58 protein-coding genes and 1 tRNA gene (2 of these 59 running past the window's edge) are annotated in these 56,925 nt (G+C 49.9%); 20 read left to right on the forward strand and 39 right to left on the reverse strand.

Going from position 1 to position 56,925, the window contains the following annotated elements; all coding sequences use genetic code 11:
- A protein-coding gene (locus U0008_RS02670; protein ID WP_043490731.1) for a luciferase-like monooxygenase crosses the window boundary here: on the reverse strand, window positions 1–685 show its 5' portion. It extends 338 nt beyond the left edge of the window; the window shows 685 of its 1,023 coding nt (coding positions 1–685); it begins with the start codon at window positions 683–685; its stop codon lies beyond the left edge, outside the window.
- Window positions 686–1,396: 711 nt separating this feature from the next.
- Here U0008_RS02670 and U0008_RS02675 point away from each other — a divergent pair.
- Window positions 1,397–2,722 (forward strand): SLC5/6 family protein, encoded by a 1,326-nt coding sequence (locus tag U0008_RS02675; RefSeq protein WP_043490734.1) that lies wholly within the window; start codon window positions 1,397–1,399, stop codon window positions 2,720–2,722.
- Window positions 2,723–2,797: 75 nt separating this feature from the next.
- Window positions 2,798–4,114 (forward strand): L-cysteine desulfidase family protein, encoded by a 1,317-nt coding sequence (locus tag U0008_RS02680; RefSeq protein ID WP_025798877.1) that lies wholly within the window; start codon window positions 2,798–2,800, stop codon window positions 4,112–4,114.
- 67 nt (window positions 4,115–4,181) lie between these two features.
- On the opposite strand, the gene U0008_RS02685 is transcribed toward U0008_RS02680, so the two are convergent.
- Together U0008_RS02685 and ubiU are read right to left on the reverse strand one after the other, a co-directional pair.
- Window positions 4,182–5,060, reverse strand: coding sequence for a U32 family peptidase (locus U0008_RS02685; protein ID WP_025798879.1), 879 nt, complete (start codon window positions 5,058–5,060; stop codon window positions 4,182–4,184).
- A 12-nt stretch (window positions 5,061–5,072) separates the two neighbouring features.
- On the reverse strand, window positions 5,073–6,068 hold the full coding sequence (gene ubiU, locus U0008_RS02690; protein WP_040046288.1) for a ubiquinone anaerobic biosynthesis protein UbiU: 996 nt from the start codon (window positions 6,066–6,068) through the stop codon (window positions 5,073–5,075).
- 301 nt (window positions 6,069–6,369) lie between these two features.
- Here ubiU and ubiT point away from each other — a divergent pair, with 301 nt between their 5' ends.
- Window positions 6,370–6,891 carry a ubiquinone anaerobic biosynthesis accessory factor UbiT gene (gene ubiT, locus U0008_RS02695; protein WP_025798883.1) on the forward strand — a complete coding sequence of 174 codons (522 nt, stop codon included), beginning with the start codon at window positions 6,370–6,372 and terminating at the stop codon, window positions 6,889–6,891.
- Window positions 6,885–7,388, forward strand: a complete 504-nt coding sequence (locus U0008_RS02700; RefSeq protein WP_043490735.1) for a GNAT family N-acetyltransferase — start codon at window positions 6,885–6,887, stop codon at window positions 7,386–7,388. Before ubiT ends, U0008_RS02700 begins: the two co-directional genes overlap by 7 nt.
- Before the next feature lie 59 nt (window positions 7,389–7,447).
- Here U0008_RS02700 and U0008_RS02705 read toward each other — a convergent pair whose 3' ends face one another.
- The 4 genes from U0008_RS02705 to U0008_RS02720 form a co-directional block, all read right to left on the reverse strand.
- Window positions 7,448–8,752, reverse strand: a complete 1,305-nt coding sequence (locus U0008_RS02705; RefSeq protein WP_043490738.1) for a cytosine permease — start codon at window positions 8,750–8,752, stop codon at window positions 7,448–7,450.
- A 21-nt stretch (window positions 8,753–8,773) separates the two neighbouring features.
- Window positions 8,774–9,463, reverse strand: coding sequence for a helix-turn-helix transcriptional regulator (locus U0008_RS02710; protein ID WP_043490740.1), 690 nt, complete (start codon window positions 9,461–9,463; stop codon window positions 8,774–8,776).
- A 25-nt stretch (window positions 9,464–9,488) separates the two neighbouring features.
- A complete protein-coding gene (locus tag U0008_RS02715; RefSeq protein WP_043490742.1) occupies window positions 9,489–9,899 on the reverse strand; it encodes a GNAT family N-acetyltransferase in 411 nt (136 codons plus the stop codon).
- Window positions 9,900–10,241: 342 nt separating this feature from the next.
- Window positions 10,242–10,541, reverse strand: a complete 300-nt coding sequence (locus U0008_RS02720) for a GIY-YIG nuclease family protein (RefSeq protein WP_043490745.1) — start codon at window positions 10,539–10,541, stop codon at window positions 10,242–10,244.
- A gap of 68 nt (window positions 10,542–10,609) precedes the next feature.
- Between U0008_RS02720 and U0008_RS02725 the strand changes: the two genes are divergently transcribed.
- On the forward strand, window positions 10,610–11,050 hold the full coding sequence (locus U0008_RS02725; protein WP_043490747.1) for a YhbP family protein: 441 nt from the start codon (window positions 10,610–10,612) through the stop codon (window positions 11,048–11,050).
- Window positions 11,051–11,166: 116 nt separating this feature from the next.
- Window positions 11,167–11,799, forward strand: a complete 633-nt coding sequence (locus U0008_RS02730; protein ID WP_025798901.1) for an NAD(P)H-binding protein — start codon at window positions 11,167–11,169, stop codon at window positions 11,797–11,799.
- Here the strand turns inward: U0008_RS02730 and phnP are convergent.
- The 17 genes from phnP to U0008_RS02815 all read right to left on the reverse strand — a co-directional run bounded on the left by phnP (window position 11,793) and on the right by U0008_RS02815 (window position 26,728).
- Window positions 11,793–12,569 (reverse strand): phosphonate metabolism protein PhnP, encoded by a 777-nt coding sequence (gene phnP, locus U0008_RS02735; protein ID WP_043490749.1) that lies wholly within the window; start codon window positions 12,567–12,569, stop codon window positions 11,793–11,795. The genes U0008_RS02730 and phnP overlap by 7 nt on opposite strands.
- 2 nt (window positions 12,570–12,571) lie before the next feature.
- Window positions 12,572–13,030: an aminoalkylphosphonate N-acetyltransferase gene (gene phnO, locus U0008_RS02740; protein ID WP_038501940.1), complete on the reverse strand. Its 459-nt coding sequence runs from the start codon at window positions 13,028–13,030 to the stop codon at window positions 12,572–12,574.
- 32 nt (window positions 13,031–13,062) lie between these two features.
- Window positions 13,063–13,620, reverse strand: a complete 558-nt coding sequence (phnN, locus tag U0008_RS02745; protein WP_025798907.1) for a ribose 1,5-bisphosphokinase — start codon at window positions 13,618–13,620, stop codon at window positions 13,063–13,065.
- Window positions 13,620–14,756: an alpha-D-ribose 1-methylphosphonate 5-triphosphate diphosphatase gene (gene phnM / locus U0008_RS02750; RefSeq protein WP_043490751.1), complete on the reverse strand. Its 1,137-nt coding sequence runs from the start codon at window positions 14,754–14,756 to the stop codon at window positions 13,620–13,622. The genes phnN and phnM overlap by 1 nt, the downstream gene beginning before the upstream one ends.
- Before the next feature lie 12 nt (window positions 14,757–14,768).
- Window positions 14,769–15,458, reverse strand: coding sequence for a phosphonate C-P lyase system protein PhnL (gene phnL, locus U0008_RS02755; protein WP_025798914.1), 690 nt, complete (start codon window positions 15,456–15,458; stop codon window positions 14,769–14,771).
- A 9-nt stretch (window positions 15,459–15,467) separates the two neighbouring features.
- Window positions 15,468–16,274 (reverse strand): phosphonate C-P lyase system protein PhnK, encoded by an 807-nt coding sequence (gene phnK / locus U0008_RS02760; RefSeq protein ID WP_051874062.1) that lies wholly within the window; start codon window positions 16,272–16,274, stop codon window positions 15,468–15,470.
- Complete coding sequence (locus tag U0008_RS02765) at window positions 16,271–17,134, reverse strand: alpha-D-ribose 1-methylphosphonate 5-phosphate C-P-lyase PhnJ (RefSeq protein ID WP_040046278.1); 864 nt, start codon at window positions 17,132–17,134, stop codon at window positions 16,271–16,273. The genes phnK and U0008_RS02765 overlap by 4 nt, the downstream gene beginning before the upstream one ends.
- Window positions 17,127–18,212, reverse strand: coding sequence for a carbon-phosphorus lyase complex subunit (locus U0008_RS02770; protein ID WP_043490754.1), 1,086 nt, complete (start codon window positions 18,210–18,212; stop codon window positions 17,127–17,129). Before U0008_RS02770 ends, U0008_RS02765 begins: the two co-directional genes overlap by 8 nt.
- Window positions 18,196–18,795, reverse strand: a complete 600-nt coding sequence (gene phnH / locus U0008_RS02775) for a phosphonate C-P lyase system protein PhnH (RefSeq protein WP_043490756.1) — start codon at window positions 18,793–18,795, stop codon at window positions 18,196–18,198. Before phnH ends, U0008_RS02770 begins: the two co-directional genes overlap by 17 nt.
- Window positions 18,795–19,268 carry a phosphonate C-P lyase system protein PhnG gene (gene phnG, locus U0008_RS02780; RefSeq protein ID WP_043490758.1) on the reverse strand — a complete coding sequence of 158 codons (474 nt, stop codon included), beginning with the start codon at window positions 19,266–19,268 and terminating at the stop codon, window positions 18,795–18,797. Before phnG ends, phnH begins: the two co-directional genes overlap by 1 nt.
- Window positions 19,269–19,994 carry a phosphonate metabolism transcriptional regulator PhnF gene (gene phnF, locus U0008_RS02785; protein ID WP_043490761.1) on the reverse strand — a complete coding sequence of 242 codons (726 nt, stop codon included), beginning with the start codon at window positions 19,992–19,994 and terminating at the stop codon, window positions 19,269–19,271.
- A 20-nt stretch (window positions 19,995–20,014) separates the two neighbouring features.
- Window positions 20,015–20,809, reverse strand: a complete 795-nt coding sequence (gene phnE, locus U0008_RS02790) for a phosphonate ABC transporter, permease protein PhnE (RefSeq protein WP_025798923.1) — start codon at window positions 20,807–20,809, stop codon at window positions 20,015–20,017.
- A 75-nt stretch (window positions 20,810–20,884) separates the two neighbouring features.
- Window positions 20,885–21,901: a phosphonate ABC transporter substrate-binding protein gene (gene phnD / locus U0008_RS02795; protein ID WP_025798924.1), complete on the reverse strand. Its 1,017-nt coding sequence runs from the start codon at window positions 21,899–21,901 to the stop codon at window positions 20,885–20,887.
- 35 nt (window positions 21,902–21,936) lie between these two features.
- The gene (phnC, locus tag U0008_RS02800; RefSeq protein ID WP_025798927.1) at window positions 21,937–22,737 is read right to left on the reverse strand and encodes a phosphonate ABC transporter ATP-binding protein; all 801 of its coding nucleotides are present in this window, start codon (window positions 22,735–22,737) and stop codon (window positions 21,937–21,939) included.
- A 314-nt stretch (window positions 22,738–23,051) separates the two neighbouring features.
- Window positions 23,052–23,516, reverse strand: coding sequence for an anaerobic ribonucleoside-triphosphate reductase-activating protein (gene nrdG / locus U0008_RS02805; protein ID WP_043490764.1), 465 nt, complete (start codon window positions 23,514–23,516; stop codon window positions 23,052–23,054).
- 148 nt (window positions 23,517–23,664) lie between these two features.
- Window positions 23,665–25,803: an anaerobic ribonucleoside-triphosphate reductase gene (gene nrdD, locus U0008_RS02810; RefSeq protein ID WP_025798930.1), complete on the reverse strand. Its 2,139-nt coding sequence runs from the start codon at window positions 25,801–25,803 to the stop codon at window positions 23,665–23,667.
- A 352-nt stretch (window positions 25,804–26,155) separates the two neighbouring features.
- Window positions 26,156–26,728 carry a hypothetical protein gene (locus U0008_RS02815; protein WP_043490776.1) on the reverse strand — a complete coding sequence of 191 codons (573 nt, stop codon included), beginning with the start codon at window positions 26,726–26,728 and terminating at the stop codon, window positions 26,156–26,158.
- Window positions 26,729–26,929: 201 nt separating this feature from the next.
- Between U0008_RS02815 and U0008_RS02820 the strand changes: the two genes are divergently transcribed.
- A complete protein-coding gene (locus U0008_RS02820; RefSeq protein ID WP_043490779.1) occupies window positions 26,930–27,508 on the forward strand; it encodes a hypothetical protein in 579 nt (192 codons plus the stop codon).
- 18 nt (window positions 27,509–27,526) lie between these two features.
- Here U0008_RS02820 and U0008_RS02825 read toward each other — a convergent pair whose 3' ends face one another.
- Entirely contained in the window at window positions 27,527–28,219 is a 693-nt protein-coding gene (locus tag U0008_RS02825; protein WP_043490781.1) for a pirin family protein, read from the reverse strand.
- A 110-nt stretch (window positions 28,220–28,329) separates the two neighbouring features.
- Between U0008_RS02825 and U0008_RS02830 the strand changes: the two genes are divergently transcribed.
- Together U0008_RS02830 and U0008_RS02835 are read left to right on the forward strand one after the other, a co-directional pair.
- Entirely contained in the window at window positions 28,330–29,226 is an 897-nt protein-coding gene (locus U0008_RS02830) for a LysR family transcriptional regulator (protein WP_025798936.1), read from the forward strand.
- 28 nt (window positions 29,227–29,254) lie between these two features.
- A complete protein-coding gene (locus U0008_RS02835; RefSeq protein WP_043490784.1) occupies window positions 29,255–30,106 on the forward strand; it encodes a DMT family transporter in 852 nt (283 codons plus the stop codon).
- A gap of 52 nt (window positions 30,107–30,158) precedes the next feature.
- On the opposite strand, the gene U0008_RS02840 is transcribed toward U0008_RS02835, so the two are convergent.
- The 3 genes from U0008_RS02840 to U0008_RS02850 form a co-directional block, all read right to left on the reverse strand.
- Window positions 30,159–31,130, reverse strand: a complete 972-nt coding sequence (locus U0008_RS02840) for a TerC family protein (RefSeq protein WP_025798939.1) — start codon at window positions 31,128–31,130, stop codon at window positions 30,159–30,161.
- Window positions 31,131–31,536: 406 nt separating this feature from the next.
- Entirely contained in the window at window positions 31,537–32,259 is a 723-nt protein-coding gene (locus U0008_RS02845) for a glutamine amidotransferase (protein ID WP_025798940.1), read from the reverse strand.
- Between the two features lie 141 nt (window positions 32,260–32,400).
- Window positions 32,401–33,351 (reverse strand): hypothetical protein, encoded by a 951-nt coding sequence (locus tag U0008_RS02850; RefSeq protein WP_051874063.1) that lies wholly within the window; start codon window positions 33,349–33,351, stop codon window positions 32,401–32,403.
- Between the two features lie 302 nt (window positions 33,352–33,653).
- On the opposite strand from U0008_RS02850, the gene U0008_RS02855 reads away from it, so the two are divergent.
- Window positions 33,654–34,577, forward strand: coding sequence for a DMT family transporter (locus U0008_RS02855; RefSeq protein WP_043490786.1), 924 nt, complete (start codon window positions 33,654–33,656; stop codon window positions 34,575–34,577).
- Window positions 34,578–34,611: 34 nt separating this feature from the next.
- Here the strand turns inward: U0008_RS02855 and U0008_RS02860 are convergent, their stop codons facing one another.
- Entirely contained in the window at window positions 34,612–35,649 is a 1,038-nt protein-coding gene (locus U0008_RS02860; protein WP_043490788.1) for a Gfo/Idh/MocA family protein, read from the reverse strand.
- A 75-nt stretch (window positions 35,650–35,724) separates the two neighbouring features.
- Window positions 35,725–36,228 carry a M48 metallopeptidase family protein gene (locus tag U0008_RS02865; protein ID WP_025798947.1) on the reverse strand — a complete coding sequence of 168 codons (504 nt, stop codon included), beginning with the start codon at window positions 36,226–36,228 and terminating at the stop codon, window positions 35,725–35,727.
- Window positions 36,229–36,384: 156 nt separating this feature from the next.
- Between U0008_RS02865 and rlmG the strand changes: the two genes are divergently transcribed.
- Both rlmG and U0008_RS02875 read left to right on the forward strand, forming a co-directional pair.
- Window positions 36,385–37,551 carry a 23S rRNA (guanine(1835)-N(2))-methyltransferase RlmG gene (gene rlmG, locus U0008_RS02870; RefSeq protein WP_043490791.1) on the forward strand — a complete coding sequence of 389 codons (1,167 nt, stop codon included), beginning with the start codon at window positions 36,385–36,387 and terminating at the stop codon, window positions 37,549–37,551.
- Window positions 37,552–37,705: 154 nt separating this feature from the next.
- Window positions 37,706–38,869: a pyridoxal phosphate-dependent aminotransferase gene (locus tag U0008_RS02875; protein ID WP_043490793.1), complete on the forward strand. Its 1,164-nt coding sequence runs from the start codon at window positions 37,706–37,708 to the stop codon at window positions 38,867–38,869.
- Between the two features lie 93 nt (window positions 38,870–38,962).
- On the opposite strand, the gene qseC is transcribed toward U0008_RS02875, so the two are convergent.
- Both qseC and qseB read right to left on the reverse strand, forming a co-directional pair.
- The gene (gene qseC / locus U0008_RS02880) at window positions 38,963–40,318 is read right to left on the reverse strand and encodes a quorum sensing histidine kinase QseC (protein WP_043490796.1); all 1,356 of its coding nucleotides are present in this window, start codon (window positions 40,316–40,318) and stop codon (window positions 38,963–38,965) included.
- On the reverse strand, window positions 40,315–40,977 hold the full coding sequence (qseB, locus tag U0008_RS02885) for a quorum sensing response regulator transcription factor QseB (RefSeq protein ID WP_043490798.1): 663 nt from the start codon (window positions 40,975–40,977) through the stop codon (window positions 40,315–40,317). The genes qseC and qseB overlap by 4 nt, the downstream gene beginning before the upstream one ends.
- 228 nt (window positions 40,978–41,205) lie before the next feature.
- On the opposite strand from qseB, the gene U0008_RS02890 reads away from it, so the two are divergent.
- Complete coding sequence (locus U0008_RS02890) at window positions 41,206–41,610, forward strand: YgiW/YdeI family stress tolerance OB fold protein (protein WP_025798956.1); 405 nt, start codon at window positions 41,206–41,208, stop codon at window positions 41,608–41,610.
- Window positions 41,611–41,676: 66 nt separating this feature from the next.
- On the opposite strand, the gene U0008_RS02895 is transcribed toward U0008_RS02890, so the two are convergent.
- Complete coding sequence (locus U0008_RS02895) at window positions 41,677–43,698, reverse strand: oxidoreductase (RefSeq protein ID WP_043490801.1); 2,022 nt, start codon at window positions 43,696–43,698, stop codon at window positions 41,677–41,679.
- A gap of 294 nt (window positions 43,699–43,992) precedes the next feature.
- Between U0008_RS02895 and U0008_RS02900 the strand changes: the two genes are divergently transcribed.
- The 4 genes from U0008_RS02900 (at window position 43,993) to U0008_RS02915 (ending at window position 47,979) form a co-directional block, all read left to right on the forward strand.
- Window positions 43,993–45,990, forward strand: coding sequence for an oxidoreductase (locus tag U0008_RS02900; protein ID WP_025798960.1), 1,998 nt, complete (start codon window positions 43,993–43,995; stop codon window positions 45,988–45,990).
- Between the two features lie 125 nt (window positions 45,991–46,115).
- Window positions 46,116–46,646, forward strand: coding sequence for an isochorismatase family protein (locus tag U0008_RS02905; protein WP_043490803.1), 531 nt, complete (start codon window positions 46,116–46,118; stop codon window positions 46,644–46,646).
- A 315-nt stretch (window positions 46,647–46,961) separates the two neighbouring features.
- Entirely contained in the window at window positions 46,962–47,477 is a 516-nt protein-coding gene (locus U0008_RS02910; protein WP_043490805.1) for a DUF2778 domain-containing protein, read from the forward strand.
- On the forward strand, window positions 47,458–47,979 hold the full coding sequence (locus tag U0008_RS02915) for a hypothetical protein (RefSeq protein WP_043490808.1): 522 nt from the start codon (window positions 47,458–47,460) through the stop codon (window positions 47,977–47,979). The genes U0008_RS02910 and U0008_RS02915 overlap by 20 nt, the downstream gene beginning before the upstream one ends.
- A 67-nt stretch (window positions 47,980–48,046) precedes the next feature.
- Here U0008_RS02915 and U0008_RS02920 read toward each other — a convergent pair whose 3' ends face one another.
- Both U0008_RS02920 and U0008_RS02925 read right to left on the reverse strand, forming a co-directional pair.
- Entirely contained in the window at window positions 48,047–49,174 is a 1,128-nt protein-coding gene (locus U0008_RS02920) for an IS3 family transposase (RefSeq protein ID WP_080723898.1), read from the reverse strand.
- 327 nt (window positions 49,175–49,501) lie between these two features.
- Window positions 49,502–49,577 (reverse strand) — tRNA-Ile (locus tag U0008_RS02925).
- Between the two features lie 139 nt (window positions 49,578–49,716).
- On the opposite strand from U0008_RS02925, the gene mug reads away from it, so the two are divergent.
- Complete coding sequence (gene mug / locus U0008_RS02930) at window positions 49,717–50,214, forward strand: G/U mismatch-specific DNA glycosylase (RefSeq protein ID WP_025799011.1); 498 nt, start codon at window positions 49,717–49,719, stop codon at window positions 50,212–50,214.
- A gap of 69 nt (window positions 50,215–50,283) precedes the next feature.
- Here mug and rpoD read toward each other — a convergent pair whose 3' ends face one another.
- The 3 genes from rpoD to rpsU form a co-directional block, all read right to left on the reverse strand.
- Window positions 50,284–52,116 (reverse strand): RNA polymerase sigma factor RpoD, encoded by a 1,833-nt coding sequence (rpoD, locus tag U0008_RS02935; RefSeq protein WP_025799013.1) that lies wholly within the window; start codon window positions 52,114–52,116, stop codon window positions 50,284–50,286.
- Between the two features lie 259 nt (window positions 52,117–52,375).
- A complete protein-coding gene (gene dnaG, locus U0008_RS02940) occupies window positions 52,376–54,124 on the reverse strand; it encodes a DNA primase (RefSeq protein ID WP_025799015.1) in 1,749 nt (582 codons plus the stop codon).
- 214 nt (window positions 54,125–54,338) lie between these two features.
- Window positions 54,339–54,554, reverse strand: coding sequence for a 30S ribosomal protein S21 (rpsU, locus tag U0008_RS02945; RefSeq protein WP_001144069.1), 216 nt, complete (start codon window positions 54,552–54,554; stop codon window positions 54,339–54,341).
- Between the two features lie 267 nt (window positions 54,555–54,821).
- On the opposite strand from rpsU, the gene tsaD reads away from it, so the two are divergent.
- Window positions 54,822–55,835 carry a tRNA (adenosine(37)-N6)-threonylcarbamoyltransferase complex transferase subunit TsaD gene (gene tsaD, locus U0008_RS02950; RefSeq protein WP_025799017.1) on the forward strand — a complete coding sequence of 338 codons (1,014 nt, stop codon included), beginning with the start codon at window positions 54,822–54,824 and terminating at the stop codon, window positions 55,833–55,835.
- Window positions 55,836–55,881: 46 nt separating this feature from the next.
- Here the strand turns inward: tsaD and plsY are convergent, their stop codons facing one another.
- Entirely contained in the window at window positions 55,882–56,538 is a 657-nt protein-coding gene (gene plsY / locus U0008_RS02955) for a glycerol-3-phosphate 1-O-acyltransferase PlsY (protein WP_025799019.1), read from the reverse strand.
- 228 nt (window positions 56,539–56,766) lie between these two features.
- On the opposite strand from plsY, the gene folB reads away from it, so the two are divergent.
- A protein-coding gene (gene folB, locus U0008_RS02960) for a bifunctional dihydroneopterin aldolase/7,8-dihydroneopterin epimerase (protein ID WP_043490812.1) crosses the window boundary here: on the forward strand, window positions 56,767–56,925 show its 5' end (the start). Its footprint extends 198 nt past the window's final position; 159 of the gene's 357 nt are visible here — the first part of the coding sequence; it begins with the start codon at window positions 56,767–56,769; its stop codon lies off the right edge, out of view.

Raw genomic sequence — 56,925 nt, forward strand, 5'->3', positions numbered from 1 at the left:
CGGCGACCACGTTGATGCAGACAATCGCGTATGGCTTAGCTAACGTCGCCGATGGTTGGAACTGACTACGGTAAAGCGCTAATGCCTGATGCAGCATATCGGGGGCGAAGTGTGAGGCGAAGGCAAAGGGTAATCCGAGCTTCGCGGCCAGCTGCGCGCTGTAAAGGCTTGAGCCCAACAACCAGATAGGAATGTGCAAACCTTGCCCAGGAACGGCTTGTACATGCTGGCCCTCGGTGACTTCACCAAAGTAGCGCTGTAGTTCGAGCACGTCTTGAGGGAAATCATCAATTTCGCCGTGAAGGCTGCGACGTAGAGCCATCATGGTTCTCTGATCGGAACCTGGTGCACGGCCTAATCCCAAATCAATACGCCCCGGATAGAGAGACTCGAGCGTGCCAAACTGTTCGGCAATCACCAGCGGGGCATGGTTGGGGAGCATCACGCCGCCTGAACCAACGCGAATGGTTTTGGTTCCGCCAGCGATATAACCAATCAGCACTGACGTAGCGGCGCTCGCGATGCCGGTCATGTTGTGATGCTCAGCCATCCAGTAGCGATGAAAACCCCAGTTCTCAGCATGCTGAGCCAGACTCAGCGAACGATGAAATGCATCACGAGCTGTTGCCCCTGTAGGGATTGGAGACAGGTCGAGAACTGAAAAGGGTACTGAACGAGAAGTCATAACATTATTCCTATTAATAGACCAATCGGTCTGGTTTTAGGTTGATGTTAATCATATGTGATAATTAATCAATAGCTGGTTGTGGATTAGCGTGCTATTTCAATGGGGGAGTTTGAGTCAAAATCAAAGCCTGAATCGCTTATTCAGAAAATCTAGTTTAATATTCCAACTGTTTTCATTTATTCAACAAACTACAGAGCAAACGACTGATGCGAGAGTTCTTATCGTTTATTGTGTGATAACCATCATATTAGTAGGGCTTTGTTCTTTGTTTTTCCACTCCCGCCAACTTGCTGTATATCACAAAAATTTCCTATGCCGTTAAGGCGTTACATCTTTGGTTATGACGCATAAAATGAAATTTCCATATTATTCATATAATTAGGATTTTTCATATTTGCATTCAGGTCAGTGCTTTTATAAAACCGTATTTTTAGAGTTAAATTTTTAGTTTTATTCTCTTTTGGGAGAATATTTTTCTCACGAACTGCCATTATGGGGGACGTAGTTGAAAAAATATTCTCCCTTGGCCGGCGTATCATTTCTGCATAATAAAAAGCCTGCATATTACGTCTGTACATTAAAAAGAAAATAAAACCTACACATAAAAATACCCAAAATATTGAGAACTGCGTCGAGACGGTAGTGAACTATCGCACTTAGCAATAATGCAGTTTGAAGTATGACGGGATATGGCGAGCGAGAATTATTATGGAAACAGCATCAGAGAATAGCAGTATCGTTGTGAACGATCTTTCTGCCAATAGTCGTGGAGGCATGTCCGAAAGCGAATGGCGTGAGGCCATCAAGTTTGATAGCACGGACGCCGGTTGGATCATTATGAGTATCGGCATGGCAATTGGCGCCGGTATTGTCTTTTTACCGGTTCAGGTGGGGCTAATGGGATTATGGGTTTTCTTACTCTCTTCCATTATTGGTTACCCTGCGATGTATTTATTCCAGCGTTTATTCATTAATACCTTAGCTGAATCTCCAGAGTGTAAAGACTATCCGAGTGTAATCAGCGGATACTTGGGCAAAAACTGGGGTATTTTATTAGGCGCATTATATTTCGTCATGTTGGTTATTTGGATGTTCGTTTATTCAACGGCGATTACTAATGATAGTGCATCCTATTTACATACTTTTGGTGTGACGGACGGGCTTCTTTCTGAAAACCCATTTTATGGACTGGTGCTGATTTGTATTTTGGTTGCCATTTCATCTCGTGGTGAAAAGCTATTATTTAAGCTCTCCAGCTTTATGGTTCTGACAAAGCTTTTAGTGGTGGCCGCGTTAGGTGTTTCGATGGTGGGGATGTGGCATCTGTACAATGTGGGTTCGTTACCACCGATGGGATTACTGATTAAAAATGCCATTATCACGTTGCCGTTTACTCTAACGTCTATTCTGTTTATTCAAACTCTTAGCCCGATGGTGATTTCTTACCGCTCTAAAGAAAAATCACGCGAGGTTGCTCGCCATAAAGCACTGCGAGCAATGAACATTGCCTTTGGTGTTCTATTCGTCACGGTATTCTTTTATGCAGTCTCTTTCACCTTGGCGATGGGCCACGACGAAGCGGTTAAAGCTTACGAGCAAAACATATCTGCTCTCGCCATTGCCGCGCAATTCTTCCCTGGGAGTTGGGCAACGGTAGTCAGCGTTATTCTGAATATCTTTGCCGTAATGACCGCTTTCTTTGGCGTCTACTTAGGCTTCCGTGAGGCAACGCAGGGTATTGTGATGAACATTCTGCGTCGTCGTATGCCTGCCGAAAAGATCAATGAAAAATGGGTTCAGAATGGAATTATGTTGTTCGCCATTCTATTGGCTTGGAGTGCCATCATTCTTAACGCGCCAGTATTAAGTTTTACTTCCATCTGTAGTCCGATATTTGGGATGGTGGGCTGCTTAATTCCTGCTTATTTGGTCTACAAAGTACCTGCTTTGCATAAATATAAAGGCACTTCGCTGACCATTATTATCATTACTGGGCTGCTGTTATGTGTTTCTCCATTCCTAGCCTTCTCCTAATAAATTAAAACTGAATATTTTTGTAGTCTTGTTATTAAGGTCTGAATTATGAGCAAGTATGAAAGCGAAAATCTGTTGTGTACCGAATCACGCGATGAATTATGGAATGAGTTTATTCGCGCGGTACAGCAAGAAGTTAAGCCTGCGGTAGGCTGTACAGAGCCAGTCTCTTTAGCACTGGCTGCCGCCGTTGCCGCTTCATATCTTCCTGAATCCGTTGAACGTATCGAAGCACGCGTTTCGCCTAATCTGATGAAAAATGGTATGGGCGTTACCGTGCCAGGTACGGGGATGGTTGGGCTGCCGATTGCCGCGGCTGTAGGGGCAATCGGTGGTGATGCCAACGCAGGGTTGGAAGTGCTCAAACATGCAACGCCAGAGTCGATAGCGGCAGGGAAGTCGCTTCTGGCGAGCGGTGCCGTTACCGTGGGTATCCAACAACCGTGCGAGCACATTCTATTCTCTCAGGTCACGGTGTTTGGCCCAACGGAGTCAGTCTGTGTCACGATTGCCGATGGCCATACCAATGTGATCAAAATTGCCAAAAACGGTGAGGTGCTGTTTGATGCTTGCCATAGCGCAGAGAACAGCGACGAAGCGCTTTGCCAAGAAGGTTATTGCCTGAAAAAAGCATCGCTAAAGCAGGTATTTGATTTTGCGGTTAACGTGCCGTTGGAGCGCATCCATTTTATTCTGGAAGCCGCCACGCTGAATAAGGCGCTGTCGCTAGAGGGCCTCAGCAACCAATATGGCTTGCATATCGGCGCGACGCTACAGCGCCAGCGTGAACGCGGATTATTAGCGCGTGATTTACTCACCGATATCATGATCCGTACTTCTTCGGCTTCTGATGCGCGCATGGGCGGCGCGGTAATGCCGGCCATGAGTAATTCAGGATCGGGTAATCAGGGCATTGCGGCCACTATGCCAGTGGTGGTGGTGGCTGAGTACCTCGGTGCTAGTGAAGAGCAGCTAACGCGTGCGTTAATGCTGTCACATCTCACGGCAATCTATATCCATAGCCAACTGCCAACGCTGTCAGCACTTTGTGCCGCAACCACGGCGTCAATGGGGGCGGCGGCGGGGATCGCATGGTTGATTGAAGGGCGCTACGAAACGGTAGCCATGGCAATTAGCAGCATGATTGGTGACGTGAGCGGCATGATTTGTGATGGCGCATCGAATAGTTGTGCGATGAAAGTATCAACCAGCGTTTCAGCCGCCTATAAAGCCGTGCTGATGGCGCTGGACAACAGCTGTGTAACGGGCAATGAAGGTATCGTGACCGATGATGTAGACCGCTCGATTGCGAATCTCTGCGCATTAGCCTGCCACTCGATGCAGCAAACAGATACGCAGATTATCGAGATCATGGCTAAAAAAGCTTCATAACAGTGAGTGAGCATGGCTAGTATAAAAATGGGAGCCTTGGCTCCCATTTTTGCTGATAAACAGAGGGTTACTGAACCAGTTCGAGCCCAGCAACGCGCTGCCAATAGCCGTTACAGTCGGCACGATTTTCTAACGTTAATGGTTGAGTGCCTCGTTCATTAGCGCGGAACTGGCTCAGCACGCTGAGCGTATCCATACTCTCTGGCGATAGACGCACGATGTCGACCAATCCCTGCATTTCTAGCTGGTTATTACCGAGGTTATAACAATATCCGCTTTGGGTCTGAATGCCGTTAAGCACGAAAACCTGCTGATTTTCTTGCGATAACACGCGGCGACCTTGAGGGTATTTGATGCAGCAAGTTTCACACTGATCTTTAGGCAAATCTTCCGAACGCGCGGTAAAGCAACGGGCAGAATAGGCTAGAGGTAGATGGCCATAGCTCAGAACCTCCACTTCAAACTTATTGCGGATGCCCAGATCTTCGCACTGTGCCATCACGTTTTTAAGCCAGTCGTGAGAAAGCTCAACTGGCATACACCAACGCATCATGCCCTGTTTGTGTAATAAGCGCAGCGTGACGGCGTTGTAGCAGTTCAGCGCATGTCCCGCCACAAACGGTAATTTGCGTTCGGCGGCCATGTTTACCGTGCCCAGATCGTTGGCTTCAATCAGGAAATCACCGTTTTCAACATAGCGTTTTAGCTCATTAAGCTCGGAAGGTGCCTGCAATAATGCAAGCGTTGAGATAACAACCTGTTTGCCCGACTGTGCCACCTGTTTGGCGACGTCCAGCCAATCAGCCACTTTCATTTCACGACGCTTCGAACACACGGTTTCACCGAGATAGATAATATCGGCTTCGCTTTGCGTCGCGGCTTGGTAAAAACGTTCAATTTCGGCTTTTGGCCAGTAATAGAGCACGGCTCCTAGAGAATATTTCATGCTTTCAGCTCCTTACTGCCATTTCCGGTGATAGGCACCCAATGTGGTTTGAGTTCCTTCGGCCATTGCGCCAAGGCTATCCATCCAGCTTTGCTCGGCTTTATAGCCTTCTGGATCTTTCTGGCAGCGATCGATGGCCTGACGCCATACTTTCGCCACTTGGCTTACATAGGCAGGGCTACGCTGACGGCCTTCAATTTTCACCGAGGCAATATTTGCACCCAGTAAATCAGGCAGAAGCTCAAGGGTATTCAGACTAGTAGGCTCTTCAAGCGCATGATATTTCTCGCCATCAACCATATAACGGCCCTTACACAGCGTTGGATAACCGGCGTTCTCGCCATCTTCATAGCGATCGATAAGCACGTCATTCAGGCGTGATTCCATACCTTGAGGGGTTTGCTGCCAGCGCACATAGCGAGCTGGAGAGCAGGCTCCAACGGTGTTAGGTGACTCGCCGGTGAGATAGGACGACAGGTAACAGCGCCCTTCGGCCATAATGCACAGGCTGCCAAAAGCAAAGACTTCCAGCGGAACTTCGCTGGTGCGTGCCAGCTGTTTCACCTGATGGATCGACAGCACGCGCGGTAGTACCACACGCGACACGTCAAAGTGCTGTTTATAGAAACGGATGGCTTCATCATTGGTTGCCGAAGCCTGAACGGACACGTGACGTTCCACGTGCGGATAGCGCTCGGCGGCATATTCGAGCATAGCGAGATCGGCTAAAATCAGCGCATCGGCTCCCAGCTGTGCGGCCATATCTACGGCACGTTCCCAGCGGGCATAGCCGTCAGGGTGGGCAAAGGTGTTAATCGCGATGTGCAATTTGCGGTTGTGGCGGTGCACATAGCTAACGGCTTCCTGAAGTTTTTTCTCGGTGAAGTTCAAGCCAGCGAAATGCCGTGCATTGGTATCATCTTTTAAACCGATATAAACGGCGTCTGCGCCGTTATCGATCGCTGCCTTCAGGGCAGGTAAATTTCCGGCGGGGCAAAGCAACTCCATATATCATTCCTGAACAAGCCACGTTAGCGATGAGTGGCAATTAATGACAACAGGTGATCGGTTGAACCCTGAGTGATAATTTTAATGGCGATCATTCTAGATAACCCATTCATCAGCCGTTTTGATTTGAGGCAGTTTCTCGCGTGTTGACAGCAGCAACATGGCGGTTATTCTTTACCCAAATTATTTTCGCGCTCTATGCGTGCCAAACTAATAAGGGTTCGTTTTGTTGATATAGCGCGCTGTCTTGCGCTGTTAATGTGGCAAAATACCCGCACCCGTATCAAAAGGAGTTATTCCAGTGTTGGAAAAATTACGAGCACGTTTAGTGCGTCAAGGTCCGGCGTTTTTAAGCGTCCCGTTAAAATTCACGCCGTTTGCTTTACAACGACAGGTGCTGGAACAACTGCTGGGCTGGCAATTTCGTCAGGCGCTTGAGGATGATGAGCTTGAATTTCTGGAAGATCGTTGGCTGAAGGTCGAAGTACGCGATCTTGGCTTAAAGTGGTTTGTCACCGTTAACCAAGGCAAACTACAGGTCAGCCAGCATCAAGAGGCTGATGTCAGCTTCAGCGCAGATGCCAACGATTTGATTCTGATTGCGGCACGTAAAGAAGATCCTGATACGCTATTTTTCCAACGCCGCTTACGTATTGAAGGGGATACTGAGCTTGGCTTATATGTCAAAAACTTGATGGATGCGATAGATTTAGATGCCATGCCTAAGCCGCTGCGTTTTGGTCTGTTACAGTTGGCTGAATTTGTTGATGCAGGTATGAAAGAAGCATCACCGCCCGCTACCCAAGAGGTTTCACCATGCTAATTCGCGTTGAAATTCCTGTTGATGCTGCTGGTATCGATCAGCTGCTACGCAACGCGTTCCCAACCAGTGAAGAAGCGGAGCTTGTACATCGTCTACGTGAGGATGGCCTGCTAACGCTAGGCGTTGTTGCTACCGATGAAGAGGGCGGCGTGGTTGGATACGCGGCTTTCAGCCCGGTTTATGTTGATGGTGAAGACCGCCAATGCGTAGGCCTTGCTCCGGTGGTGGTGGATGAAGCTCACCGTCGTCAGGGGCTGGCAGAAAAAATCATTTATGAAGGGTTAGACTCCCTGAATGAATTTGGTTATTCCGCCGTTGTCGTGCTCGGTGAACCGGCCTATTTCAGCCGTTTTGGTTTTCAGAATGCCGCAGAACATGGCTTGCGTAGCAGACTTCCGGGCACTGAAGCGTCGTTTCAGGTTTACCCATTAGCCGATGGTGAAATGGAAAACTGCAAAGGGGTGGTTGAGTATTCAGCCCCGTTTGGACGCGGCTGAGTTTGATGCCCATGGATACTCCCTGTTTTCAGGGAGTATCCAGCGTTTATGCAGCAAAGCTAGGCGATTTCTGTCTCAACGGGCTTTTGGTTGCGATTGACCGCAACTTTAAACAGCCAATATATCAAGCTGGCGGCAAGCAACGAATTGATCGTTGGGATCCCCCACTCGGTAACCAGCCCTACAACACTCCCGACAACACTGGCGATAATAGCAGCCCAACCAATAACCGGCGTTTGGCTGTCATTCGGCAGTTTCCCCGCCGCGCGAGTCTTATCCAAAATATGGCGATGAGAACGCAGGATAAAATAGTCCACCAGCATAATGCCGATAATCGGTGGGAAAACCACGCCCAGCACGGTCAGGAAATCAACAAAGCGATCCAGAATACCCAGCACGGAAAGCGTGGTGCCTAATACACCAATAACCAATGTGGTAGAGATGTATTTCAGCTTCTTGCCGGTCAGTCCTTCGACCGCATTCACGATGCCGAGTGAAGACGAGTAGAGGTTGAGATCGTTAACTCTTAACGTTGAGAACACGACGACCAGTAGACCCGCACCGCCCGCGGCTTGTGCCATGATCGTCACTACGTCCGCGGTGCCTAAGGTTTTGGCAATCAGAATCGCCAACCCATTGATGATAAACTCACCGGCAACGATGGTGGCGATAGTGACGCCCAACACATGCTTTTTGTTTTTAGAGTAACGCGTTAAATCGGGCGTCATCAGGCTGGCGACAATCGCGCCACCCACGACGATAGTAATACCGGCGCTGATAGATAGCGGTTCACCGTGCGGTGCCAGTTGCATGATTTCCGGCAAATTATGGCCAGATAAAACATGAAAGGATATATAGGCGACCAGCAGAATAAACATCGGCACGGCGATTCTGGCTGCAATGCGCAAAGCTTTGAAACCAAATGCGACCAATATGGTGAGGAAGCTGCCGGATAGGGCGGCGGCCCAGCCAAAGCCCAGCTTGTGGCCGAGTGCAAAGTCCAAGGATTTGGCAAAAATAGCATTTTGGATCCCAAACCAGCCGAGCAAACTGACGGCGACTACCACGCCGATCAGCACTGAGCCCAAACGACCAAAACCACACCAGCGCGCCAACAGGCTGCCGGATATCCCTTCGCGCATTCCCGCTAAACCCAAGCCATAGGTGACAACGCCAAATATGACGCTGCCGATCAAGATGGCCGTAAATGCATCCGTTAGCGACATGGAATTACCCAATACCGCGCCCAGCATGAACTGATCTAGTGCGGTCAACATACCCATATGAACGATAGCGACGCTTAAAAATGAAACCCTTTTATCCTGTGGCACTCTGCTCAATGGATAATCTTCAATTTTGATCACGATAAGGTATACCCTTGTTGTTTAGATAAACTGAATCCCTTTTGCCACTAACCGGTCGGGAATATAATTATCCAAGTGCGCAACTTTGCAAAACTCCTCAAATTGTTGCTGCGTATGGACATCAGATTTTTGGTAAATGGTGTATATTCTGTTTTCTATTGTTTTGGTGCTGATGTTATATATTTTTGCGATTTCTTTAACCGAGCGTCGTTGCAACATTAAAAATATAACGTCTAATTCTGAACGAGTGAACGTTGTATTATTAATTTCAGTGGTGAGGATGCTGGGTTTCTGTTGGTTTATATATTTGAACGGAGATAGGCTATTAAGCGGTTTGGCGTTCCACATCACACCGATTAATTCTTTTTTTTCATTAAAAATAGGCAATTTTTCACTGATATAAGGCATGAGAAATTCTTTCCCGTACCAGTAATGTGTTTCTATTACTGTGACGCGATCCTGAGATTCTTCAGTTCTTTTATCGTGCTCTATAAATTCAGGAGAGAGCTCAGCCCAATGGGCGGGGAATTCATCGTCCCTTTTACCTTCGATATCGAAATTAAGGGGGATATTGGTATAGAGATAAGCTGCCTGATTCATATAGACATGGCGAGAGTGCAGATCTTTGATGCCCCACGGTTCACTCAAGTGTTCCATCATGGCAATCAGGCCCTTGAAATAAATGTCATTATTTTTGTCGGGCAAATCCATGACAACCTCTCCGCTCAAGAATGTATTAGAGTTCTTTTGCCAGATAGTGCCGAGTAAATCTGTGGGCATACCCGCCTAAATCACCATATACACGATAGCCTAATTTTTCATAAAAACCTCTGGCTTGGAAATCGAAAGTATCGACATAAGCCATGTGGCAACCGCGCTTTAGCGCCTCTTTTTCAGCATTTTCCATCAGTTGGCGACCATATCCACTTTTACGGTATTCGTCGCTGACCCACAGATATTGAACTTCAAGTCCGCCCCACCAAGTTCTTGCCACCAAACCCGCAACGATTTTCCCTGCATCGTCGGTGACGGTTAAAAATAGCGGATGAATATCGACGGCTTCGGTTTTGCTATTGTGCGCCCAGAGACTGTCAATGACATACTCTTCATCCTGCGGGTTTGGCGCATCCGTAATATTGATGTTCATGGTGAAAGATACCTTTGCCTGTAAATAATTAGGGTTGTAATTAAACGAATTGAGCTAAACCAATTTTAGTATCACTTTTATTAAAGTGTTTCAAGGGTGGTTTTCACCCGTTCACGGATTGATGCTCAGTGTTTATATTGAATGTGACAGAGTTAAATAAATAACGACGTGCCTCGTAACCTTCGCTGTTTGTGGCGCTCTGTCTGAAGATGCTGATTTCGCCTCACCAGGGCGCTATAAAGAAAAACCAGCCGTTTTTTACGGCTCCACCGCTAGAGCAACAGTCAATTGCCAAAGGGGAGCCGCATATTTTTTCCTGCATTAATAAACTTTCTTGTTTATTTACGCTATCCCAAACCATTCCTCGAGTAATTCTGGTCTTTCCGTCACCAATTTCTCTTTCTGTGCTTTATTCAGTTGTTTAATTCGATATTCCAACCGCAGAGCTTGCCCCCTCTCACCCACTAAGCATGAAAATGCTAACTGTAATGGCCCCTTGCCACGTAACGCCTTCGCGCCTGTACCATTCTGATGTTGCTGATAGCGGCGTTCCACGTCGGTGGTAATACCGGTATAAAGCGCGCCTGATGCGGTGCGTATGAGATAGAGATACCAGCGGGTTTGATGCGGTTCGGTAGTCATTAGGATTTAATCGGTTAGCCGTTTCATGACATTATACCCTTATCCATCACGGCCTGTGAGACCTACCCATGACGACTGATAAAGAGCATATTTGCCGCTTCCTGCATGCCCAGCATGTGTTAACGCTTGGAACCTGTTGGGAGGGGGAAATGTGGTGTGCCAACTGTTTCTACGTCTTTGATGAAGAGCGTATGGCGCTCTATTTCATGACGGAAACGCGTACCCGTCACGGTGGAATGTTGCTTAAAAATCCTCGGGTCGCGGGAACCATCGCGCATCAAACCAAAACCATTGCGCTGATCCGTGGCCTGCAGTTTTCTGGCGAGGCGGTAATATTAGAAGATGAAAATGAGCATCTGGCGCGTAGCCGCTATTATCAGCAATTCCCCGCCGCCCGTTTAATGCCTGCGCCTGTTTGGCAGCTTTCGCTCAACCAAATAAAAATGACGGACAATAAATTAGGCTTTGCGAAAAAAATTCGCTGGGAGCGAACCCCTGCGCAGGAATAACGGCGACATAATCATTATGACGACGGAAAAGTTAGATATATATCACTGAAACTAATTGCTTGAAGTCCTTACCTGTCGCTTTTCTCGCGTTATACTCAAGACAGGGAGGAAAACGGATGAAAATTTTATTGTTAGGCGCAACGGGTTTAGTCGGAAGTGAATTACTCAAACTTCTAGAACAGGATCCGGGCATCAGCAAGATCTATGCCCCAACGCGTAAGCCCTTACCGCCGTCAGAAAAACTGGTGAATCCGGTTGCAGACGATCTGTGCGCGACGATGGCAACATGGACGACCCCTATTGATATCGCATTTTGTTGCTTGGGTACTACGCGCAAAGATGCTGGCAGCGATGCCGCATTTCGCTATGTAGATTATACGCTGGTGGTTGAGTGTGGGTCGGTGGCGCTAAAAAATGGCTGCCAGCATTATTCAGTGGTGAGTGCGCTTGGCGCGAATCCACAGTCTTCGTTCCTCTATAGCCGCACGAAAGGGGAAATGGAGAAGGCGTTAGAGCTGCAAGCGTGGCAGCATCTCACGATAGTGCGTCCGTCAATGTTACAAGGCGACAGGCCAAAACCACGCCTGTTAGAGCAAATTTCAGAACCTATCTTTAAGCTGCTGCCAGAGAAATGGAAAGCCGTGGAAGCTTCAGCCGTAGCGATGGCGATGCTGAAATCTGCACGTAACCCAGCGCCTTATCGTTTGCAGATCATCGAGTCAGAACAGATTCAAAAATATTCTCAATAGTTGCCACTCTCATCTGCGGTCAGCGCTAATCCATCTCTGGCCGCTTCAATACCTTCGGGAAGCGAATTTTCCAGCATCCACGCATCAAACTGGTGGCTAATGTGGGTCAGCCAAATTTTCTCGCAGCCTATCCGCTGTTTTAACGCTATCACCGTATTGAGATCGCTGTGGTTCTTCGGCGTGCTTGGGCGTGGCTCATGGCTACAGTCGATAATCATGATTTCAGGCGGCTGCTGGCACAAAAAACTCGCGGTAGCTTCGGGCAAGCCTGCGGTATCCGTCAGATAAGCGATTCGATGATGGGGGGTTGTGAATAGATAGCCAAAAGTGAGTTTTGAATGGTTGAGCGGAAGCGGGGTGATACTTAATCCTTGCAGCTGGATGGTTTCAAACGCCGTGAGCGTATGGTTGAAATCAAGTATGCCGGGATGCTTAAACAGATCGTCGCAGCCCATTTCATCTGGCGGCCCATAGACGGGAATGCTATCACCCACGCCCCAGCGCAGTGGAAATAATCCCTGGACATGGTCCATATGGTAATGCGTTAGCAAAAACTGGTTAATTTGCTCAGGTGTAAACTGTTCGGCGAGATCGTGCAAACCTGCGTCAATCAGCGTTCGGCTGCCGTTATATTCCAGCATGGCGCTACAGGGTTTTCGCCGATATTGCGGCTGTTTTCTGGCTCGCTGACAGACAATGCAATGACAGCCAAAAGCGGGCACCTGCTGTGCTCCGCCGGTGCCTAAAAATGTGAGAGTAAGCTTGGACATCGTTACTGATCCGACAGCGGTTTGACGAAGCGAAAGTGAGTGTGAAGATAGCCTTCACGCTGATAAAAACGATGCGCGTCATAACGCGTTGCGCGGGTAGACAGCTCGGTCTGCTCCGCCCCTAATTCACGTGCCGTATCTTCCGCCCAACGCAAGAGCCGTTTACCCACGCCAGCGCCACGCGCCTGCGGCGTAATGATCAGCTCCTGAATTTCGGCAATCCAGTTGACGTGATGCAGATGATATTGCAGATGAAGGCTAATAAATCCCAGCACCTCGCCGTCCTGTGTGGCTAGCGCATAATGCATATTTGGATTGGCCAAATTGAGCGCATAGCCTTTGGCAAATGCGAGGCGGTCAAACTCACATTGCTCAAGTTCACACATCAGGTGATACACCGTGTTTTCATCCAGCGCGGTGGCGGGGCGTAAAATGATATGGGGAGAAGTCGTCTCTGGCATACAGAACCTCTACGTGATGGTGAAACAAAAAATTAAACGGAAACAGCAATAGTGCGCTCTACGAGGCGCAAAAACTCCCGCAACGTATGCTGCAAATCATCATTGTTATTCAGATAGTCGCAGCGTGCGCTTTCCGGTAATTGATAATCCTGTGCACGTTGCAAACGCTGCTCTATTTGCAGCGGCGTTTCGCGTCCTCGCGCTAATAAACGCTGGCGCAAGGTGGCTTGAGAAACCTGCAAACACACGGCCTGAATTCGATCGCCGTAGCGCTCACGGGCGATAGGCAGATGGGCGCGAGAACCGTTGACCACCACGTTAATCCCCTGAGCTAGCCACTGATCTATTTCTATACCCAACCCATAATAATGCTGATTAGCCTGCCAGTGCAGCGCAAAAAGTCCTTGGCTGCGCCGCTGTATAAACTCGTTCTCGCTGAGCTCAATGTGGTTTTCCGAGCCCGCATGACAGGCTCGGGTAATGTAGCGATGGGCGACGAGCAGCGGAGCGGTTTGCTGCTCGCGTAACGCCTGAAGCAAACTGTCTTTACCTGAGCCCGACGCGCCTACCAGATAAATTAATTTTGCCATTAGAACACCCGTATCCCTTCACGCCAGACGTGATTCACATGAATATGCTCGCCGTGGCGTTGAGCTAATACCAAGTCCGCTCTTTTGCCTTCCGCAAGCACGCCACGATCGGACAACCCCAGCGCTTTCGCCGGATTGCGTGTCACTAATGACATTGCCTGAGGCAGCGTAAACGAATTGTTCTCGCTGGCAGCGACGCAAAACGCGGCATCCAACAGGCTAGCGGGATAATAGTCGGATGACAGAATGTCCAATACGCCGAGCGCAGCTAATTCATGAGCCGCGACGTTACCGGAATGCGAGCCGCCTCGCACAATATTGGGGGCACCCATCATGACATGTAGACCGCGTTGATGTGATGCATGTGCCGCCTCTATCGTGGTGGGGAATTCGGCAATCACGCTGCCTAACTGATGCGATTCATCGGCATGTGCTTCGGTGGCATCATCATGGCTGGCGAGCGCAATACCGCGCGTGCGGCAGAGTTCAGCGATGGCGTGTCGATTAGGCTGTGACCAGCGCTCGGCATTCTCCAGCTGTTCACGTTCATAATCATCCATTTGCTCATCGCTGAGATGGTATTTGCCCTGAAAGTATTCGCGATATTTCTGCGGGTTAACGAATTGGCGCTGGCCGGGAGAGTGGTCCATCAATGAAACCAGTGACACACCGCGTTTCTCCACCAGCTGTTGAAACAGGGGAAGCGTGCTGTGATGAGGTAACTCGCAGCGCAGGTGTAGGCGGTGCTCAGCGCGATTGACGCCGCGCTGCTGGCTGTCGATCACCGCGTTGATCATTTTTTCCAGATTATCTAAGCGATCGCCGCCGTCGCGCACGTCACCCAAAGCTACGGCATCAAGCACCGTGGTGATCCCACTGGCAATCATCAGCGCATCGTGGCTGCTCATGGCAGAATGCGCAGGCCAGCTGACCTTTGGTCGTGGAGTGAAAAACTTGTCCAAATTATCGGTATGTAGCTCAATTAAACCGGGCAGCAGCCAGCCGCCGTGGCCGTCTATGGCTTCGGGCAAACGGCTATCGCTATCGGCAAAGGCGCGGATCACGCCGTCTTGAACCTCAAGCGAACCTGCCACCACTTCATTTTCCAGCACCAGTTTTACATTGTTCACGATCATGGTTTTGCTCCGCTATTCACTCATTACATGCAGACGATCTGCAACATGGTCGCGCACGGCTTCATCATGGAAGATCCCGACGATAGCGGCACCACGTGCTTTGGCTTGATCGATCAAACTCACCACCGCGGCGCTATTGGTGGTATCGAGCGACGCCGTAGGTTCATCGAGCAACAAAATGGGATAATCAACCACGAACCCACGGGCGATATTCACGCGCTGCTGCTCGCCGCCGGAAAAAGTGGAAGGTGCCAAATGCCAGAGGCGTTGGGGAACGTTGAGATGGGTTAACAACGCCGCCGCTTTTTGTTCGCAGGCCTGACGTTCGTAGCCCAGTTCAAGCATCGGCTGCATCACCACGTCTAATGCGCTAATGCGTGGGATCACGCGTAGAAACTGGCTGACCCAGCCGATCGTTTGGCGACGTACGGCGAGGATCTGCCTTGCTGGGGCTTGCACCATATCCAGCCATTCACCCTGATGTTGTACCCAGATGCTGCCTTCATCGGGCAGATAGTTAGCATAAAGCGATCGCAACAGCGTTGATTTGCCGCTGCCTGAATGACCGTGCAACACCACGCATTCACCGGCGTTCACTTCCAATGACGCGTCTGAAAGTACCGGCAGACGAATACTGTTTTGGTGATGCAGCACAAAGGTTTTACTCAGATTTTCTACGCGCAAGCGTGTTGTTATGGTCATGATTTTCGCTCAGTTTTGTAAAACGGAAGAAACCAACAACTGGGTATACGGATGATGAGGATCGTCTAATACGCGATCCGTCAGCCCGCTCTCAACCACTTTGCCTTGCTTCATCACCAGCAAACGATGCGCCAGCAGGCGAGCAACGCCGAGATCATGGGTCACGATCACTACGGCTAACTGAAGCTCGACCACCAACGTGCGCAGCAGATCGAGCAGGCGCGCCTGGACTGAAACATCAAGCCCGCCGGTGGGTTCATCCATAAACACAACGCGCGGATGAGTCACCAAATTGCGCGCTATTTGCAGGCGTTGCTGCATGCCGCCTGAAAACGTGGTGGGTAGATCGTCAATACGCGTGGCTGGGATCTCCACGTCTTCCAGCCAACGCATGGCTTCGGCGCGAATATTGCCGTAATGACGTTGCCCTACGGCCATTAAGCGTTCGCCGATATTGCCACCGGCCGAAACGTGCGGGCGTAGCCCGTCGAGCGGATGCTGATGCACCACGCCCCATTCGGTGCGCAGCAGGCGACGGCGGTCGCTTTCGCTCATGGCGTATAAATCCTGAATGCCTTGGGCGCTCAAATAGCGAATCTCTCCCTGCTGCGGGGTGAGACGTGCGGAGATGGATTTCAGCAGCGTTGTTTTACCGGATCCCGACTCTCCGACGATCCCCAACACTTCGCCCGGATAGAGATCGAAAGAGACATCGCTAAAGCCTTTGCCCGGCGCATACAGGTGGGTCAGATTGTTCACGGAAAGCAGCGGCAGATCGTCGGCTGGTGCTGAGAAGATCGAGTCTGTGGCGTTCATTGCGCGTTGGCCTCGCTGTGCTGGCGGCAAAAATCGGTGTCGGAGCAGACGAACATTCTGGAGCCTTGATCGTCGAGCACCACTTCATCCAAATAGCTGTGCTGCGATCCGCAAATCGCGCAGGGCTGATCCCATTGCTGCACGCTGAACGGATGATCGTCGAAGTCGAGGCTTTCCACTTTGGTGAACGGGGGTACGGCGTAGATCCGTTTTTCGCGTCCGGCACCAAACAGCTGGAGCGCGGGCATCATGTTCATCTTGGGATTATCAAATTTTGGGATCGGTGAGGGAGCCATCACATAACGATGATTGACCTTCACGGGGTAATCATAGGTAGTTGCAATGTGGCCGAAGCGTGCGATGTCCTCATACAGTTTTACCTGCATGACGCCATACTCCTCCAACGCATGCATTTTTCGCGTTTCGGTTTCACGCGGCTCGATAAAACGCAGCGGTTCAGGCATTGGAACCTGATAGATGATGATTTGATCTTGGCGCAGCGGCGTTTCAGGTATGCGGTGGCGAGTTTGAATCAGCGTGGCGTCGGCGGTTACTTCTGTGGTGTTAACGCCGGTAACGCGCTGGAAGAAACGGCGAATTGATACCGCATTGGTGGTGTCGTCTGCGCCCTGATCGATCACTTTTAAGGTATCGGCTTCACCAATCACGCTGGCGGTGAGCTGAATTCCGCCGGTTCCCCAGCCATAGGGCATCGGCATTTCTCGTCCGCCAAAAGGCACCTGATAGCCGGGGATCGCCACGGCTTTAAGGATCGCGCGGCGGATCATGCGTTTGGTCTGCTCATCGAGATAGCCGTAGTTATAGCCCGCTAAACTGTAACCGGTTAGCACGTTAGTCATGTGCATTCTCCTGACGGTCATTGAATTCCTGTTGTAAGCGGTGGAGTAATTCCAGCTCGGCTTGAAAATCAACGTAGTGCGGTAATTTAAGGTGGGAGACAAACCCGGCGGCTTCTACGCTATCGGCGTGCGCCAGCACGAACTCTTCGTCTTGAGCGGGGCCGTTGATCTGCTCTTGGTAATCGGGTGCCTGAAGGGCGCGATCGACCAGCGCCATCGCCATCGCTTTGCGCTCGCTCATGCCAAACACCAAGCCGTAGCCGCGCGTGAAATGCGGGGCATCATCGGGTTGGGCAACAAAGCCGTTGATCATTTCGCATTCGGTCAGCAACAGCTCGCCAATATCGACGGAAAAGCCCAGCTCTTCAGGCGTAATGCTTAGGCTGACATAGCCGCTGCGAATTTCTCCCGCAAACGGATGGTTACGCCCATAGCCGCGTTGAGTGGAGTAGCCCAGCGCCAGCAGATAGCCCTCGTCGCCACGCACCAACTGCTGTAAACGCGAAGAGCGAGAGCAGGGATAAACCGGCGGTGTGCGGGTGATGTCATCGGGTTCAGCGCCGTTGTCGTGTTCCGCGCGTGCCAGCCCTTGCTGTGCCAACATGTTGAAGACGTGCGGGCTATGCGATTCGTTCATCGCTTCATCGCGGTTGATTTCCGGCGTTTCGCCGTTGGCTAACAGCGTGAAATCTAACAGCCGATGGGTGTAGTCATAGGTGGGGCCGAGTACTTGCCCACCGGGCAGATCTTTATACACTGCCGAAATGCGGCGCTCTAAACGCATATCCTGCGTGTCCAAGGCATCGCTGACCGCCAGACGCGGTAGGGTAGTGCGATAGGCACGCAGTAAAAAGATGGCTTCGACCAGATCGCCGCTGGCCTGTTTGATCGCCAGCGCGGCAAGTTGTCTATCGTAGATCCCGCCTTCGGTCATCACGCGATCGACGGCTAACGTAAGTTGCTGATCGATTTGATCAACGCTGAGTTCATTGAGCTGAGACGATCCGCGGCGCTTCTGTTCTTGCAAACGGTGGGCGGCGGCGATGGCTTTTTCGCCCCCTTTAACGGCTACGTACATCGAACACCTCCACGAGCGTGGTGCGCGGAATGGCAAGCAGACGTTCGCCGCAGGTAAAGACGAAATCGCAGCCCAGCGGGAAGCTGTGCGAACGTTCGGTTAAGGCGTTGAGCACGACGTCTGAAATCTGGGGCGCAATCATGCGCTCTTCTAAAATGCCGGGGCCGGTGAGGCGCAACATGTGGCCACCGCTGAGGCTTTTTACCTGCACAATCACCGTGGCGCTGGTTTCCGGTGAGACATCTTCACCTTGCGCGAAATCAGCCAGTTGTTCAGCGGTAACCTGTTCATTCACGACCGTAAAGGCAGCCAGTGAAGGTTCAATGGCCAGCGGAGCGCCGGTATGAAAGCGCAGATTTTGCTGCGCGGTTTCCGAGCTTAGCTCGGGAGGGAACCATACTGGCGTATCTTGATCACTCAGGGTTAACAGCACGCTGGTAGTGGCGCTGTTGAGCGGCAGCCAGCCTTCTGGCGTGTTATTTAAATTCACGATCACGCCGGGTTCGCTCATGGCTTTCAGCAGGCGGCGAAAATGGTTTTGTGCATCATGCACGGGCAATGTAAAAGCGGTCATTAACGTCATTAGTTATCTCCGCGAACCAGAGTGAAGAAGTCTACTCGGCTAGCTGCAATTTCTTGGGCGCGCTGCTGGTGTCGTTCTTGTTGCAGTGCGGCGAGTGGGTTAATCAGGTTTTCCAGCAAAGTTATGTTGTGCTCGCGCTCTTGCAGCAGGGCGTCGATTAACGCGCAGCGCTCGGCGTGAGATTTGTCGCGGCCAAGCTGATAGCTGTAGCCATAGGTGCCGCTGCTGAGCTGAATGACTGCGCGGGTGAGCGTGGCATCGCCAAGGAAGAATCGCTGGCCGCTCCCGCCGGTACGCGCCTGTATTTGGGTGAGGCCGGTTTCTGCGGGGCGAATATTTTTCCACTCCAAAGCGTTCAGATGCAGGGCATCCCACAGCGGATTAAGATCGTCGGGCTGGCTGTGCGCCAGTGTTGCCATCCAGCGTTGGCGCTCAGCGATTGAATAATGAGAGTGAGACGGTGTGGCGTCCATTTAGTGCTCCATGGTCAGTTCGATCATGTCGGCACGCGTCAGGCTAACGGAATACTCCGCAGGCTGTGACTGGCCTTCACAGTGATTTAAGGTACGAACACACATCAGCGGTGCGTGGGTGGCGATTTCTAACAGTCGGCTCTCTTTGGCCTGTGCGCGGCGTGCGCTAATGCGGGTTTGAGTGCGGCTAAGTTCACGTCCAAGATGCTGTTGGATATAACCGTGCAGCGAACCGCTGGTGAAGTTTTGCAACGTGCTCCACCAACTGAGATCCGGTAGGAAATGGTCAATAACGCATACCGGCACGCCGTTTACACGGCGCAGGGTGCGCAAATGAATAACCTGTTGGCCTTCTTCCATCCCTAACGCATCGGCAATATGGCTAACCGTAGGGCGGAGCACCGAGATCAACCGCTCGCTGGTGGGATGGCTACCCTGTTCCAATAGGTTTTGACTAAAGCGAGCCTGTGAGTGCAGCGGATAATCAAACGGGCGGATCAACACTAAAACGCCTACGCCTTGACGACGTTGCACCCAGCCTCGAACGACTAATTCATCAATGGCGCGGCGCAGAGTGTGGCGATTTACCTCATAACGTTCAGCGAGCTGATGCTCTGCGGGAAGATAGTCTCCGCACTGGTAATGCTGGCGTAGGTCTTGTTCCAATAACGCCGCAATCTCTTGATAGCGGGTGGGGAAGCTGGTCGGATGTCTAGATAAGTGCATAACAAACAAAGCCTCTTTAATCAGATGAAGTGCTTGCGTAGACGCTGAGACATGAAATCCAGCAGGCTGACCGTGACGATGATGAACACCATCAGCGCGCAGGTTTGCTGGAACTGAAATCCGCGGATGGCTTCCCACAGGGTGACGCCGATACCACCGGCACCCACCATGCCCACCACGGTGGCGGAGCGAACGTTGGATTCAAAACGGTAGAGTGAATAAGAGATCCACAGCGGCATAACCTGAGGAAGAACGCCGTAGATGATCTCTTCCAACTTGTTGGCACCGGTGGCTTTGACGCCCTCAATGGGGCCCGGCTCGATGGCCTCGACCGCTTCTGAAAACAGCTTCGCCAAAACGCCGGTGGTATGAATAAATAGCGCCAGCACGCCAGCAAATGGGCCAAGACCAACGGCCACCACAAACAGCATGGCGAATACCATTTCGTTAATGGCGCGGCAGGCGTCCATCAGTCGGCGGGTCGGTTGGTAGATCCACCACGGCACGAGGTTTTCGGCGCTCATCAGCCCTAGTGGAATAGATAGCACTATGGAAAGCGCGGTTCCCCAAACGGCGATTTGGAGCGTTACCAGCATTTCGCCAAGATATTGCTGCCATTGGCTAAAATCGGGCGGGAAGAAATCAGCGGCAAAGGTCGCCATATTGCCAGCATCACGAAACAGCGTGAGCGGAGCCATTTCCGCGCCATGCCAAGACCAAGCGAGAACCGCAAGTAGAATGGCACCGGTGAAAAGGCTAAACCAGCTACGCTTTTGCTCGGGCACTAGGGCTGCGGTGGATTGAGTGGTTTGCATCTGTATCTCCAATTTGGTGTCGCTTTTCTCCTAGCTCAGCTTTGCTGCATGCAGAGCTAGGAGGCGAAGGCCAAATTACTGAGTGGCTGTTTTCAAACTGTTCATGGCGTTTAGCGCCGAACTCAGACGATCGAGATCGTCCATTTGAGCCTGTAGCGCCGCGGTTTTTGTGGCTTTGTCGGTTGGGCTTAAACCTTCGTTGGCTTTGATCGTCTGAGTTTGCTTAAACAGTGAGAGCTGGCGGATGGGAACCAGTTGAAGATCGCTGGATGGGCGGAACGGTGCCCAGCTCAAGCCTTTTAGAACCTGTTGTTCTTCCGGCGTTTTGCCGTAATTCATAAAGAAGCCGTAGATCTTTTGTTTGGCATCTTCTGGCAAGTTTTTACGCCATACGATCGGGTCGCCGGGGATCAACGGTGATTTCCAGATCACTTTCAGATCTTTGAATTTCTCCGGAGCCGTGATCTTCAGACGATCGAGGTTTTCGGTATTGTTGGTCGCTACGTCAACCTGTTTGTTCGCTACGGCGAGCGCGTTGGTTTCATGGTTAGCGTTCACGGTGCGTTTAAAGTCGCTAGCGGCAGTATTGTTCTTAGCGAAAACGTAATAGCCGGGGACTAAATAACCGGAGGTAGAGTTAGGATCGCCGTTGCCGAAGGTAAGATCCTTCTTCTTAGCCAGCATTTCTTGAACGTTGTTGATCGGGCTGTCTTTATTCACGATCAGCACGCTCCAGTAACCAGGTGAACCATCTGCAGCCACGGTTTGCGCAAAGACTTGTCCGTTGGCGCGATCCACGGCTTCCATCGCCGAGAGGTTGCCATACCACGCGATATCGACTTTATTAAAGCGCATGCCTTGGATGATGCCTGCATAGTCTGGGGCGAAGAAGGCATTGACCTTCATACCCAGCTTTTTCTCCATATCCTTGAGGAACGGGTCCCACTGCGGTTTTAGGTTTTGTTGGGATTCCGTCGAAATAATGCCGAAGTTGAGCGCCGGAGCCTGTTCTTCAGCGTGTGCAGTGCCAAGCAGGGTACAGACGCTGAACATGCTGGTGAAAGCCAGCGCGGCTACCGTTTTGTAAGTCATGTGATGACTCCCTATGAGCATGTTGAAGGTTCGAATTAAGCCGCAACGGCTTCGGTTTCAGTGGTTGATACGTTGACGCGGTTTACGCCGCGATAGAGATGTTCAATTTGCTCGCGTGCTAAATGCGCGCTCTCACCATCGTAGAAAACATGTCCCTGACGCAGCGCTATGACGCGTTGGCAATAGCGCAGGGCGTAATCCACCTGATGCAGAGTGACCACCACGGTGATGCCGTCTTTTTGATTAATATCGAGCAGGGTTTCCATCACGATGCGGGCGGACTCAGGATCCAGTGACGCAATGGGTTCATCGGCGAGAATAACTTTGGCTTTTTGCATCAGCGCACGCGCAATGGCAACACGCTGCTGCTGGCCACCGGAAAGCGTGGATACACGCTGGTGGGCGAAGGAGGCCATGCTCACGCGAGTGAGAGCCTGCATGGCCTGCTGTTTTTGTTCTTGAGTGAACCAACCGCAACAGGTGCGCCAAAATGGCGTTGCGCCTAGCGCACCAATCAGCACATTTTCGAGAACCGTCAGGCGATTCACTAAATTGAATTGCTGAAAGATATAGCCAATATCGCTGCGGCTACGGCGAATATCTGCCGCGAGACGTCCCTGCTTTTGAATGGTGCGGCCTAATAATTCGATATGGGAGTCATCATGGCGGTCGCCGGTGATAAGTCCGCTTAGATGGCGAAGCAGCGTGGATTTTCCTGAGCCAGAAGGGCCGAGCAAGGCCACCATCTGTCCTTGTTGAACTTCCATGCCAACGCTGTGCAGCGCCTGCTGACCGGCGAATGTTTTACTGAGGTTGGTAACTCGAATAATCGACATGGCGTAACCCTCTTTAGTGAGGTGGTCAAATTAAGTTGCGCTCATGGTGCCGATTGAAAATGACAAAATGGTTATTTATATGTTGCAGAAATATGAATAGTTGAAGGCGTTAGGATGACAGCCATATAGAGAAGGGATACAAAGCAGATTGAAAAAATTGTGTCGTTGAGCCGCGCTGAGCGGTGCATTCTGGACAGCGTATTGCCTGCTCGTTGGCTTTAAGGGGAAATGGATAACATCGAAGGTATCCGTAGGATCACGGGTGCCTTCGGTGATTGTGCCGCATGCTTTTGATGAGCGGCTGAATGATGCGCTCAGCGCAGCTTGTGAATAACCTGATTCGCACTGCCGCGCCAGATGAGCATCGGATCCTTGAGATCTTGCACAAATTTTCCGTCGATGAGTACGTTGATTAAATCCACCACTTCACGCTGTGCATCGCTCAGTTCGTCAAGCTTATAGCCTGTCCAAACCCAGATATCCTTGCCTTCACATTCCGCATGCACGCGTTGTACGAGCTTTAGAATAAACGGCACATTTTGCGGATGCAGTGGATCGCCACCGGAAAGAGATAAACCCTGACGTGGGATGCGCGTGTCATTCAGATCGCCAATGATCTGATCTTCCATTTCTTGCGTAAACGGCATGCCGGAATTCAGGCGCCATGTGCTTTTGTTATAGCAACCGGGGCATTCATGCACACAACCGGCAACGAATAACGTGCAGCGCGTACCCGGCCCGTTGACGACGTCTACGGGGTAATATTGATGGAAATTCATATCTGCTTATCTATAAAAAATGCGGAGGTAAGCCCCTCCCAGCCTCCCCCCTTGGAAGGGGGAGGAGCGGATCGCGTTTTTATCCATCCGCTCCGAACGGTTCCCACCCCTGCTAAGGGGAGGGCTAGGGTGGGGTCATTCGTTGTATTTAACCAATCTGCCCGTTGTTCAAATGCTTAACGCGGCGTTTAACTTCTTCTTGCTTACCGGCGTTAAACGGACGAGCATCAGGGCTACCCAGATAGCCACAGACGCGGCGGATCACGGAGACCTTAGCCGAATCGTGATTACCACATTTCGGGCAGGTAAAGCCTTTGCTGGTACACTCAAACTCCCCGGTGAAACCGCACTCGTAGCACTCATCAATTGGCGTATTTGTGCCGTAGTAAGGGACACGGCTATAGCTATAATCCCAGACGTCTTCCAGCGCTTTCAGGTTGTGCTGTAAGTTTGGATATTCGCCGTAGCAAATGAAGCCGCCGCTCGCCAATGGCGGGTATGGCGCTTCGAAATCCAGCTTGTCGTATGGGTTAACTTTTTTCTCAACGTCCAAGTGGAAGCTGTTGGTGTAATAACCTTTATCGGTCACGCCCGGTACAACGCCAAATTCAGCGGTATCTAAGCGGCAGAAGCGGTCACACAGGTTTTCGCTTGGCGTGCTGTATAAGCTGAAGCCGTAGCCGGTTTCTTCTTTCCAGCTGTCGGTTGCCTGCTGTAAACGTGCAACAATCGCTACGGCTTTCGCGCGCAGGGTTTCATCGTCGAAGACGTGAGTTTGGTTGCCAAACAGCGCATTCATCGTTTCATGAATACCGATATAGCCCAGTGAAATTGACGCACGGCCATTTTTGAAAATATCAGCAATATTGTCGTCGGCTTTCAGGCGAACACCACATGCACCTTCCATATAGAGGATAGGTGCAACGCGTGCTTTGATACCTTCCAGACGAGCAATACGCGTCATCAATGCTTTCTTAGAAAGCTCTAAACGTTCGTCCAGTAATTTCCAAAATGCAGCTTCGTCACCTTTAGCTTCTAAAGCGATACGCGGCAGGTTTAGGCTAATGACGCCGAGGTTGTTACGCCCTTCGTGGATCATCTCACCATTTTCTTCATACACACCTAAGAAGCTACGGCAGCCCATTGGTGTTTTGAACGAGCCGGTAACCTTAACCACTTGATCATAGTTAAGAATATCTGGGTACATACGCTTGCTGGCACACTCTAGCGCCAACTGTTTGATATCGTAGTTAGCGTCGCCAAACTTGTGGTTCAGGCCATCGCGAATGGCGAAGACCAGTTTAGGGAATACGGCAGTTTTACGGTTTTTACCTAAGCCTGCGATACGGTTTTTCAGGATAGATTGCTGGATAAGACGAGACTCCCAGCTGGTTCCCAAGCCAAAGCCGAAGGTGACAAACGGGGTTTGACCGTTAGCGGTATGCAGCGTGTTGACTTCGTATTCCAAAGATTGGAAGGCGTCGTAGCACTCTTTTTCGGTGCGCGTTTTTGCATAGCCTTCTGCGTCTGGAATATTCCATTCTTCAGCGGTCTTACGGTGTTTTTCGAAGCTTGCAGTCACAAACGGTGCCAGAACTTCGTCAATACGATTTATCGTGGTGCCGCCATAAATATGGCTGGCGACCTGAGCGATAATCTGCGCGGTCACGGCGGTTGCGGTTGAGATAGATTTAGGACGCTCAATTTCTGCGTTACCCATCTTGAAGCCGTTAGTCAGCATGCCTTTAAGGTCAATCAGCATGCAGTTAAACATTGGGAAGAACGGAGAGTAATCCAGATCGTGGTAGTGAATTTCACCGCGCTCATGCGCAAGCACCACGTCGCGCGGCAGAATGTGCTGCGTCGCGTAGTGTTTTGCCACGATACCCGCCAACAGATCGCGCTGGGTTGGGATGACTTTACTGTCTTTGTTAGCGTTTTCGTTCAGCAAAGCGGCATTGCTTTGCTCAACCAGGCCACGGATTTCCTGATTAAGACGGCCACGTTGTTCACGAGATACGTCACGGTCGTGACGATACTCAATGTATGCACGCGCAAGCTGCTTATAGTTGCCTGCCATCAGCTGGTTTTCTACTGCGTTTTGAATCACATGGATATCAACACGCTCGAGATCGGCCATCTGCATAGCGACTACGCGGGCGACGGTTGCACAATAATCAGTATCATCAACGCCTGCCGCTCGGGCAGCACGCACCACAGCTTCCTTGATTCGCTGTTCGTCAAATGGTACCTGACAACCGTCCCGTTTAATCACTATTGGTTTCACCGCGTCGCTCCTTTTCCCTTTTTGTGTGTTATCCACAGCCACAATCCGCGTGCCATAAGGCTTGACGCAGTCTTGTGGATGTTTTGTGGATAACTACTACATATGGGTATGTTCTAAAGTGAGACACACTATATATGGTATTTGATTTGAGTTAAAGCGCAGTAGTTTGACATAGCGCAAAGATTTTTATTTTCGGTAGAAACGTTATACAAACCGAGAGCGAGGTCGTTTTTCTTAATGCAACAAGAGTTGTTTGCAGGCGGTGAGGGGATGGTTAATGGAGTGTAGTCAGGGAGAGAATACGTGAATAACCTATTCATAAATGATACGAGTAGTGAGGAATCTGTAGCGGTTATTTGAAAATAAATTGGTAATCAACAATATAACTGCCTACGTGATTCACTCGTGCAGTAACCCACACCGCATCCATTCCTTGCTGCCGTTTATTACCGATTTTCAGCTCTTCTTTTGAAGAACAAAGCTCGATCCAGCGTGAAGTAGAAATGTCTTTCAGCCATACGCCAGCCTCGCAGCGATATCTTCCCCTGTAAGGGCCTGGAATCGAAACATCATAATCGCTGGTATAGGAAATTGTTTTATCAGGAAATAGATAAACGTAAGCATCAAACGCATTCAGCGATAAGGTTAGCCCTACTAACCCGCCAGCGATAAACATACTTGAGATAAAAATACAGTCATTTCTGGTACGAGGTGCAGACGCTAGTCTCGCGGCGCTGATAGCCGCTGTTGTAGCCATAATGCCTATGATAATTAAAGATAGTTTAGTTTCAGAATTTGGTTTTATAAGGATGGTGTTGTTTGAAATTCTGGATACCCATGAGATATAAAAAATAAATAAAATGAAGAAGATGATAGAAATAATAAGTTTATAGTCTTTCTTGATGCATCTGTTTTTATTATTCATATCATTATCCTTATGATGATTCTCCACTGCTAAGAATCAGATATTAGCGGTAAGTTTGGCATATTATTCAGATAACAATCGGAATAACCAGAGACTCTAATGACATGAATTATTAAGTTTATCTTAATTTCTCATTATGTTGATTTGTACTTAATACATCAGCGACGATGAAATACTCATTGATGGAACAGCAGAATTGAGATGCGTTTTTTTAGACTGCTAGAACAATTTGATGCAACCCTAGCGCGGAGTTATGAAGTTTGGGGGCATTGGTTTTGGCGTGTCCTGTGGATTTTAGTTGTCCCTCTTCCAGTCGTTTATGTGCTGTGGGTAATCTTATGGATCGGTTTTACCGAGATCACAGTCGATATTCAAAACAACACTGATGTGGATCGACCATTAGTTAAAGTGAATGTAATTGATTCATCGGGTAAGGATATGCAATCAATGGGCGCTTGTTGTTATTGGGATAAACAAAGGCTCGTCGAGGTTAATTGGGTTTTTGGTGTGTATCAAGATCAGCGGGTTCAGGGAATTAAAGAAGAAATTCGACATAAAACAGTATTATTGCCAGAACGTAAACTGGGAGCAGTGTATTTGCATGTTCTTTTGCTGCCAAACGATGAAGTGAAAATTTGGTGGGGGCCAGAAAATAATTTTTCCCAATTATCTTGGAATAGTTCTAGTCGCTCCAGTAAAAAGCACTGGTGGTCATCGCGACATTACTGGGGAGGGAGTATCTGGAAACACACGCGGTGGCGACGAAATTCCCTCTTTTAACCAAGAGGGAATTCAAAATCACACCGGCAAATCAATCACCAGCGCGCGCAGCGGTGTGACGGCGGTGAGGGTTAGGCTTTCTTCATCATTGATAAAGGCACCGTCGCCGCAGGCCAACAGCTCGGCGCTATCCTGGGTTTTGTAGCTTCCGTGGATCGACTGCACGTAGGCGCGCGATCCGTGTAAATGTAACGTGTGCTGCTCACCCGGTTTAAGATCCAAATGATGGATCCACACCTGCTGGCGCAGTTGTAGGCTGCCGTTGTCGCCTTCGGGCGAAGCGAGCAAGCGATAAGGCTCTTCCACCAGCGTGAGGCGCTGGATCTCGTCGTTTTCCCTTTCTGGGCAGACGTTTAGCCATAGCTGCATGCGGGTAAGCGGTTTATCACTATTGAGATTATGTTCGCTGTAGCTGATGTTTCCCTGCGTGGCGAGTAACACCACATCGCCAGTATGGGCTTGTGTATAGCTGCCTTCGCTGTCGCGATACTCCACGTCACCATCAAGAATAATGTTCAATACGTCGACGCGCGGGAAGGTGCGTGGCTGTAATGACGCTCCGGGTGCCAGTACGTCCTGATTGAGAACGCGCAGTGACGCATATCCCATCAGCTTAGGGTCAAAATAGTGGCCGAAGGAGAATGTATAGCGGGACTTGAGCCAACCATAGTCAGCGTGTCCGCAGTTTTGGGCTTTTCGTTGTGTAATCATGGCGCTCAAGGCTCTTAATAATCGATATAACCATGGTAAGCGTCTGGACGTGAGATTGTTAGCCAGTTAATCTGGTCGCCATATTCAAATTTCCTGAATAGAAGGATGCTATGAGTAAAGATCGCGCGCTGACATTGGAAGCATTGCGGGTCATGGACGCCATCGATCGTCGTGGAAGTTTTGCAGCGGCGGCAGACGAATTAGGCCGAGTGCCTTCAGCTTTAAGCTACACCATGCAAAAGCTGGAAGAAGAGCTGGATGTGGTGTTGTTTGACCGTTCTGGTCATCGTACGAAATTTACCAATGTGGGACGTATGTTGCTCGAACGTGGGCGCATTCTTCTTGAAGCGGCCGACAAGCTGACGACAGACGCGGAAGCGCTGTCGCGCGGTTGGGAAACGCACATTACGGTGGTATGCGAAGCCTTGGTACCTGCCACGCAGCTTTTCCCGCTGGTGGATAAGCTTTCGAAAAAAGCCAATACGCAATTGTCTCTCATGACCGAAGTTTTAGCGGGGGCATGGGAACGTCTTGAGCAAGGGCGTGCGGATATAGTGATTGCACCCGATATGCATTTTCGCTCTTCGTCCGAGATCAACGTGCGTAAGCTCTATAAGGTGATGAGCGTTTATGTTGCCGCTCCTGATCATCCCATTCATTTAGAACCTGAGCCTTTATCCGACGCCGTTCGGGTGAAATATCGTGGCATCGCCGTGGCGGATACCGCACGTGAGCGGCCCGTGTTGACGGTTCAACTGCTTGATAAGCAACAGCGTTTGACCGTGAGCACCATTGCGGATAAACGTCAGGCGCTTATCGATGGGTTGGGCGTTGCGACTATGCCTTATCCGCTGGTCGAACAGGATATTGCCGAAGGTCGCCTGCGGGTGGTGAGCGCCGAATACAGTCATGAAACCGATATTATTATGGCGTGGCGTCGCGACAGCATGGGCGAGGCAAAATCTTGGCTTCTGCGCGAGATCCCTAAGCTGTTTATGAACCGCTGATCCTTCAGCGATTTTTTGAGGAGTGAGCATGGATCGTCGCCGTGCGCTATGGCTGATGCACGGGGCTACCGTGCTATTTGGCATTTCAGGTATCTTTGGCAAACTCATTGCCAGCAGTGCCGCCGTCTTGGTTTTTGGCCGTGCGATTTTCGCGCTAGCGGCCATGTCGCTGTTATTGATAAAACTAAAACGCCTACCGTGGCGTGAGCTTGATGCTCGCGGCGTGGGGCGTTTGTGCGCCTGTGGCGCGCTGCTGTGCGCGCACTGGGTGACGTTTTTCATCGCGGTGAAAGTGGGTGGGGTTGCGGTCGGTACGCTAGGTTTTGCCTGTTTCCCCGCCTTTGTGGCGATTCTGGAAGGGCTGCTGTATCGAGAGAAGCTGTCGTCGGCGGAATATGTGTTAATTCTGCTGGTGACTATAGGACTGGTATTGGTGACGCCGAGCTTCAACTTCGAGAACAGCGCAACGGAAGGGCTGCTGTGGGGCATTTTATCCGGCCTAATATATGCAATTCTGGCGTTAGCGAATCGGCATTCGGCGTCCAGCGTGAACGGCACTCAGGTCTGCTGGTGGCAAAACCTTGCCGTTATCGTGCTGTTGTTTCCGTTTACCTATCATGAACTGCCGCTGGTCAGTGCGATGGACTGGATGTGGATTGCCTGCTTGGGGCTGATTTGCACGGGATTAGCATACAGTTTGTTTATCAGTAGTTTACAAGCGCTGAAAGCGCGTATTGCCGCGATGATTATTGCGCTAGAACCGGTGTACGCCATTCTGATTGCATGGGCGTTGTTCCATGAGGTACCAAGCCTGAGAATGGTTTCAGGTGGCTTGCTGATTATCTTTGCGGTGGCTTGGTCTGCAAGGCGCAGAAGTTAACGGCTCTAAGCAAAAAAATGCCCCAGAAAATCCGGGGCATTCCGTTTAACGGTTATTCACTTTGTGATTTCAAACGGTCGTTGCGGCGGTTAACAAAGACGTTAATCACCAGCGTCAGCACTAAAATTCCAGCCACTACGCTTAACGATACTGCGATTGGGATGTGGTACAGATCCATAATCAGCATCTTGAAGCCGATAAACACCAGAATCACCGACAGACCGTATTTCAGCATTGAGAAACGTTCTGCCACGCCCGCCAGCAAGAAGTACATCGCACGCAGACCCAAAATCGCAAACAGGTTAGACGTTAATACCAAGAACGGATCGGTGGTGACCGCGAAGATCGCGGGGATGCTATCTACGGCAAAGATAACATCGCTAAGCTCAACCAGAATCAGTACCAACAGCAGCGGCGTGGCGAACAACACGCCGTTTCTGCGAGTAAAGAAGTGCTCGTTTTCAATCTTGTCGGTCATGCGCAAATGGCTACGGATCCAGCGCACCAGCGGTTTGTCGCCAATATCGCCGTCGTCATCCTTTGCCAAGGCCATTTTCACACCGGTAAACAGCAAGAAAGCACCGAATACGTACAGGATCCACTGGAACTGGGTGACTAACCAGCTACCGGCGAAAATCATAATGGTACGTAGCACAATCGCGCCTAACACACCGTAAACCAGTACGCGGCGTTGCAGGTTCGGCGGTACTGAGAAGTAGCTGAAGAGCATCAGCCAAACGAACACGTTGTCGACGGCCAGCGCTTTCTCAATGAGATAACCGGTTAAGAACGCCAGCGCCTGTTTGTCGGCAACGACGCGCCCCATGGTTTCGCTGAGATACCACCACAGACCTGCGTTGAACAAGAGGGATAAGCTGACCCATACGAGCGACCAGATGGCGGCTTGGCGCAGCGTCATGGTGGTGGCACCGCGACGCCCCTGCAACAGCAGATCGACGGCGAGCATAATGACGACGATGACGGCAAAACTACCCCAGAGCAGGGGAGAGCCAATGGAATTGATCATGGGAGTATCCTTCGTAACACTCATTAAATACAAAAATCACGATGACGGAGGACGACAGCGACGACTCTTGTCTGAGTTTTAAGCGCACCTCGCCTTCCGGCAAGGTCTCACTTACAACTCGATACCAGCGCATCATGCAACCGCGGTATTCACCGCGCTCAATGACTCTGGTATACATCTAAGCAGGGCGCTTAGATACATTTTAGCCTAAAGCCAAAATGCGTTGCCTGGCAACCGGGTACGCAGCACGCACCGTAATGACGATTAACCAGCAATGAAGTTACTCCCCTTTGCATGTAAGAAAATAATGCAAAATATTTCAAAGGTCAATGTTTGGCGTGGATTAGCAAAGGGAAAACTTGAGCCATGATTTTACATGCTGTAAACCATGGCTCGTTTAAATTTATAAACCGTGAACAAATTCGCGCAGCAATGATTGGCTGACGGGAGTATTGCTAGTACGGCGTTGAATATCGAGGTATTTAGCCTGATGCTGCGGTTCTAGCTCAGCGATCCAGCTCATGTAGCAATGCATCACCGGCCCGTTAAATTCAGGATGGAACTGCGTGCTGATCACGTTATCGCGATAGCGGATGATTTGATGCGGATCTTGCTGTGAGCGGGCTAAAGCAACCGCGCCTTCGGGCAAACGAAGCACCGATTGTGAATGTATGAGATTGGCATAGAAGCGCGGCGGATAGTTTTGCAGTGCCGGATCTTGTTGAGCTTCTGGCAACAGCTCGATTTCCAATGTACCAATTTCCAGCCCTTCAGGATGATAACCCACCTCGCCGCCGAGCGCGTGAGCTAATAGCTGATGACCATAGCAGGCTCCGAAAATAGGTAGCCCCATACCGATGGCGTCGCGTAGCCACATCGCAGCGTATTCACTCCACGGCAATAGTTCGGTCACCATCGCTGCTGAACCGGTAATCACCGCACCGCGATAATGTTCAGGGCTAAGCAGTTGTTCGCCTGCAGGAAGATTCACAATCACTACGCTGGACGGATCAATATCGCCCTGCTGCAAAAACATATCGGTAAAACCGCCGTGCTGATGGCGAATAACATCCGGTGCATCACCGGTTTGTAAAATGACTAAGGGTTTTGCCTTAAACTCCGCCATAGAATCTCCTGAGTACCGCCGCCGTTGGATATTTTCAAATTAATTGAAGCTTTCAAATTAGACGCTTTTCACACATTTTTCTAATGCCGTTGTGAAATATAGATCGCGTGAAATAAACCGGTACGACTGGGCTGATATTAATTAATACTCAACTTCTATTCTTTTGTCGTCGTCCTCGGGGTCGTCGATGTAAACACGCGCTGTTTTTTTATTAATGTAAAGTCTCCCAACAACAGGTGCAGTTTCCGGATCGCCGGCCCCTATACAGCCCTCGCTTTGGTGATCTTCGCGAATAGGAAAATCAAAAGTGTCGTCTTTATCGCTATCTTCGGTGCTTTCGTAAAAATGGCACTGACCTTGAAGGCTCATAAAAAGGGATAAAATTCTAGCTGCTTTAGCCGCTGAATCTGTATCGACGTTTTCGCGAAATTGATCGCCCGAGTTTTTAGCTACAAGCTGGTCGGTTTTGAGCCATCCTTGGATAATTTGGCGATCTTGAGCATAGTAAGTCGCGTATGAAAACCCATTTTTTATTATCTGACGTTGAACTGAAACTCGGTCTCCTGGAATAACAAATATTTTCTTGTTGATACACTCAGGCGAAGGGGCAGAGTAAAACCACGCATGCCTTGCTCCAGAAACCTGATAATGATTTTTTTCATGCGAGACATGCAGGGCTTCTTGTCCTTGAAATGCGATATCAGATTGTTTTTGGCAACCGGTGGGGGCGTTGAGTGGAGAAGTAACATCTAATAATTGGCTAGCTTGTACCCAGCCTGTAACGAATAAGCCCTGTGCATCACGGAAACTGATGTAGTTGTACTGCTGGGGGACTGAGTGGCGAGTAGAATGGGGATCTCGGTATTCTGTAGCCTCACGGAATACCTGAACGGGATCGCCATTAACCAAGAACGTATTTAGACGACACTGCACATTCGGGGCTGAATAAAGATAAACGCGGTCAGAGGCGGTTACCTGTTGAATTTTATGTACATAACTCGCGTTTGCTGCCGCATCTATCACATCATTATGGCAACTTGCATAAAGTGGAGAAGTAAATAAGAAAAGGATAAAACATAGTCGTAGGGACATTGGGGCGCTCTCTGGCACACAAATAGGCAGCCGAATAAATGAACGTGTATTTTATCTTCAATGAGATTCAAATTGTGTGCATTATCATTAAACTCTCTCTTAACTTTCAAATATGAAGAGAAGTAGTATTTCCTATAAATTCATCGTATTACATAGTATTTCCTCTTATCCCACACTGATTTTTAGGGTATAGCCATCTTGTGGTATTAAAAAGGCTATTGCGTTTTTGTTTTGGAGATCCAAGTATGAAGCCAATAAATGACGTGATAATAAGCACGATTGATAATAATTAGGACATCAAAATGGCCGTAGCAGGAAAAGCCGATCCGTTGGCGTTTGGGGGATTGGTGTTGTTAACGCTGATCTGGAGTTATAGCTGGATCGCGATGAAGCAGGTCACGCTGTATATCGGCGCCTTTGATTTTACCGCGCTGCGTTGTGTGTTCGGAGCCTTATTACTGTTGGTGGTGTTAAAACTGCGTGGTCGCGGGATGAAACCAACGCCTTTTGCTTACACGCTGGCGATTGCCGTGCTGCAAACTTGTGGCATGGTTGGACTGGCTCAGTGGGCGTTGATCAGCGGCGGGGCCGGTAAGGTCGCCATACTAACTTACACTATGCCGTTTTGGGTGGTGATCATGGCGGCACTGTTCTTGGGTGAGAGAATGCGTCGCGTACAGTATCTGGCCATTGTGGTGGCGGCGATTGGGCTTTGTTTAGTCTTACAGCCGTGGAAGCTGACGGGTGAGTCATTGAAAAGCGCAGTGCTGGCCATTCTTTCCGGCATAAGCTGGGGGGCGAGCGCTATTGTCGCTAAACGCCTGTACCAACGTCATCCTAAGGTAGATTTGCTGTCGCTGACCACATGGCAAATGGTGTACGGCGCGATCATTATGAGCGTGATTGCGTGGCTGGTTCCCGAGCGCCCAATTGTGTGGGATCCGTATGTCTATTTCGCATTGTCGTACAGTGCCATTTTGGCCACAGCGCTGGCGTGGACGCTATGGCTATTCGTGTTGAAGAACTTACCGGCGGGCATTGCAGGCCTGAGCACCTTAGCGGTACCAGTGTGTGGCGTGTTGTTCTCTTGGTGGCTGCTGGGTGAAAATCCGGGGGTGATTGAAGGGGCTGGTGTTGTGTTAATCGTGCTGGCGTTAGCGGTATTAAGTTTCGGCGGTAAACGCGTGGCGAAAGCTCAAATTCAGCAGGTTAAACCTATTCGTTAGTCAAAAGGCCTCTAATACTAGAGGCCTTTTTTCATTACCCGCGAGTATTCGGCACAACCACGGTTTCAGGTGGAATCGCGGCATCGGCCGGGAATTCAACCCCGGTCAGCGCGCGCACCTGCGTTAGGATCTTCGCCGTGCTGCGCGATACGTTGATCCCCGCATGATCAATGCTTTGATATTGCACCAGTTTGGCAAACACTTCCGCCTCGTAATACATGGTGTTTTCTTGCTGGGTTTGGCTGATAACTTCGGGCTGCCCACCGCGCGGTGTAAATGTCACTTTCTGGCATTCAGATATTTTTTCGATAACTAACGTGCCATCTTCACCCTGAATTTCGCTTGGGATATCCGAATTGCTGACCTTGGAGTGGAAAAGAACCACGTCGAATCCCTCGCCAGCGCCGTGACCTGCGTAGTTCATGCTGACGTGCCCATGGGCATCCACACCGGAATCTAACAGCGTGGCGCTGGCGTTAAGGCTGTCCGGTTCGCCAAACAGAGAGACTGCGCTGGCCAAGCAATAGTAGCCAATGTCCATAATCGAACCGTTTGAAAACGCAGGATTAAAGGTATTTGGGTTTTCGCCGTCTAAATAACGCTGATAGCGCGAGGAATATTGGCAGTAGTTCAGGAACACCTTGCGCAGTTTCCCCAAGCGCGGCAGCGCCTGTTGGATCGCTGAGAAGTTAGGCAGGTAGGCGGTTTTAAACGCTTCAAACAGCACGACCTGATTCTCATGTGCGCAGGCGATCATACTTTCGACTTCATGCACGTTGGACGCTAACGGCTTCTCACAGATGACATGCTTTTTATGCTGCAACATCGCCAACGTATGTGGATAGTGGAAAGAGTTTGGGCTGGCAATATAAACCGCGTCAACCTGAGCACAATTGCCGAGATCGTCGAGCGAATCGAAAAAATACTGGGCTTTATTTGGCTCGCCAAAAGCGTATGCCTGCGCTAAATGACGTGAATACACAGCGGTCAGCTGCATTTTCCCCGTGGCATGCGCGGCGTCGATAAAGCTCTGGGTAATCCAGTTGGTTCCAATAACGGCAAAGCGAATCATGGGCGTCTCCGATTGGGAAAATAAGATTTTTCACAGAGTAGCATTTCTTGGATTAATTCGGCGACGCTGGGCAAATTAATACAGCGCGCCAACCAGTTCTAAATGCGTGAGATACATGCGGGTATCGAACTCAAGCTGGTGGTAAGCGGGTTCCATATGGCAGCACAGGTTGTAAAATGCTTTGTTGTGTTCTTTCTCGCGCAGGTGCGCCAGCTCGTGAACGACGATCATACGCAGAAAAGCCTCGGGCGCATTTTTGAAGACGGTCGCAACACGGATTTCAGCTTTTGCTTTTAACTTGCTACCCTGCACGCGCGAAATGGCGGTATGTAGCCCTAATGCATGTTTGAGAACCTGAATTTTGCTGTCGTAGCCCACTTTATTAATTTGCGGCGCATTACGCAGATACTGATTTTTGAGATCGGTAGTGTATTGATAGAGTGCGCGATCGGTGGTGAGCTGGTGTGGCTGCGGGTAACGCTGCAATAAAACAGTCCCCAGACGTTGCTGGTCGAGCAGTTGGCGAACCTGCGTTTGCAGATGTTCAGGATAGCCGGCCAGATAAGTCAAAGACGTCATATTCAATTCCTTCAGGTACAATAGCGGACTATTGTACGTCATGCGCGTGACATAACAATTCTTGAGCACGGTGCTCGGGCGGTGAAGACCGTCACATCTGCACGATAATTTATTTTATTCTGCCGCTTAATCAAGCGGATAGATTTTGGAGGGGCGATGAGCCAACTCGAACCGATCTCCGGTTTTTTTGAAGAAAATGGCCTTGAGCTAGAACGCTACCCACAGCAGTCTGATGATCCAACGCTTCAGGCGTGGGAAGCCGCCGATGAATATCTGTTGCAGAGTTTCGATCTGCCGCAGGCAGAAGGTCGTCCGGTGATTGTGTTCAACGACGCCTTTGGCGCGTTGGCTTGTGCACTGCATGGTCAGCAGTTATACAGCGTGAGTGACTCTTATGTTAGCCAGTTGGCAACGCGTCATAATCTTGGCCTGAACGGCATGGATGACGACACGGTCACCTTGCTTGATAGCCTTGCGCCCCTGCCACAGGCACCTGCTTTGGTGCTAATCAAAGTGCCAAAAGCGTTGGCATTGTTGGAACACCAGTTGCGTGCGCTGCGTGACGTGGTTGCGCCAGATACCGTGATTGTCGCGGCGGCAAAAGCGCGTGATATTCACACCTCAACGCTACAGCTGTTCGAAACTATTTTGGGTGATACCCATACTTCGCTGGCATGGAAAAAAGCCCGTTTGATCCACTGCCAAGTGGCCGAACGTAGCCCCGCGCCTGCGCAGCCAACAACCGTTTGGCCTCTGGATCTCTGCGGCACTGACGAACCTTACCAGATGCATAACCATGCATCGGTCTTCTCCCGTAGCAACTTAGATATCGGCGCTCGTTTCTTCCTTGAGCATTTGCCGAAAGATATCGAAGGTTCGATTGCGGATCTGGGCTGTGGTAACGGCGTTATTGGCCTGAAGGCGCTCGAGCTGAATCCAAACGCAGATATGCTGTTTTGTGATGAGTCATACATGGCCGTTGCTTCAGCGCAGATGAACGTTGAAGTTAACCGTCCGCAGGATATGGATCGCTGTGCGTTCCGCGTCGGCAACGGTTTCTCTGGCGTAGACGGCGGCAGCCTAAACGCGGTGCTGTGTAATCCTCCGTTCCATCAGCAGCATTCCATTACCGATCAGGTCGCGTGGGATATGTTCGTTGGGGCGAAACGTTGCCTGAAAATTCACGGTACGCTGTATATTGTGGGCAACCGTCATCTGGATTACTTCCACAAACTGAAGCGTTTGTTTGGCAACTGCACCACCATTGAAACCAACAAAAAATTTGTGGTTTTAAAAGCGACTAAACTCCCTCCGCGTCGTTAGTTAAACTCGCTATATTTGAATTTATAGTCATAAAAAGTGCATAACATATTGTGTTGTGCACTTTTTCTCGGTTATGCTCAGTCCTACAGCCGTTTCGCGGCTGGTCAAAATAACGCTTCTTAAAATAATTAATGTTGCTGACAGGGACTTTGCCATGGATCGTCGTACTCTTCTTAAATCTTCAGGTGCTATTCTCGGTGGGTTAACGCTCAGCGGTTTGATTAATCGCGCGCAGGCGGCCACTCCGGCAAACGCTGCCGTTATTTCGTTTCCGACTGAAAAAAATCCGCTGCTATTAAATTTCAATGAAAACTCATTGGGGATGTCTGCGCATGCCAAACAAGCGGTTGTTGATTGTTTGCCGACCGCATTTCGTTACCCTGATGCGGCACGCGCCGAGCTGATTGAACAGATAGCAGCACACTTCGGCCTGAAGAGTGAAAATATTACTTTGGGCAATGGCTCATCGGAGACGATTCAAGCTGCGGTTCAGGCGATTGTTTTGCAGGCACAACAGCAGCAGAAAAAAGTGCAGGTGATCGTGCCCGATCCGACCTTCAACTATGCGGAGCTTTACGCTAAACCGCTGGGTGCTGAAATTGCCAAAGTCCCGCTGAACGCGAAACTTGAGTTTGATCTGGCGACTATGCAGGCAAAAGCAGCCGGTTTTGCGGGTAAATCCATTGTCTACCTGTGCAACCCAAATAACCCAACCGCTACGATTACGCCAGCCGCTACTATGGATAGCTGGATAAAAAGCGCGCCAGCTGACACATTCTTTATTGTCGATGAGGCCTATGCCGAGTTTGTTAACGATCCGGCGTTCAAAAGCGCTATCGGTTTGGTACAAAGCGGGCAAAAAAACCTGATCGTGACCCGCACCTTTTCCAAAATCTTCGCTTTGGCGGGGTTACGTATTGGTTACGGTATCGCGGCACCTGAAGTCATTGCTCAGGTGGAAAACTTTGTTTCATTGGATAACACCAACACCGCCGGAGCGGTAGCAGCGTTGGCTTCATTGAAAGACAAAACTTTTGTTGCCATGAGTCGCAAATCAATCGATCTGTCGCGCCAGATCGTGACATCGATGCTTGATGAGTTGAATTTGGAATATGTACCGTCGCAGGCAAACTTTATCTTCCATAAAGTGAACGGCGATGTGAAAACCTATCAGGATCGTATGAAGCAGCAAAATATCTACGTTGGCCGTGAATTTCCACCGGCGGTGGGCTGGAATCGCTTAACTTTAGGCACTCCGCAGGAAATGCAGGTGTTTGTCAGCGTGCTGAAATCGTTTAGGGCGAAAGGGTGGGTTTAAGCATCGCTTAATGGGCCCCTTCGGATCTCTGCCCCCACCCCGGCTCTCCCCCTCACAGGGGAGGGGGCTGGGAGGGGTCTTACATCGATCTTGTTACCATCTGACTTCCACTCTAAATCCCCCATTTTCTCCATCGCTAAAATGCGTGGTCATGCCATGCAGCGTGGCGATGCGTTGCACGATAGAAAGGCCTAAACCGCTGCCGGTTTTTTCTTGTCCCGGTGGACGGAAGAAGCGCTCGCCAATGCGTTTTAAATATTCAGGGCTAACGCCAGGGCCGTTGTCTTCCACACTAAAACTGTGGGCATCTAAGGTAATGGTGACGGTGCTGCCGCGTGGGCTGTATCGAATCGCGTTATCCAACAGATTACGCACCAACAAGGCGAGTAAAAGCGGCTGTGCTCGTCGAGGCGGTGGCGTTTGGCGAATATCCAGCATCAGCTCTACGCCGCTGGTTCTCGCTTTGTGGTAATGGTCCATCACGCCGGTTTGTAGAACGTCTTGTAGAGCAATGTCATGCACATCGTCCAAGCCAGATAGCGAATCCAGCCGCGAAAGCGTCAGCAACTGATCCACAAGGCGAGTGGCGCGGTCTATGCCTTCCGTGAGGTTGGTTAATGCGTGCTCGCGCATTTCGGCGTCGTCTTGCGCGAGCTGTGCGACTTCGGTTTGTACCTTGAGCGCCGCGAGTGGGCTGCGCAGCTCATGCGCTGCATCGGAGGTAAAACGACGTTCGCGCACCAGCATATCTCCGGTACGGGTGAAGAGGCTGTTAAGCGCCTCAACCAGTGGTTTTACTTCGCTAGGAATCGCGTCCAGCGGGAGCGGCGTTTCGTCATCGGGGCGGCGCTGATACAGGCGTTTGGCTAACCTTTTCATTGGGGCTAATTCACAAGTGACGAGCCAAATCAGCAGTAACACCATGATCGGTAATGCGATTAACCACGGCAAAAGCTGAGCCTTCACAATGTCGATGGCCATCTCTTGGCGATAATCCCACTCTTGACCAACTACCACGCGGTACTTCCCATCAGGCGTGGTTAGCCATACTAAACGCCAGAGATCTTTATCACCTTGTAATGTTCCTTCGGTAAAGCCGTCGCGTCGATAGTGATACTGTAAATCGGGGCCGTTATCGCCATCGTTCAGCACCATTTTTCCTTCTACGGTAAAAATAGCGAAGGCCAGCGCGTCGTCATCTAAGTCGCCGTGGCTGTGGCGCACCATTTTTTTACTACGCGGTAGTTGAGGGCTTTTAACCGTCAGATCGCCAATATTAAGCGCTGTTAGACGCTTGGCGAACAGCATTTGCTGGGTATCAAAGAGTTCATCAACGGTATCGCGGGTTTGATTCCACGCTAATGCGCTGGCGCAGGCCCACGTGATGACGATAAGCACAATGAAACCTAAAATGAGCCGCAGTCTCAGGCTAAGCGTTAGCGCCTTCATGACGCCTCCCCTAGCGTATAGCCGATGCCATGGACGGTGCGGATAAAGCTACTGCCGAATTTTTTCCGCAAATGATGGATATGCACCTCGATGGCATTGCTGGATACATCATCGTCCCAGTTATAGATTTTCTCTTCGATCAGCGGGCGAGGCAGCACGCGGCCTTCATTGCGCAATAACAGTTCCAGCAACGCAAACTCTTTTGGTTTCAGGTATATCGGTTCGTCGTTATAGGTCACGGTAAGATTGATGGGATCGAGTGAAACCGAGCCGTGATCCAACGTTGTTTGCACCTGCCCATGACGGCGGCGGATGAGCGCCTGCAAACGTGCGGCGACTTCAATGAGCGCAAACGGCTTACACAGATAGTCATCCGCCCCTTGCTGCAAACCGGCCACGCGCTGTTCTAGCGCATCGCGAGCGGTAAGGATTAGCACTGGTTCATCATGGCCGTTTTGACGCCACGTGCGCAGAATATCGAGCCCATCCATGCCGGGTAGGCTCAGGTCGAGCACGACGGCGTCGTAGGGAGCAGAATCCAACGCGCTGAGCCCCTGTTTCCCTTCGGTGAACCAGTCAACGCTGAACCCCATTTTAATCAAACCGGCTTTAATGCCGTCGCCGATCAGTTTGTCATCTTCAATGAGTAATACCCGCATAACTGCGTCCTTTATGCTGTGCTGTATGGTTTTATCTAACTATTTGGCAAGGGCTTTGTACAGCGTAATACCGTGCGGATCCAGCGTCGTAGGCAGTTTTAAAAAATAAAGTTGGTTAAACTACGAGCTTAAGATCTTGTTAAGAACTCTTTGGTGTAATGCATTCCGAAGAGCAAAAACAGCTCACTGTTGATGCTGACATTAATCCCATTAAGAGAGAGAAAAATAATGAAAAAATTAGCCGCTCTAGTCGCCATTCTTGCCGTTTGCAGTGCTCCTGTGTTGGCCCAAAACGGTGGTTTTTCTGACCCTAATGCTCCCGCAGCTCAAACGACGCAGACGCAAGCTGCCGGTGGATTCAATGGTCCCAATGCAGGCGCGATGACGGTCGAGAAAGCCAAAACCATGAGCGATGATACTTGGGTTACCCTGCGCGGGAACATCGAGCAGCGTATTGGTGGCGAGCACTACACGTTCCGTGATGCAACCGGCACCATGAACGTAGATATCGACCATAAGCGTTGGAACGGGCAGACCATCACCCCGAAAGATACCGTGGAATTGCAGGGGAAAATTGATAAAGACTGGAACTCGGTTGAGTTGGACGTCAAACAGATCACTAAAGTGAAATAAGATTCAAATTCCAAGGTGCTTGGCATGCGTCATCCTCGCGGAAGTGAGGATGACGCATGAATGCGTTTAGATGGCCAGCGCGAGTCGGGTTCCTTGGTCTATCGCGCGTCGAGCATCCAGCTCGCGTGCGATATCAGCGCCGCCAATCAAATGTACGGTTTTGCCCATCTTCTGCAATGGCGCCAGCAATGCCTGCTGAGATTCTTGCCCTGCACAAATAACGATGTTGTCTACCGGCAGACATTCAATTTGCCCACCGCGCATCAGATGCAAGCCTTGCTCATCAATATGATGATAATGGGCTCCGTTTATCATCGTCACGCCGCGTTTTTGCAAATTCGCACGATGTATCCATCCGGTTGTTTTTCCCAGTCCTTCACCCACTTTGCTGGTTTTACGCTGCAGTAAATAGATTTTGCGTGGGCTATGCGGGAAATGCATTCCGGCTGCGGCTAGTCCTCCACGTTGTTTTAACTGTAGATCGATGCCCCATTCTTCGGCAAAGGCGACGCTGTTTAGGCTGGTGGACTGACCGTATTGGCTGAGGTATTCGGCGGTATCAAAACCAATGCCGCCAGCGCCAATAATGGCCACGCGTTTACCAACCGGAAGTTTGTCGCGCAAAACCTGCGCATAGCTCAGCACGTGAGGCATATCGCTACCGGGTAAATCTAAATAGCGCGGAATAATCCCCGTCGCCAAAATAACTTCATCGAACTCGGTGAGGTCTTGAGCCTCAACGCGCTGACCTAGCCGCTGTTGGATATTGTGGATAATCAACAAGCGCTTAAAATAGCGTAGCGTTTCATGAAACTCCTCTTTGCCGGGGATCTGCTTGGCGATATTAAACTGACCACCAATCTGATTATCCGCCTCAAACAGCGTGACGTGGTGGCCTCGCTGTGCCGCGGTGGTCGCGAATGCTAAACCGGCAGGGCCAGCGCCCACCACGGCGAGGCGTTTAGGTTTTTCTGCGGCGGTCATCACGAGCTCGGTTTCATGGCAGGCGCGTGGGTTGACTAGACATGATGTGAGTTTGTGCTCGAAGATTTGATCAAGGCAGGCCTGATTACAGCCGATGCAGACATTGATTTCATCGACGCGGCCGCTGGCCGTTTTTTGCACAAATGCCGGATCGGCCAAAAATGGGCGAGCCATAGACACCATATCGGCGCATCCGTCCGCCAGCACGGCCTCGGCAACGTCGGGGTGATTAATTCTATTGGTGGTGATGAGAGGAATTGAAACCTTGCCCATCAAACGACGTGTAACCCAGCTAAATCCGGCGCGTGGCACCATGGTGGCGATAGTAGGAATGCGCGCTTCATGCCAGCCAATACCGGTATTGATAAGCGTGGCTCCGGCGTGTTCCACCTGGATTGCCAATTGTTCAATCTCTTTCCAATCAGAGCCTTCCTCGACGAGATCCAGCATCGATAGGCGATAAATGATAATGAATTCTTGCCCAACGGCGGCACGCACGCGGCGCACACACTCCACGGCAAAACGCATGCGGCGCATGAAATCGCCGCCCCAATCGTCGTCGCGCTGGTTAGTTCTGGCGGCAAGAAACTGGTTAATCAAATAGCCCTCAGAGCCCATGATTTCAACGCCGTCGTACCCTGCGTGCTGCGCCAAGCGAGCGCACTGAGCGAAATCAGACAGCGTCTGCTGAATCATGTCTTCGGTCATTTCTATCGGCGGATAAGGGTTGATGGGGGCCTGTATCGCAGAGGGCGCGTGAGGCTGCGGTTGATAGCTGTAGCGTCCCGTATGCAGAATTTGCAGTGCGATTTTCCCTCCGGCCTGATGTACCGCGCGGGTAATGATTTTATGATGCGGGATCTGGTTTTCGTGATCCAATACGGAAGCGCCAGCATGCACCACGCCATGCTGATTTGGCGCAATGCCTCCCGTCACAATTAAGCCAACTCCGGCCCGCGCGCGTTCCGCGTAAAATTCAGCTAAACGCCTGCTGCCGTCAGGATGTTCTTCGAGTCCTGTGTGCATCGAACCCATCAGGACGCGATTTTTTAAGGTAGTAAACCCGAGATCTAGTGGTGCGAGCAGATGAGAGTATTGATTCATTCGGGCTTTCCTTGTTAGCACAGGCTGAAGCAGCAGTTTTCTGGTCGGATGAGTTTTTTAAATCTAGTCTCTCTGTGGGGCTTTGAAAGTAATATGTTAATGAACTGTGATTTACCGCAACATTGTGCTGGTGGAAAGCTGAGAAGCGTGACTTAGTTTGGATTATGAGGGGCGCTGTGTTTGCTTCTCTTTGCATTTATATGGCTTAAAAATGAGCATTAAAACGCAATAAACCTATTTTTAATATGGGTATACCAGTTTGGTAAATCTATATAATTAATAGGAAGCTAACTAATGTCGAATTTAGATCCGCTGTTTGAGTCCATTACTATCAAAAATGTCGAAATGAAAAATCGCTATGTGATGGCCCCTATGGGAAATGTGGGCCATGCTGATGCACAAGGTGCTTTCAGCCAAAGCGCGGTAGAGTATTTTGTGGAAAGGGCTAAAGGTGGGGTAGGTTTAATTATTACTGGACTGTGTGATGTTGCCCCCCACATTGAAGGGATTACGCCAGGCCACATGCCGTTACCGACGTTGAACCCCAATGCTTTTTCATACAGTGCCATTGAGATGACAGAGCGGGTGCACGCATGGGGCAGCAAGATTTTCCTCCAATTAACGGCAGGATTTGGCTATTCAGGCAAATCATCGGTGGCTACAAACCCTGTCGCACCATCTCCTATGTCGAATCGCTGGCAGCCAGAAATTCAGCACCGTGCGTTGGCAAGAAGTGAGATTTATCAGTTTATTGAAGGCTTTGTGCAAAGCGCCAAAATCGCGCAACAAAGCGGCTTTGATGGTGTAGAGATCCATGCCGTGCATGAAGGTTACCTATTAGATCAGTTTACTATCGCCTTCTATAACCAGCGACAGGATGAATTTGGCGGCAGCCTCGCCGCACGGCTAAAATTCCCAATAGAAATTGTTAAAGCAATCAAAGCTGCCTGCGGTGAAAATTTTCCCGTAGCGCTGCGTTTTAGCCTGAAAAGTTTCATTAAAGATCATCGGCAAGGTGCAGTACCTGGTGAGTCATTTGAGGAAAAGGGTCGCGATATCGAAGAGGGGTTACAGGCTGCTAAATTATTAGTCGATGCTGGTTATGACGCGTTGGATGTGGATGTTGGAACCTATGACTCGTGGTATTGGAACCATCCGCCCATGTACTTCGGCAAGAAGGGTATCTATCTTGAGTTTTCGCGCTTGCTCAAACAGGCAATCAAAGTACCGGTCATTGTCGCTGGTCGAATGGATGACGATGCGCTGGCGCGTGAGGCTTTGCTCAACGGTGATTGCGATATGGTGGGGTTGGGGCGTCCGCTGCTAGCCGATCCTGAGTTACCAAATAAAGTTCGTCTTAATCGCACTGAGGATATTCGTCCGTGTCTTTCCTGCCATGAAGGGTGCATGGGACGATTTGCCCGAGGTGGTCGTCTTAGCTGTGCGGTTAATCCAGCCTGTGGTCGTGAGGCGATTTATAGCATTACTCCGGCTCTTAAACGCAAGCATATTATCGTTGCTGGCGGCGGTATTGCGGGGATGGAGGCCGCTCGTGTGGCTGCTTTACGTGGCCATCGCGTTGATCTGTATGAGCAAAATAGCGCTCTGGGGGGCGTTGTTATTCCTGGAGGAATGCCTCCTTTTAAATCTGATGATCATGATTTATTGCGTTGGTATCAGCAAACGCTGCTGAATGCCGGTGTAGAAATTCACTTTAATCATAAAGTAACACGCAGTGAACTCCTTTCTATTCAGGCTGATGCCATCATCATCGCTACTGGGGCGAATCCGATCGTTCCCTCAATCAAAGGATGTGAAAATATCCCAACCTATGCCGCTAGTGATGTATTAATGAACACTGAATTAGCCGGGGCGCGTGTGGCAATAATTGGTGCCGGATTGGTGGGGGCCGAATTGGGACTATGGCTCAAACGGTTGGGGCGACAGGTGGTATTGATTGAAGCTAGCGCTAATATTTTAGGTGGTAATGCGCTACCCGTAATGAATGCTGATATGTTGACCGATTTGCTGCGTCACGAGCAAGTTGAGATCCATTGCCAAACTCAGGTCACCGAGATTGTGCCTACAGGCATAATTACTGAGAAGTTAGGTGTAAAGCAGCATTTTGAGGTTGATACCGTTGTTTATGCTGTGGGGTATCATAGCGAGAATCGTCTGTGGAATGAAATAAAGGATGACGGATTAGACTGTTATCTTCTAGGCGATGCTAAGCGTGTGAGCAATATTATGTATGCCATTTGGGATGCCTATGAGGTTGCGCGTAATCTGTAATGTTTAATCTATTTTTACTGCCGATAATTGTCATCGGCAGTAAGCTAATTTTTCCTTCTGGGCTTTAAGCCGCGTTATGCGGCAAACTCTCTATTCCTCTAGCCTTTGCTAACTTAGGAATCTTTATGCTGCGTGTTTTATTAGTTATTGATATGCAAAATGGTGTTTTTGTAAATCCACGCTTTGATAGATTAGGCCGAGTGGAGAGGATAAACCAACTATCACAAGCGGCAGACCGTGTGATTTTCATACGCCATCAAGAAAACGATATGCCGGAAAACAGCCCGGAATGGACGTTATTGCCCGAGCTAAACCAGCCCGAAAATAGCCTTTATGTCGAAAAAACGGCCTGTGACGCTTTCTATCAAACCTCGCTGGCTGATGAGCTCGCCAAAATCAAAGCAGCGCACATCACGATTTGCGGCTGTGCGACCGACTACTGCGTAGATACGACGATAAAAGTCGCGGCAAGCAACGGATATAAAGTGACTGTTGCCGCCGATGCTCACACCACCGCCAATCGTGGCCCGTTAAAAGCAGAGCAGCTGATTCAGCATTATAACGAAGTATGGGAAAACCTTATTATTCCTGGAAATGATGTCAGAGTGAAAAGTACTCAGGAAATTTTGCAAGAATGGCGCGAAGGAAATAGCTGAGAGACACTTTTGCGACACTTTTATCCAGATACAAAAAAGCCACCTCGAAAGAAGTGGCCTAAATTACTGAATCTAAAGCTAAAATTTGGTGTCCCCTGCTGGACTTGAACCAGCGACCAAGCGATTATGAATACCAAAGTAAAGTTTATAAAACAATAAGTTACTTTAGTTTCAACTCCTTGTGCCGTCGAATAGTGGGGAATATGAACGCATAGTGAATAGCTTTGCTGCCATCAAATCAGATTTCAAGGGTTTAACTCCACTGTTTCTGTGAGATGGTCTGGAGCAAAATCATTATAGATAAAAGGGTTATCTATGGCTCTACATGGAAAGTTTGTAATCAATGATGCGTATTACTCGCCTTTGTCGTTCCCTGGTGTAGGCACATTTTTAGCGTTTTCTGGTGATGGTGCTTACCGGAATCACGGGGCGTGTGGAATGATTCCCAAACAGGGGCCAGTACCAGCGGGTAAATACTGGATTGTTGACCGTCCAGGAGGTGGGCTCAAATCGCAGATTAATGCCAGCGCTAGAGATATGTACAATCATTATGCCAGCGGCGCTACTTTCAAACATTCTGAGTGGTTTGCACTATGGCGGGATGATTGGGGAATTGATGATTACACATGGGTAGAGAGTGTGAAGCGTGGTAACTTCCGTTTGCACCCGGGCGTATTATCAGAAGGGTGTATTACTCTCCCGCATGATTCTGATTTTGCCATGTTGCGCAATGCACTTTTGAGAACTCAGAAAATAGACGTTCCTTGCATGTGGAAACTGAAGGCATACGGCACGGTTGAGGTAATAGTCAATGGTAAAATATGCCCTTAATTTATTTATCAAATTAGTGCTCTTCGCTGGGGTCATGTTGATTGTTGCTAAGGTAGTTCCTTATGATGGCTTGGTGAACTTAATCACCGATCGATTTGACTATGAGAGCGCCAATAAACTTACTAGCTTTATCATGGGCGAGAATGATCCAGAGGCTTGGGAGTCGTTGGGTGATTATTTCGGTACCCTGATTAATACCTTGATTAGCGTCCCTGTTATGGGTGCGATTATTATTGTTTATGACGTCCTTACTCGCAGTAAAAATCTTGATTGCCTCCTTAATGAATGGGTTTTAGCAACATTGAGAAGATTTGCGAAACTTTTGGAATTCTCCTTTTTGTTTTGGGGATTATTTCGCATTCTGCCTTATCAATCTTTGTTCCCAGACAATCAAAATTATTCAACTTTTACTATGACGACAGTCGTGTCTTTTAATCTATTACTGACGATTATTTGCTACTGGTTTATCACGAAGAAAACCTCAACCAAAAGAAGTTTGTAAAATGCCAATTCCCACTTATATGTGACTTAAGGACGACGGCGGCTCCGACTGAATCGCCACGGATAATCTAGACACTTCCGAGCCGTTGATAATACTGGTTTTCGTATTCTGTCGGTGACATCTGATCGCTAGAACCATGCAGACGCTTACTGTTATAAAACATTTCGATGTAATCAAAAATATCGCTGCGGGCTTCTTCCCGCGTTACGTAGATCTTTTTCTTTATCCGTTCACGCTTCAGCAACTGGAAAAAGCTTTCTGCAACCGCATTATCATGGCAGTTACCGCGACGGCTCATGCTGCCCTCCAGGCCGTGTGATTTCAGGAACGACTGCCACTCATGGCTTGTGTACTGATTGCCCTGATCCGAGTGAACCAGCACCTGTTTTTGGGGATTACGCCGCCATACTGCCATCAGCAATGCATTCAGGAAAATGTCCTTTGTCATCCTGGATTGCATTGACCAGCCGATAATTTTGCGTGAGAACAGATCAACAACCACGGCAAGATACAGCCAGCCTTCGTGGGTCCTGATGTAAGTTATGTCCGTTACCCAACGCTTATCCGGAGTATCTGGATTGAACTGTCGCTGGAGCCTGTTGAGCGACACGATACTGGCTTCGCCTTTGCGTGCCCGCGGGCTCCGGTATCCGATCTGAGCCTTTATCCCGACATGCTTCATCAGTCGCCAGACTATGTTCACTCCGCACTGTTGCCCGCTATCCCGCAGGTCCAGATGGATCTTGCGAAAGCCATAAACGCAACCGGACTCCAGCCAGAATTGTTTGATCTGCCCGGTCAGCATCTGGTCTTCCTGGTGACGCTGAGAATACGGCTGCTGAAACCAGGCGTAAAAGCCACTGGGATAGCACCCGGCAGAGTAGACGAACAGGCCAGCAGACGGATAAAGGAGTACCTCAGTCGGACAGCTTTGCGAAGTACGTCGCGGCTTTTTTAATATGTCCCGTTCGTCAGTAACCCGCTTCAGCTCCTTCTGGAGTCGGCGGATCTCGGCCTGAGCATCTGACTGTTCTTTATTAGTGGATGAATCCGGACCGTGCTTCTTTATCCAGGCGTAAAGGCTGTGCGTGGTGATATCGAGACGTGTTGCAACGCTGGAAACAGAATGACCGCGGTCAACAACTTGTTTTACCGCTTCAATTTTAAACTCTTCGGGATAACGCTTACCGCTCATAGGCTCCTCTCTTTAAGCCATTTTAAATGACTCTGAGGTGTCTGTTAAACCCGTGGCGATTCACAGTCAGTGCTTGAAGCATGTGAGGGATCGTCATCTGCAAGTTTCAATGATTATGATGATTGGATTAGATTGGCTACAAAAGCGATACACAACAAGCCGTGACTAGGCTTAAGAGTAAACTGATCCCTGCCAGCTGTGGCGAAGCACTATCCGAGGATGCTGGCAGCGAGATGAATAGGGCAGGAAAGCAATTCCTTACCTGACCCAGATTGGATTCAAAGAAAAAGGAGTCAGACGATTTCTCGTCTAACTCCTTGTTTTATTTGGTGGCCCCTGCTGGACTTGAACCAGCGACCAAGCGATTATGAGTCGCCTGCTCTAACCACTGAGCTAAGGGGCCGAGTGGCGGGGATTATAGAGTAAAAGCGGGCATGAGATCCAGTAGCTTTGTGGTGGTTGCGGCTTTTTTGAGCATGGCTAGATCGTTGTAATTTCTGTAAGATCTCAGTCATTCGTTAATTGAATAGGATGTGAGACAGATGCTTCAGGACATTATAGCTCCCGACCTTCGTGTCATTTTTTGTGGGATCAACCCGGGATTAAGTTCGGCGCATCAGGGTTTTCATTTTGCTAATCCGACAAATCGCTTCTGGAAAGTTATTCATCTGGCTGGATTCACCCAGCGGCAGCTGGCTCCGCAGGATGAGCAGCATCTGTTGGATACCGGCTGTGGTATCACTGCACTGGTTTCTCGCCCAACCGTCACGGCCGCGGAAGTGACGCGTGCAGAGCTACGTGCAGGCGGTGACGCGCTTGAGGAGAAGATCCTGCGCTATCAGCCGCAATCTATCGCTATCCTCGGCAAGCAGGCGTACACGCAGGCATTTGGCGCTCGAAAGGTGGAGTGGGGGCGGCAAGAGAAGGTGATTGGGAAAACTCAAATTTGGGTGCTGCCAAACCCGAGTGGTCTGAGCCGTATCACCGTTGATGAATTGGTGGCGAGCTATCGGGTTCTCAATGATGCACTTGGTCGATAAGCGATGATGTTTATGCAATAAAAAACCCGCACGAGGCGGGTTTTTGTGTTTAACGCGATGTGGAAGAAATTAATCGTCCAAGAAGCTGCGTAATACTTCAGAACGGCTTGGGTGGCGCAGTTTGCGCAGTGCCTTCGCTTCGATCTGACGAATACGTTCACGAGTAACGTCAAACTGTTTACCCACTTCTTCCAGAGTATGGTCAGTATTCATATCGATACCGAAACGCATACGCAGGACTTTCGCTTCACGCGCGGTCAGGCCAGACAGAACGTCACGCGTTGCAGAACGTAGGCTCTCGGAGGTTGCAGAGTCCAGCGGCAATTCAAGCGTGGTATCTTCAATGAAGTCGCCCAGATGTGAATCTTCATCATCACCGATTGGGGTTTCCATTGAGATCGGCTCTTTTGCAATTTTCAGCACTTTGCGGATCTTGTCTTCTGGCATCATCATGCGTTCAGCCAGTTCTTCCGGCGTCGGCTCACGGCCCATCTCTTGCAGCATCTGACGGGAAATACGGTTGAGTTTGTTAATCGTCTCAATCATATGTACCGGGATACGGATGGTACGTGCCTGGTCCGCGATAGAACGGGTAATCGCCTGACGGATCCACCATGTTGCGTAGGTGGAGAACTTATAACCACGGCGATATTCAAACTTATCAACCGCTTTCATCAGACCGATGTTACCTTCCTGGATCAGGTCCAGGAACTGGAGGCCACGGTTGGTGTATTTCTTCGCGATAGAAATAACCAGACGTAAGTTCGCCTCAACCATCTCTTTCTTCGCACGGCGTGCTTTAGCTTCGCCGATAGACATACGACGGTTGATGTCTTTAACCTGCTCGATGGTCAGACCGGTTTCTTCTTCGATCTGATGCAGTTTTTGCAGGCTACGTTCAACGTCTTCACGTACGTCTTTTAGCTTCTCGCCCCATGGCTTAGCCATAGCCAGCGCTGCTTCGAACCAAGTAGTGTTGGTTTCGTTGCCGGTGAACAGGGTGATGAAGTTTTTCTTCGGCATTTTGCTCTGTTCAACACACAGCTTCATGATCAGACGTTCTTGCGTACGAACGCGATCCATCATCTGGCGCATGTTGTTGACCAGATAGTCAAACTGCTTCGGCACTAAACGGAACTGTTTGAAAACTTCAGAAAGATTCAGAATCTCTTCTGCTGCTTTCGCGTGGCTGCGTCCATGAGTTTTGATCGCTACACGTGTTTTTTCATACTGCTCACGCAGTTCAGAGAATTTCTGACGCGCCAGTTCAGGGTCGATGCTGTTGTCATCTTCGCTGTCGTCGTCTTCGTCTTCTTCTTCATCGTCGTCATTCAGATCTTCTGAAGAGAGTTCAGAACCGACGTTGGTCGCGGTTGGCGCCAGATCTTCTTCTGCGTTAGGGTCGACAAAACCGGTAATGATATCGGACAGACGTGCTTCTTCTGCCTCTACACGGTCATACTGTTCAAGCAGGTAAGTAATTGCTTCTGGGTACTCGGCAACAGAGCACTGAACCTGATTGATACCGTCTTCGATACGTTTAGCGATGTCGATTTCGCCTTCACGGGTCAGAAGTTCAACGGTACCCATTTCACGCATATACATGCGGACGGGGTCAGTCGTGCGGCCGATCTCGGATTCTACGCTTGATAATACCTGCACAGCGGCTTCGGCAGCATCTTCGTCAGCAATGTTTTCTGCCAGCATCAAATCATCGGCGTCAGGTGCTTCTTCCATCACCTGAATACCCATGTCATTAATCATCTGGATGATGTCTTCGATCTGGTCGGAGTCGACGATATCTTCCGGCAGATGGTCATTGACCTCAGCATAGGTCAGGTAGCCTTGCTCCTTGCCCTTGGTAACAAGAAGTTTTAGCTGTGACTGCGGGTTTTGCTCCATAAGACGGTATCCACACTTCAGAGTTTAAATCGGTGTTGGGCAGCAGAACCGCCAACAATAACTGACACGGGTTTTTTTCATTGCGCGCCGCTCCCCGGTATTGCGGCATTATACGGGGGCTTGTCCCCGCTTTTCATCGGCACTCAAGCCGTAATTCAGTTTTTAATCGTTAACCTAATGTGTTGTCGGTTTGGGAAGTGTTTGCCATTCCGCGTTCACACTGGGTGGTACGATTAAAATAAATAGGTAATTTTGGTGATTAACTCTTTTTTGCCAATGCTTGGTTGAGTGCCCATAGTTCTCGTCGTTGATCGGCGTTTAAGCCTTGGGTTCGATCCAACGCGATAAGTTCTTCCTGACGTTGCTCGAGCATGGAGTCATACAGACTGCCCAATGTATCGACGAACGTTTGATGAACCATGTCCTCAATAACCATGTGGTTCCAGGTTGCTAAAGTTTCAAGCTGTTGGGCATATTTATTATCACGATATAGCTCAATCAACTGACCCGTTGTTAACCCAGGCTGCGCTAGGCAGGTTTCAACCAATTCTATAAATAATGGCAATCCAGGCAGTTGATGTTCCCTTAAACCTTCAAGCGTAGGGACTTCAGCCGCCAATGATGGATTTTGTACCAATAATCCTATAAGTATACGCATAGTCGTGCGTTTTAGCTGAGGCTGCTGGTAACTATTTGCTGACTCGGCCTGTCGTGGTAGCAGCTTATCAAGCTGACTATCATCGAGAATGCCTAACTTCTGACCTAAAAACTGCCGTAGGTACAACCTTAGGGTTTCACCTGGGATCTGTCCAATCAGCGGTAAGGCTAAAGCACTCAGCTTAGTACGCCCATCGGGAGTACTCAAATCGACCTGTGGCATCAGCGTATCAAATAGGAATGCTGACAGCGGCTGGGCCTGTTCAATGCGCTGCTCAAACGCTGCGGTGCCTTCTTTGCGCACCAGCGTATCCGGGTCTTCACCATCGGGCAGGAACATAAACTTCAACTGCCGACCATCGGATAAAAACGGCAGCGCGGTTTCCAGCGCTCGCCATGCGGCTTCACGTCCGGCGTTATCGCCGTCGTAGCAGCACACCACGGTATCCGTGGTGCGGAACATCAGTTGAATGTGCTCGGATGTGGTTGAGGTTCCCAGCGAAGCGACGGCATAATCAATGCCAAACTGCGCGAGTGCCACCACATCCATATAACCTTCAACGACCAGCAATTTAGCCAATTCTGGATGGCGTTGCTGTGCTTCATACAGGCCGAAAAGCTGGCGGCCTTTATGGAAAATATCTGTTTCGGGGGAGTTTAAGTATTTTGGCGTACCATCGCCCAATATACGGCCACCGAAAGCAATAACGCGTCCACGCCTATCGCGGATAGGGAACATCACGCGGTCGCGGAAGCGGTCGTACGTGCGACCATTGTCATTATTAACCAGCATACCGGCATCATTAAGCGCTGTGCGGCTTGCGAGATCGCGTCCAAAGCGTTTGAGCGCGTTATCCCAGCCCGGCGGTGCATAGCCGATAGCAAAATGGTCGATGATTTCTTGGCTCAGTCCGCGCTGCATTAAATATTGCTGCGCTGATTGGCTGCTGGGTTGACGTAAAGCCTGCTGATAAAAAGTACTCAGGCTATCCATCAACTGATACAGATTTTGACGCTGGTGACGCTCAATCTGGCTTGGACCGGTTCCTGCTTCGTAAGGAATTTCCAAACCTGCCATAGTCGCCAACTCTTCAACGCTCTCAACAAACTCAAGTCTGTCGTAGTTCATCAAGAAGTCGATGGCGTTACCATGGGCCCCACAGCCAAAGCAGTGGTAAAACTGTTTGTCCGCGTTCACGGTGAATGAAGGGGTTTTCTCGTTATGGAATGGACAGCAGGCATGATAGTTCTTGCCCTGCTTTTTTAACTTCACACGCGCATCGACCAGATCGACAATATCGGTCCGAGCTAGCAAGTCATTTATGAATACACGTGGGATTCGTCCTGCCATAAGCCCTTACATTTAGTCTGTTTGCGCGACTGCAAAAACCGCCAGCAGCGTTGACAATTTTTCAGCCTATAAACGAGAACAAGCCGCGCATTCCTTTCGGAAGGCACGGCCTTCGTATGTTACTGCACATCAAAATAGAGCTACTTAAAACACTACTCCGACAGACAACAACATGGTCTGTGGACCATTTGCTGGGGCTTTCACCCCGAACAAACTAGTACAGACGGGTGCGACGTGCGTTTTCGCGAGCCAGTTTCTTGGCGTGACGTTTTACTGCAGACGCTTTTGCGCGTTTACGTTCGGTAGTCGGTTTTTCATAGAATTCACGACGACGAACTTCAGCTAAAACGCCCGCTTTTTCGCATGAACGTTTGAAGCGACGCAGAGCTACGTCGAACGGCTCGTTTTCACGTACTTTAATTACCGGCATGTGCCTCTCACCTCGATATAAATCGGTCTTTTCGCTGACCTAGTGTCAGCTGTTCAAAAATGGTGCGGAATTTTAATCCGAACAGCACCGCTTTGTAAAGCAATGATGCGCTAATGTCCACAGGATTCTGACTATCAAGTTGTTACACCAAGGATAGCAGGTGGTTTTTAGTCGGTTAATTTGCCACAGCACGAAAGCGGAACAGTATAGCTGAATTGTGCTATTATGCGCCACCTTAGTTGTTGGAGAAAAGTTGTTGGAGCCGCCATGCGCATTCTGGGCATCGAAACATCCTGTGATGAAACCGGTATCGCCATTTATGACGATGAACAAGGTATTTTGGCTAACCAGTTGTATAGCCAGATAAAACTACATGCTGATTACGGTGGCGTTGTCCCTGAACTGGCATCTCGCGACCATGTGCGCAAAACAATTCCCCTGATTCAGGCCGCATTAAAAGAAGCTAATTTAACGGCAAAAGATCTCGATGGCGTAGCCTATACCGCAGGTCCAGGGCTTGTTGGGGCTTTATTAGTGGGTGCAACCGTTGGGCGTGCGTTGGCTTTTGCGTGGGATTTGCCTGCGGTTCCTGTTCATCATATGGAAGGCCATTTGCTGGCGCCGATGCTGGAAGATAATCCGCCCGAGTTTCCTTTCGTTGCGCTGTTAGTTTCAGGTGGCCATACCCAGCTGATTAGCGTTACCGGTATGGGCCAGTATGAATTGCTGGGCGAATCCATTGACGACGCAGCTGGCGAAGCATTTGATAAAACAGCCAAACTTCTAGGGTTAGACTATCCTGGCGGCCCGATGTTGTCGAAAATGGCCCAGCAGGGCGAAGCAGGACGCTTTGTTTTCCCGCGTCCCATGACCGATCGTCCTGGACTTGATTTCAGCTTCTCCGGTTTGAAAACCTTTGCGGCAAATACGATTCGTAACAACGAATCTGATGATCAAACCCGTGCCGATATTGCCCGTGCATTTGAAGACGCCGTGGTGGATACGTTGGCAATTAAGTGTAAACGCGCCTTAGAGCAAACCGGTTTCAAGCGTTTGGTTATGGCGGGGGGCGTGAGCGCTAACCGTACTTTGCGTGCTCGCTTGGCTGAGATGATGAAAAAACGCGGCGGCGAAGTCTTTTATGCGCGCCCTGAGTTTTGCACCGACAACGGGGCGATGATCGCTTATGCGGGTTTGGTACGTTTGAAAAGCGGCGTGAACGCGGATTTAAGTGTCTCGGTTCGCCCGCGTTGGCCTTTGGCTGAATTACCTGCGGTGTAATGCCAAAAAATAAACATAAAATGGCGACCTTCGGGTCGCCATTTTGCTATTTGTTGCTCGGTTTTTCTTCCTGAATTTCTTCTGTCGCTGTGTTAGCGGCTTTCTTGCGGTGCTTAAGTTTTTTCCAGATCTTAGTTTCTTGCCCGCGCCACAGGCGCTGAATATTGTCGTGGTGACGCATCAAAATTAAGCAGGAAAGCATTGCTACTGGGAACGTAAACTGCGGTTTGAACCACCATACGTAAAACGGAGCAACCAGTGCGCTGACGATGGCGCCTAATGAGGAGTATCCGCTCAGCACAACGGTCAGTAGCCATGTCACCGTCATTAGGCCGGTGAGATCCCAGCCAATTGGCGCGATGGCACCGAACGCCGTCGCCACGCCTTTTCCGCCACGAAAATGGAAGAACACCGGATAGATGTGGCCCAAGCAGGCCGCAATAGCGGTTAACCCGAGATAGAGCGGGGCAACATCGAACTTATAGGCGAGCCAGACTGGCAACATGCCTTTAAGCACATCAAAAATCAGTACCGCGGCGGCAGCGGCTTTACCGCCAATGCGTAACACATTGGTGGCTCCCGGATTTCCAGAGCCGTTCTCACGAGGATCGGGCAAGCCTGCGATACGGCAGACCACAATGGCGCTGGAAATGGAGCCGCACAAATACGCGAGAATAATCATGCCTAACGCAGTCGCACTCATAACTCAGCTCCGTCTTCTGTTGTTTTGTCCCTATCACCCTTCAAGTTACCGTTGCGATGTCTATACTCTTCGCTTGCCGTTTTCTGAACTCGAATGATTTAGGGTGTATATCAAAAGATATAAAAGGGTATAAAGGGCAAAGGTCGTTTTAACAACCATATCTGTGGATAATACGCACATTCAAACAGAAGTGGTATCCAACCAAAGGCAAAAACAGAGAATCACGTGATGGACATCGTATTTATTGAAGAATTAACCGTCATCACCACAATCGGTGTTTATGACTGGGAACAAACCATTCGTCAGAAGCTAGTATTCGACGTAGAGCTGGCGTGGGATAACCGTAAAGCGGCGTTGAGCGATGATGTGGCAGACTGTCTTAGCTAT

This window comes from Hafnia alvei (assembly GCF_034424155.1).
Lineage (GTDB): Bacteria > Pseudomonadota > Gammaproteobacteria > Enterobacterales > Enterobacteriaceae > Hafnia > Hafnia alvei.

Bases quoted from the DNA above. Each gene is read 5' to 3' on its own strand.
- U0008_RS02675 (WP_043490734.1), top strand. From the start codon at position 1,397: ATGGAAACAGCATCAGAGAATAGCAGTATCGTTGTGAACGATCTTTCT.
- U0008_RS02685 (WP_025798879.1), bottom strand. From the start codon at position 5,060: ATGAAATATTCTCTAGGAGCCGTGCTCTATTACTGGCCAAAAGCCGAA.
- ubiU (WP_040046288.1), bottom strand. From the start codon at position 6,068: ATGGAGTTGCTTTGCCCCGCCGGAAATTTACCTGCCCTGAAGGCAGCG.
- U0008_RS02700 (WP_043490735.1), top strand. From the start codon at position 6,885: ATGCTAATTCGCGTTGAAATTCCTGTTGATGCTGCTGGTATCGATCAG.
- U0008_RS02710 (WP_043490740.1), bottom strand. From the start codon at position 9,463: ATGGATTTGCCCGACAAAAATAATGACATTTATTTCAAGGGCCTGATT.
- U0008_RS02715 (WP_043490742.1), bottom strand. From the start codon at position 9,899: ATGAACATCAATATTACGGATGCGCCAAACCCGCAGGATGAAGAGTAT.
- U0008_RS02720 (WP_043490745.1), bottom strand. From the start codon at position 10,541: ATGACTACCGAACCGCATCAAACCCGCTGGTATCTCTATCTCATACGC.
- U0008_RS02725 (WP_043490747.1), top strand. From the start codon at position 10,610: ATGACGACTGATAAAGAGCATATTTGCCGCTTCCTGCATGCCCAGCAT.
- U0008_RS02730 (WP_025798901.1), top strand. From the start codon at position 11,167: ATGAAAATTTTATTGTTAGGCGCAACGGGTTTAGTCGGAAGTGAATTA.
- phnP (WP_043490749.1), bottom strand. From the start codon at position 12,569: ATGTCCAAGCTTACTCTCACATTTTTAGGCACCGGCGGAGCACAGCAG.
- phnO (WP_038501940.1), bottom strand. From the start codon at position 13,030: ATGCCAGAGACGACTTCTCCCCATATCATTTTACGCCCCGCCACCGCG.
- phnN (WP_025798907.1), bottom strand. From the start codon at position 13,620: ATGGCAAAATTAATTTATCTGGTAGGCGCGTCGGGCTCAGGTAAAGAC.
- phnM (WP_043490751.1), bottom strand. From the start codon at position 14,756: ATGATCGTGAACAATGTAAAACTGGTGCTGGAAAATGAAGTGGTGGCA.
- phnL (WP_025798914.1), bottom strand. From the start codon at position 15,458: ATGACCATAACAACACGCTTGCGCGTAGAAAATCTGAGTAAAACCTTT.
- phnK (WP_051874062.1), bottom strand. From the start codon at position 16,274: ATGAACGCCACAGACTCGATCTTCTCAGCACCAGCCGACGATCTGCCG.
- U0008_RS02765 (WP_040046278.1), bottom strand. From the start codon at position 17,134: ATGACTAACGTGCTAACCGGTTACAGTTTAGCGGGCTATAACTACGGC.
- U0008_RS02770 (WP_043490754.1), bottom strand. From the start codon at position 18,212: ATGTACGTAGCCGTTAAAGGGGGCGAAAAAGCCATCGCCGCCGCCCAC.
- phnH (WP_043490756.1), bottom strand. From the start codon at position 18,795: ATGACGTTAATGACCGCTTTTACATTGCCCGTGCATGATGCACAAAAC.
- phnG (WP_043490758.1), bottom strand. From the start codon at position 19,268: ATGGACGCCACACCGTCTCACTCTCATTATTCAATCGCTGAGCGCCAA.
- phnF (WP_043490761.1), bottom strand. From the start codon at position 19,994: ATGCACTTATCTAGACATCCGACCAGCTTCCCCACCCGCTATCAAGAG.
- phnE (WP_025798923.1), bottom strand. From the start codon at position 20,809: ATGCAAACCACTCAATCCACCGCAGCCCTAGTGCCCGAGCAAAAGCGT.
- phnD (WP_025798924.1), bottom strand. From the start codon at position 21,901: ATGACTTACAAAACGGTAGCCGCGCTGGCTTTCACCAGCATGTTCAGC.
- phnC (WP_025798927.1), bottom strand. From the start codon at position 22,737: ATGTCGATTATTCGAGTTACCAACCTCAGTAAAACATTCGCCGGTCAG.
- nrdG (WP_043490764.1), bottom strand. From the start codon at position 23,516: ATGAATTTCCATCAATATTACCCCGTAGACGTCGTCAACGGGCCGGGT.
- U0008_RS02815 (WP_043490776.1), bottom strand. From the start codon at position 26,728: ATGAATAATAAAAACAGATGCATCAAGAAAGACTATAAACTTATTATT.
- U0008_RS02820 (WP_043490779.1), top strand. From the start codon at position 26,930: ATGCGTTTTTTTAGACTGCTAGAACAATTTGATGCAACCCTAGCGCGG.
- U0008_RS02825 (WP_043490781.1), bottom strand. From the start codon at position 28,219: ATGATTACACAACGAAAAGCCCAAAACTGCGGACACGCTGACTATGGT.
- U0008_RS02830 (WP_025798936.1), top strand. From the start codon at position 28,330: ATGAGTAAAGATCGCGCGCTGACATTGGAAGCATTGCGGGTCATGGAC.
- U0008_RS02835 (WP_043490784.1), top strand. From the start codon at position 29,255: ATGGATCGTCGCCGTGCGCTATGGCTGATGCACGGGGCTACCGTGCTA.
- U0008_RS02845 (WP_025798940.1), bottom strand. From the start codon at position 32,259: ATGGCGGAGTTTAAGGCAAAACCCTTAGTCATTTTACAAACCGGTGAT.
- U0008_RS02850 (WP_051874063.1), bottom strand. From the start codon at position 33,351: ATGTCCCTACGACTATGTTTTATCCTTTTCTTATTTACTTCTCCACTT.
- U0008_RS02855 (WP_043490786.1), top strand. From the start codon at position 33,654: ATGGCCGTAGCAGGAAAAGCCGATCCGTTGGCGTTTGGGGGATTGGTG.
- U0008_RS02860 (WP_043490788.1), bottom strand. From the start codon at position 35,649: ATGATTCGCTTTGCCGTTATTGGAACCAACTGGATTACCCAGAGCTTT.
- U0008_RS02865 (WP_025798947.1), bottom strand. From the start codon at position 36,228: ATGACGTCTTTGACTTATCTGGCCGGCTATCCTGAACATCTGCAAACG.
- rlmG (WP_043490791.1), top strand. From the start codon at position 36,385: ATGAGCCAACTCGAACCGATCTCCGGTTTTTTTGAAGAAAATGGCCTT.
- U0008_RS02875 (WP_043490793.1), top strand. From the start codon at position 37,706: ATGGATCGTCGTACTCTTCTTAAATCTTCAGGTGCTATTCTCGGTGGG.
- qseC (WP_043490796.1), bottom strand. From the start codon at position 40,318: ATGAAGGCGCTAACGCTTAGCCTGAGACTGCGGCTCATTTTAGGTTTC.
- qseB (WP_043490798.1), bottom strand. From the start codon at position 40,977: ATGCGGGTATTACTCATTGAAGATGACAAACTGATCGGCGACGGCATT.
- U0008_RS02890 (WP_025798956.1), top strand. From the start codon at position 41,206: ATGAAAAAATTAGCCGCTCTAGTCGCCATTCTTGCCGTTTGCAGTGCT.
- U0008_RS02895 (WP_043490801.1), bottom strand. From the start codon at position 43,698: ATGAATCAATACTCTCATCTGCTCGCACCACTAGATCTCGGGTTTACT.
- U0008_RS02900 (WP_025798960.1), top strand. From the start codon at position 43,993: ATGTCGAATTTAGATCCGCTGTTTGAGTCCATTACTATCAAAAATGTC.
- U0008_RS02905 (WP_043490803.1), top strand. From the start codon at position 46,116: ATGCTGCGTGTTTTATTAGTTATTGATATGCAAAATGGTGTTTTTGTA.
- U0008_RS02910 (WP_043490805.1), top strand. From the start codon at position 46,962: ATGGCTCTACATGGAAAGTTTGTAATCAATGATGCGTATTACTCGCCT.
- U0008_RS02915 (WP_043490808.1), top strand. From the start codon at position 47,458: ATGGTAAAATATGCCCTTAATTTATTTATCAAATTAGTGCTCTTCGCT.
- U0008_RS02920 (WP_080723898.1), bottom strand. From the start codon at position 49,174: ATGAGCGGTAAGCGTTATCCCGAAGAGTTTAAAATTGAAGCGGTAAAA.
- mug (WP_025799011.1), top strand. From the start codon at position 49,717: ATGCTTCAGGACATTATAGCTCCCGACCTTCGTGTCATTTTTTGTGGG.
- rpoD (WP_025799013.1), bottom strand. From the start codon at position 52,116: ATGGAGCAAAACCCGCAGTCACAGCTAAAACTTCTTGTTACCAAGGGC.
- dnaG (WP_025799015.1), bottom strand. From the start codon at position 54,124: ATGGCAGGACGAATCCCACGTGTATTCATAAATGACTTGCTAGCTCGG.
- rpsU (WP_001144069.1), bottom strand. From the start codon at position 54,554: ATGCCGGTAATTAAAGTACGTGAAAACGAGCCGTTCGACGTAGCTCTG.
- tsaD (WP_025799017.1), top strand. From the start codon at position 54,822: ATGCGCATTCTGGGCATCGAAACATCCTGTGATGAAACCGGTATCGCC.
- plsY (WP_025799019.1), bottom strand. From the start codon at position 56,538: ATGAGTGCGACTGCGTTAGGCATGATTATTCTCGCGTATTTGTGCGGC.